This window comes from Caballeronia sp. INML1, assembly GCF_023631085.1.
Lineage (GTDB): Bacteria > Pseudomonadota > Gammaproteobacteria > Burkholderiales > Burkholderiaceae > Caballeronia > Caballeronia turbans.
Genome location: NZ_JALQDT010000018.1, coordinates 1 through 56694, shown reverse-complemented (window position 1 = coordinate 56694; position 56694 = coordinate 1). Strand labels below are relative to the sequence as shown.

Sequence of the window (56694 nt, the reverse complement as noted above, 5' to 3'; positions counted from 1 at the left end):
GACAACGCGTGCGGCGTGCTCGCGGTGCCGGTCTCGCAGATCTTTCGCAACTATCTGCTATGGTTCAGGCCCGAAATGATGCAGACGATCAAGTGGGCGGGCGAGCCGGTCAAAATAGCAGGCGCCGATGGCGCGAGCACGCCGCGCACGAGCTTTTCGCCGTGGCTCGAGACGGTGCGCGGACATTCCGCAATGTGGCGTCAGGGCGAACTCGAACTCGCCGGCGAATTGCGCGGCGCGCTGCTGAACATCGTGCTGCGCCGCGCGGAAGAGCGCGCCGAACTCGCGACCGAACTTGCACGCGCGAACAAGGAGCTGGAAGCGTTCTCCTATTCCGTGTCGCACGACCTGCGCGCGCCGCTGCGCCATATCGCGGGTTACGGCGATCTGCTGCGCGAGCAGGAAGGCGAGCGCATGTCGGACAAGGGCCGGCGCTTCATGAACAACATGCTGGAGTCGGCGCGTTTTGCGGGCACGCTCGTCGACGATCTATTGACGTTCTCGCAGATGGGCCGCGCGGCGCTCAGGCCGGCCCCGGTCGATCTCGGGCAGCTCGTGCGCGGCGTCGTCCACGAGTTCGAGGCGGAAGGCGCGGGACGGCGCATCGAATGGGTCATCGGCGAGCTGCCGCGCGTCACCGGCGACGCCGCTTTCCTGCAGCTCGCCGTGCGCAACCTCATTTCGAACGCGGTGAAATATACGCGGACGCGGGAATCGGCGAAAATCGAGATATTCGCGACCCGAAACGGCGATGAATACGTGATCGGCGTGCGCGACAACGGCGTCGGCTTCGACATGAAGTACGGCGCGAAGCTGTTCGGCGTGTTTCAGCGGCTGCATCGCGCGGAAGAGTTCGAGGGCACGGGCATTGGGCTTGCCAACGTGCGGCGCATCGTCGAGCGCCACGAAGGGCGCACATGGGCCGAAGGGCGGCCGGGAGAGGGCGCGGTATTCTATTTCTCCTTGCCGGTCGTATTCCGCCATGCGAATGGAACGCAGGGCGGGCCAGGTACAAAGTCAAGAAAAGACCATGCTTAAACCGATTTTGCTCGTCGAAGACAATCCAAACGACCTCGAGCTCACACTCGTTGCGCTCGACAAGAGCCAGCTCGCGAACGAAGTGATCGTCGCGCGCGACGGCCAGGAAGCCATCGACTATCTCACCTGCGAAGGCGAGTGGAAGGAGCGCGCGCCCGGCAATCCGGCGGTGATCCTGCTTGACCTGAAGCTGCCGAAAATCGATGGTCTCGAAGTGCTCGACATGATCCGCTCGAATGCGTCGCTGAAGAGCGTTCCGGTGGTCATGCTGACGTCCTCGCGCGAGGAACAGGATCTCGTGCGCAGCTACGAGCTCGGCGTGAACGCCTACGTCGTCAAGCCCGTGGAATTCGCCGAGTTCGTCGAGGCGATCAGCGACCTCGGCGTATTCTGGGCGGTCCTCAACGAACCGCCGCCGGGCTCGACACGCTTCCGGCGGCCGCCGGCCGCGCAATGATTGCAGCGCCCATGTTCGCGAACTCGCCCGGTCCGATGCGCCAGCAGGCGTCCTTTGAAGAGGACGTCTAGATCATGCAGCCCCTGCATCTGCTTCTCGTCGAAGACAACGCACTGGATGCGGAGCTGACGATCGCCCAGCTGGAGCGCGCGGATTACGCGGTCGATGCGTCGATCGTGTACGACTCCGCGGCGTTCATCGCCGAGCTCGGGAAAAAGCGCTTCGACGTCATCCTCGCCGATTTCGTGATGCCCACGTTTTCCGGCATCGAGGCCCTCACGATTGCGAGCGAGCGCTCGCCGGACACGCCGTTCATCTTCGTGTCGGGCTTGCTCGGCGAGGAGCATGCCGTCGACATGCTCAAGCGCGGCGCGACCGACTACGTGCTGAAGCAGCGACTGCAACGCCTGCCCGCGGTCGTGCGCCGCGCGATGCGCGAGAGCGCCGAGCGCGCGCAACGCATCGCGGTCGAGCGTGCGTTGCGCGAGACGGAGACGCACTTCCGCCTGCTCATCGACGCGCTGAAGGATTACGCCGTCATCACGCTCGATCCCGAAGGGCGCATCCGCACGTGGAACGCGGCGTCCGAGCGCATTCTGGGCTTTCCGGCGCAGGACGTGCTCGGCCAGTCCGCGAGCATCTTCTATGCGCAGGAAGACCGCGAAGCCGGCGTATTCGATGCCGAGCTGGAGACGGCGCGGCGCGAAGGCAGCGCGAGCGACGACCGCTGGCTCTGGCGCAAGGACGGCCATTCGTTCTTTGCCTCGGGCGTGACGACGGCGATCCGCAGCGAGCATGACGAGCTGATCGGCTTCTCGAAGATCGTGCGCGATGCGACCGACGCCCACATGGCCGCCGACGCGCTGCGCCTCGCGAAAGATCAGGCGGAATCCGCGAATCGCGCGAAGGACCATTTTCTGGCGGTGTTGTCGCATGAGCTGCGCACGCCGCTCACGCCGATTCTCGCGGCCGTGCGCCTGCTCGAGATGAAGCATTCGCTGCCGCGCGAGGCGCATCCGACACTCGATCTCATCCGTCGCAATGTCGAGCTCGAAGCGCGTCTGATCGACGATCTGCTCGATCTCACGAGCATCGCGCGCGGCAAGCTGTCGCTCAATTTCGCGAGCGTCGCGCTCGATACCTTGCTGACGAGCGCGCTCGACATGTCCGAGGCCGATCTGCGCGCGAAGGGCCTCACGCTCGAAACGCGTTTCGACGCGGACCGGTTCGTCGTGCTCGGCGATGCCGCGCGCCTGCAGCAGATCGTCTGGAACCTGATGAAGAACGCGGTGAAGTTCACGCCGGCGGGCGGGCGCATCGACGTGCGTACCTGGAACCCCGACCCGTCGACGATCGCGGTTTCGGTGACGGACAGCGGCATCGGCATCAGCGCGGAGGCGCTGCCGCGCATCTTCTCCGCGTTCGAGCAGGCGGACGATTCGATCACGCGCTCGTTCGGCGGCCTGGGGCTCGGCCTCGCGATCGCGAGCACGCTGGCACAGAAGCACGGCGGCACGCTCTCCGCCTATAGCGAGGGGCGCGACACCGGTGCGCGCTTCACGCTCACGCTGCCGCTCGCAAGGGTCCAGCCCGCGCACGAGGACGCGCCGCTCGTCGAGGCCGCGAGTCGGGAGCAGGGGCGCGCGCTCAAGGTGCTGCTTGTGGAGGACAACGAGCAGACGTCATCGGCGATGGCCGAGGTGCTGGAAATGCTCGGCCACGAAGTGACAGTCGCCGTGACCGTCGCCCAGGCGCTCGAGCGCGCGCAGAGCGGGCCATTCGATCTGCTCGTCAGCGATATCGGCCTTCCGGACGGCAGCGGGCTCGACATCGCGCGCGCCTGGCAGACCGTTCAGCCCGACAAGCCTTCGGTGGCGATCACGGGTTACGGCATGGACGAAGACATTCGACGTTGCCGCGAAGCGGGTTTTCGCGACCATCTGACCAAGCCCGTCAATTTCTCGCGACTCGAGGCGCTCATTCAATCGCTCGCTGACCGGCCTTCGAAATAAGCTATCCCCCAAGGCGAATCCGCGGCTGCAAACAAAATTTGACGGTGGCGTGCGTAGTCGTGTCGATTGACCGGCTGTCCGTTCGTTGTAGCGTATGAGGGCCGCGCCAAACCCGGCGCGCTTCATCCACAACACGGAGCCGATATGTCCACTTCCGCTGTCAAGCCCATCCCCGAAGGCATGCATTCGCTGACCCCGCACCTCGTCTGCGCGGGCGCCGCCGAAGCGATCGAGTTCTACAAGCGCGCGTTCGACGCCGTCGAGCTCGGCCGCATTCCCGCGCCGGACGGCAAGCTCATGCACGCGATGGTCAGAATCGGCGATTCGACGCTGATGCTAGTCGATGAATTTCCGCAATACGGCTCGGTCGGTCCGAAGGCGCTGAAGGGATCGCCGGTCACGATCCACCTGTATGTCGAAGACGTCGACGCCACCGTGAAGCAGGCCGAAAGCGCGGGCGCGAAAGTGACGATGCCCGTCGCCGACATGTTCTGGGGCGATCGCTATGGGCGCGTGGAAGACCCGTTCGGCCATCAATGGTCGGTCGCGACGCACACGCGCGACGTCACGCCGGAGGAAATGAAGCAGGCGATGGGACAGCAACCGTGCGCGTGACGCACGATTCCACGAATGGAGATCCGCACATGCACAAGATTTCGCCCTGTCTATGGTTCGAACGCGCCAACGCCGAAGAGGCCGTGAACTTTTATGTCGATACCTTCAGGAATGCGCGCATCACGGAGATCATGCGTCATACGGAGTCGAGTCCAGGACCGGCGGGCAGTGTGCTCGCCGTCCTGTTCGAACTGGAAGGCGAGGCGTTCCTGGCGCTGAACGGCGGCTCGGAATTCAAGTTCACGCCAGCCATCTCGATGTTCATCAAATGCGACACGCAGGAAGAGATCGACCACTACTGGGACAAGCTGTTGGACGGCGGCCAGTCGATGGCCTGCGGCTGGCTCACGGATCGCTTCGGCGTGACGTGGCAGGTCGCGCCGAGGCGCCTGCTCAAGATGCTGCAGGACCCGGACCCGGTGAAAGCCGATCGCACCATGAAAGCGATGCGCGAGATGATCAAGCTCGATATCGCGGCGCTCGAGCGCGCTTACAACGGCGAGTGAGCTACGCGGGGCGCTTGCGGGGTTTTCGTTCCACCAGCTTCGACGCCATGAACCGGTGATCGGCCGAAAAGAGCCGCCGATACGTCAGCACGACGGCCCCGACCACGCCGAGCCCCGACGCCGCCGCAATCAGAAACATGATGACGATCTGATAGCGCACCGCCTGCAACGGCGACTGCCCGGCCAGCACCTGGCCCGTCATCATGCCCGGCAGGCTGACGAGACCGACCACGGCCATCTGGTTCAGGGTCGGAATCATGCCCGCGCGCACGGCCTGGCGCGCGGGCCCCTGCGCCGCTTCCCAGCGCGAGGCGCCGAGCGCAAGCGACATCTCGACCGCCGCGCGTCCGGCGGTCAGTTCCTCCGTCATGCGCTCGATGCCGAGCGACACGCCTGTCAGCGTGTTGCCGAGAATCATGCCGAGAATCGGGATGGCGTATTGCGGCTCGTACCACGGATGAATCCGAATCACGATGAAGAGCCCGAACGCGCCGATCAGCCACGAACTGCTCCAGATGGACACGATGCTGTCCGCGCGCTGGCCCGCGTATGTCCGCCGCCCGCGGCCGGATGCGGCAAAGCCGGCGATGATCGTCATCAACGCCATCAGCGGCAGCACCACATACCAGCGATCGAACGCAAACACCCAGCCAAGCACATATCCGATCAGCAGCAGCTGGACGACGGTCCGGACCGCCGCGACGAGCAGCTTGCGCTCGAGCCCGAGATCGAGCGCGACCGACAGCGCGCCATTGACGACAATCAACGCCGCCGCGAGGCCGATATCGAAAAGACTGAGGTTCTGGTAGCCGCTCATCGCGTCTCGCCTCCGAGCACGCCCGCGTTCATCGTCAAATGACGCGTCGCGACGCGCCGCGCCTGTTCCGGGTCGTGCGACACCCAGATGCACGCGCGCTGCGGGCCGGCGTCGGACCAGGCACCGACGAGCGCTTCGATCGAGCGCGCCGATGCCGGATCGAGCGATGCGGTCGGCTCGTCGAGGAGCAGCACATCCGGCGCGAGTTGCAGCACGCGCACGAGCGCCGCAATCTGCGCTTCGCCGCCCGACAGATCGCCCGCGAGCTTGTCGAGGAAGTCTGCGCCGCGCCCGGCCGCCTGCGCCAGCCGCATCGCCGCGTCGGGATCGAAATGCGCGTCCCGATAGGTTTTCAGCGTAAACGGATAGCGCAGATTGTCCTCGACGGTGCCATCGAGCATCGCGGGACGCTGCGCGATATAGGCGACGCGCCGCCGATAAGCCGGAATGCGCGAGCGCGCGATGCGCTCGCCGAGCCATGTGACATGGCCGGCGTCGCACGCATCGAGCAGCGCGAGCGTGCGCAGGAAGACGCTCTTGCCGGAGCCCGACGGCCCGGTGATCGCCGCGCGCTGGCCCGAATAAAGCGCGAAGTCCGTGGGATGCAGCAGCACCGCGCCGCGCAGGGCGTCGCGACGCACGACGCCGTGCGCGGCGACGAGTTCCACGGGAGGCGAAGGCGCAAAAAGCGGCGATGTCGCGTCGGGCATCGATTGATGTGGGGGTCTCGTTCTTCGGAGCCGACATCTTACGGACATTCGGCGTTCAACGGCTGATCAACGACTGATCAACGACTACATAACCGCTACGCCCGCACGGGCACACTATGTGCTGCCGCACTCATGATGAGAAAAAACGGATGGAGCCGTCATGCCGCAGGCCAGAACGACCGGAAAAATCGGAAGGATCGTCGCATGGTTTTTTGCCGTTCTGGCGGTTCTGATCGCGATACTGGTAGTCATCTTCCTGACGTTCGACTGGAACCGTCTGCGGCCTTGGGTGGATGACAAAGTGTCCGAGGCGATCGGCCGGCGCTTCGAAATCACGGGCGATCTGAAAGTGGGCTGGCGCCGTCCGCCCAACGAAACGGGCTGGAAACGCTGGGTGCCGTGGCCGCGGTTCTCCGCTGAAAAAATCACCATCGCCAATCCCGACTGGACGCGCCAGAAATTCTTCGCAACGCTCGACGAGATCGACTTTCAGGTGGCCGTGCTGCCGCTGCTCGCACACGACATCGTGGTGCCGACGATCAATCTCGTGAATCCGTCGATCGATATCGAGCGGCTCAAGGACAATCGCAACAACTGGACTTTCAAGTTCAAGCAGTCGACCGAGCCGTCCACCTGGAAGCTGAAGCTCGGCGATATCTCGCTCGCGAAGGGCACCGTCGACGTGCACGATGAAGTCACCAAGGCCGAGATGCAGGTCGTCGTCGATACGCTCGGGCAGCCCGTGCCGATCGGCGAGGCGATGAAGCAGCAGGAATCGGCGTCCGCGAAGTCGTCGGCGGAAATGGTCGGCAAGAGCGGCGCGACGAAGCTCAACAAGCAGGCCGATGCGGCGGCGGCGTCCGAAGCGTCGGCGGCATCGGCTGCTGCCGTCGCGAACGCGTCCGCGCCGAACCCGGCGAGCACGTCGGCGAATACCAGCATCACGACCAAGGAAGGGCCGAAGCCGCCGGTTCCGCCGTACGCGTTCGGCTGGAACGTGAAGGGCACGTACAACGGCGGCAAGGTGTCCGGCGACGGCAAGCTGGGCGGCGTGCTCGCCGTGCAGGACGCGACGCGTCCGTTCCCGGTGCAGGCCGACGTGCGCCTGGGCGATACGCATATTGCCTTTGTCGGCACCGTGACCGATCCCGCGCATCTCGCCGCGCTCGATCTGCGGCTGTGGATACAGGCCGTGAGCATGGCGCATCTCTATCCGTTCACCGGCGTGACGCTGCCCGAGACGCCGCCGTTCGCCACCGAAGGGCGGCTCACCGGCCAGTTCCGTGAAGACGGCAACGTGTTTCATTACGAGAACTTCACCGGGCGCGTGGGCGGCAGCGACATCAACGGATCGCTCGTCTATGCCGGGAAGAAGCCGCGGCCGCTCTTGCAGGGCGAGCTCGTGTCGCATCTGTTGCAGTTCAAGGATCTCGCGCCGATCATCGGCGCCGATTCCAACGCGAGCAAAGCCAAGCGCGGCGATACGGAAAAGCAGCCGACGTCGAAGGCCCTGCCGACCGAAGAGTTCAAGACCGATCGCTGGAAGGCCATCGACGCCGACGTGAAGTTCACCGGCGAGCGCATCATCAAAAATCCGGATCTGCCGATCACCAACCTGTACACGCACGTTCTGATGACGAACGGCGTGCTCTCGTTCGAGCCGCTCAGGTTCGGCGTGGCGGGCGGCTCGCTCGCATCGAACATTCATCTCGACGGCAGCGCCGCGCCGCTCAAGGGCCGCGTGTCGGCGCAGGCACGGCATCTTAAGCTCAAGCAGCTTTTCCCGACGGTGAAGACGATGCAATCCGCGCTCGGGGAGATCAACGGCGATGCAGCGCTCTCCGCCACCGGCAATTCGCCCGCGGCGCTCGCGGCGACATCGAACGGCGAGGTGAAGGCGCTTATCACGCAGGGCACCGTCAGCCGTCTGTACATGGAGGCGGCGGGGCTGAACGTGGCGAACGTCGTGTATGAAAAGCTCTTCGGCAAGCGCGATGTGAACATCAACTGCGCGGCGGCGGATTTCGTCGTGACCGACGGCGTGCTCGATTCGCGCGTCTTCGCACTCGATACCGACGACGCGGTCATCAACGTCGACGGCACCATCAATCTCAAGACGGAGGACATGGATCTCGGCGTCCATCCGCACACGAAGGGCCTGCGCGTTTTCTCGTTGCGATCGCCCCTCTACGTGAAGGGCACGTTCAAGGATCCGCATGTCGGCGTGAGTCCGGTTCTGGCGTTGCGCGGTGCTGCCGCGGTGGGCTTGGGCCTCATCAATCCGTTCGCGGCCCTGATTCCGCTCATCGCGCCGAGCAACAACAAGCCGCTGCCTTGCCAGCAGATGCTCGCCGATATCGGACGACCGCCGAGCGCGCCGCCGGCCGGCCAGAAGCAGCAGGCGAAGGCGGCGCCGGCCTATATGTCCTCGGATGCGGCGGCGAGCGGCGCGGCGAAGGACAAGGGCGCGAAGAAGCCCGCCGCGCCTGCGCCGGCGAGTGCGGCGCAGTATCGGGGAAGTTGACCGGGTGACGCACGTGCCGGTCGATTGCCGCGCGGTTAGAACGCGTACCGCACGCCCGCGAACACACTGCGGCCTTCGCCCGGATAAAAGATCGCCGTCGACGCCGCCGTTTGCGCATTCGCGATAGTGCTGATGTCGCTCACATAGCGCTTGTTGGTCAGATTGCGCGCATCGAGAAAGACCGACAGGCCGTTGCGGAAATCCATTCCCGCCTGCACGCCGAGGAGCGTATAGCCCGGCACGCGAAGCGTGTTGGCGTCGTCGGCCCAGGCGCCCGCCGGCACCCAGTCGACCGATGCGGACACGTGAAATCCGTTGGGCCGCGAGTAGCCGAGCACCGCGCGAATCACATTGACCGGCACGCCCGCGATGCGGTTGTTGCCGTACTGCGGATCGTCCTTGAAGCGGAAGTCGCTGAGATTCCACAAGCCGGATAGCGTGATCTTGTCGCCGGCGCCCGGGTGCGTAACGTCACGCCACACATCCACCGATACCCCCGCCTCGATGCCCTGCAGCACCGTCTTGTTCGCATTGAAGGTCGATGCAGGTATGTCGGGATTGGTCGTGTATTGAAGCAACTGGTCGCGCACGAGCGAGCGATACGCGGTGAGGTCCCAGCTCACGCGATCGCGTGTGCCGCGCGTGCCGAGTTCGAGCGTCCACGCGTGTTGCGACGTGAGCGGCGTGAAGCGCGTGGTGTTCGCGAAGGTCTGCGTGAGATCGGTGAAATCGGGCACGTCCTGGCTGCGGGTGATGTCCACATACGCCTGGATCTCGCGATTCGGCTGCCACATCACGCCGAGCTTGGGATTCACGCCGCTGAACGTCTCGCTCGCCGACTTGTAGTTCGGGTCGGCCGCGAGGCCGCCGTGATCGACGTACTTGCGCACGTCGCGCAAAGCCTTGAAACCGGCCATCAGGGCGACCGTCGGCAGGAGGAACAGGCGGTCCTCGACATACGCCTCGTAGTTGTAGGCGCTTTGCGTCGAGTCGAGTGTCTGTGCGCCTTCGTTGCCCGACACGTTGACGTACTGCCGCGCCTGCGTAGTGCCGCCGAAGAAGCGCGCGCCGGCGATGACGTCGTTGCGCATCCCGCCGGCGTTGAATGTCGCGGTATAGCGCGGCGCGAAGCCGTAGGTCCAGCCGTCCTGATCGATGACCTGGAAGATCGGGTGATACAGACTCTTGTGGATGGCCCAGGTGACGAAGTCGAGCTGGCCGGCATCGAGCTTGACCGTCGTCTTGTTGGCGATGCGCTCGGTGCGCGTATCTCGCGCCTGATCGCCGGAAAGTGCGCTCGGCGATGCCTTGGTCGGGTTGTTCAGCGCGTCGCTCAGCGACAGCGTGCCGGGAAGCTGCTGGTCCACGACATACGCGCCGAGATAGGAGCGCGTCTCGACATCCGGCGAGAAGCGATAGCCGATATTCGCGTTGAACTGTTCGTACTGGCCGCGCTCGTGATCGCGATAGCCGTCTGCATGATTCACGGAGAACGTGCCGATGAAATCCAGCGGCCCCATCACGCGCGAAAACTGCGCGCTGCCCCGCACCGTGCCGAAGCTGCCGCCTTCGAGCCGCAGGATGTTGGGCGCATCGGCGGTGTAGGCGCTGGGGGTCACGAAATCGATCGCGCCGCCCATCATCGACGATCCATACGCCAGGCCGTTGCCGCCTTTATAGACATCGGCGGACTGCAGCGCGAGCGGATCGATCTGGTAATAGTCGCCGCTGCCATCGGCGAGATTGGTCGGAATGCCGTCCTGCAGGATCTCGAGGCCGCGCGTATGGTAGCCGCGCGCAAGCCCCGAACCGCGAATGGACACGCGCAGCTCCTGTCCGTAGCGGTTCTGCACGAAGACGCCGGGCACGTTCTTGAGGACGTCGCGCAGCGTGAAGGCGTAGGTGTTCTGGTAGTCCGCGCTGTCCACGAAGCCGACGGAGCCGACCGTCTGATCGAGCGCGCGCTTCTCCTCGGCGACGTTGTGCGATGTCAGCGAATGTTGCGCCTGTCCCTTTACGATCACGGCGGGGAGCGCCGCGGGCTCGCCGGTTTCCGTGGTTTGTGCGGCTTGAGCGAAGGCGCGCGTGGCGAACAGCGCGGTGATGCTGATGCCCGTGACGAGGGCGTTTTGCCGGACGACTCGCTTCATGGTTGCGTCCTCCCGATGTCGATTGATCGGGACGCGCAATCGCCGCGCGTGTGCGTGTGCAGATGTACGGACGGCACGAAGCCGCCGCTCGCTGAAAGAGTGAGCATGGTTCTTCTTCGAATTCGTGATGAAAACGCGTGGCGCGACGCTACCGGCGCGCGACGCCATTCGACGCCGCGATGGCATCGATCCGTTTGGACGAAGTCAGATGAGAACCGGTGGAGCGCGTGATTGCGCTGTGGTGAACGCAGGAGCGGGGCGCTCGACGCTAACGAGCGCGACGACGACGGTGCGGCGCGCCGGGACATCGAGCGTCGCCGAGGCGCGTGCGCTCGAAATCGCGGGCGCATGCGCGAAGAAATGGCAGTAGCCGCAGGCCTGATCGTCGAGATGAGCGAGCGTGTCCGGTGCGTGATGGCCGGCTGGCTCGACCTTCGACCCATGCACCGAGCAGAGTTCGGCGCTCAGGTCACCGGCGCGCGCATCGGCCGCGAGCAGCTGCGAGACCATCGGCGCGAACGTGATCAGCAGCATTGCGAGCAATGCCAGCACTGAACCCGTTCGTTGATGGAAGCGACTGCGCATGGAGGAAGGCGTGTTCAAATCCGGAGTGCGGGATTATGCCACCCGGTTACTTCGTATTAGAAAGCCAAAGCGCATAAATTCCGGGATCAGACGGCGGGCATGACGTCGCGGGTTGTCCACACGAACTGGGGAGCACTCTGTTGAAAAGGCGCCCAAAAGTCTGCTAAATGACTGGCGCCCAAGGAAAAGTCAGGTGCGCTTCACGACGCGTCAACACGTGCCGGCCTCTGCATAACTTATCCCCAGCGCAAGGGGAAAGGGCTGTGGAAAACCGCTTGGCGACTCGTCTAGTTTCTTGATTTCGCGGCGTAATCCCGGCGCGACGCGGATCGCGCCACGTTTTTGCCATCCCGAGCTTCGCCGATCCGACGCCCGACTTATCCACAATTTCTGTGGATAGCAGTGTTGAAAAGGCTCGCGTATCGTCGTTAAGTCTTTGATGAATAACGTTTTGTATGACCTGACCGGAACCGTGCGAGCAACGGCGCCCATTTCGTTCGCAACGGGGACGATCAGACGGAAATGCCCGGTCCGCCGTTGCTGCCGAGCAGTTGCTCGACGGCGTTCGCGTCCGGGTAATCCTGTTCGGGCAGCCCGTCGAACACGGTGATGACGTCATTGGAGACGCCCGCTTCGCGTGCTGCATCGACGATCGCGTCCTTGTTGGCGGGATACTTCACGAGGCGCAGGACCTGGGCGATTTCATCGTCGATCGGTTCGTCGTTCAAGGCGTGGTTTGCGTGCGTGTCGGTCATTCCGAGGTCCAGAGTCGAGTCAGTGGAGAGAAGGGTGCGTCAGGTCTGCACCTGAATGGGCTGGCTCGCCATGCCGTGGTTCGGCGCTCGGGACTTGGGCAGCGGCACGTGACGCCAGCGCGCGTGATCGAGGTCCTGCGCCGAGACGTCGGGCGCGGGCGGCGCAACGGGCGCGGCGTTCACACGCAGCGCGGCGCGCGTCGCGGCAATGGTGGCGGTGGATTCGTCCGTCGAACCCGTGTGCAGCGGCGCGGCATAGCACGAGACCGAAACCAGGGCCATCGACAACAACGTTGAGGTCTTCATAGGGCAACCCCTCCTCACGTAAGCAGCGTAAGGCACCAAGCAAAGCCTATGCCGGTGCGCCTATGCGCTGCCCGCCGTGCGCGCGGTCCGTTCGGACGATGCGCGCACGGGCGCGACGAGTGGGCGTCGCGCGGACGTATTTCGAGTGAATTCTGAAGTCGGTCCGACTCGCGCGAAAGACGCGCGCACGCGTCATTGCGCGCCGCGAAATTGCATGGCTGCGCAGTTTCAGCGCGACGTCGGGTTCAAACGGAAGTATGCGTCCAGAAGAGATGTTTTGTACACGACGCCGAGCAGGAGCGGCTGCGTCTTTTTCTCGATCACCGGAAGCCGCTCGCCCTGGAATGCGAGGAAGTGCTGGAGCGCCTCGCCGAGCGACATGTCGGGCGTGAGGACGTCGAATTGCGGCTGGAGATAGTCCGCGGCGGTCTTGGTTTTGGTGTCGTGCTCGTCGAGCAGATCGGAGGTGATGTCCTTCAGGGCGACCACGCCGCGAAAGCGCTCGGCTTCGTCGACCACGTAGAGATACTTCACCGGATATTCGAGGAAGACGCGCGTCATGTCCTTGATGTTCGCGGTGAGCGGCACGACGGTATCCGCAGGCTTGACGAGCTCGCGCATCTGCGTCGCGGCGAGGCGCAGGCGCTCTTTTTCTTCACGATTGCGGCGCAGCGTGACTTCATACATCGACGTCTGCTCGGACGTGCGCGCGATGAAGTAGGCGATCACGCACGAGACCATCAGCGGCAGCATGACCTGATACGAGAGCGTCATCTCGAAGATCATCAGGATCGCCATGAGAGGCGCGTGCGTGGCGGCGGCGAGAAACGCGCCCATGCCGACCATCGCGTAGGCGAAGGGCGCGGACGTCGAGTCCGGCCAGATCGTGTGCACGCCGATGCCGTACAGGCAGCCGAGCACCGCGCCGACGAAAAGCGTCGGCGTGAAGATGCCGCCGACCGCGCCCGAGCCGGCGGTGGCCGCCGTCGCGATAAGCTTGAAGACGAGCACGGTGAGCAGCGCGGTCCACGTCCACGGCTCGTGCAGCAGCGAGTTCACGACTTCATAACCGTTGCCCCAGACCTCGGGCCACCAGATCGAAATCACGCCGACGATCAGCCCGCCGAGCGCGAGGCGCAGCGGCAATGGCAAGGGCAGCGTCGAAAAGCGCTTTCTCGATGCTGCGAGCAAGCGCAGAAAATGTGGCGCGAGCACGCCCGACAACAACCCGAGCACGACGAAGAGCAGCACTTCGACACCCGTCACGGTCGGAAACACCGGCATCTCGTATGGCGGGCGATAACCGGCGAACTCGCGCATCGTGATATTGGCGACGACCGACGAGACGACGATCGGTCCGAAGCTCTCCATCGCCATTGAGCCGAGCACGAGCTCCGTGACGAAGAACGCGCCGGCGATGGGCGCGTTATACGCCGACGTGATACCGGCGGCCGCGCCGCAGGCGACGAGCAGGCGCAGGCGCGGCGGATCGAAGTGGACCCAGCGCCCGATGAGCGACGACGCGAGCGCGGCGAGCTGCACCATCGAGCCTTCGCGGCCGATGGAACCGCCGCTCGAAATCGTGATGAGCGAGGACAGGCTGCGCCAGAGACTCTGCCACACGGGCACGACGCCATCGCCGATGGTGACGGCTTCCATGTAGTCCGTGCTCGCGTTCTTGCTCGCGTGCTTGCGCGCGATCAGCAGACACGCACCCGCGATGAGGCCGCCCACGGCCGGCAGCAGGATCCGCACGGGCCAGGGCAAGGTATGCGCGAGCGCGACGAGGCCTTCCGAAGGATTGCCCAGCAGACGTTGCAGGATCTGAATGCCTTCGCGAAAGACGGAAGTCGCGAAGGCGCCCGCCACGCCGACGACGACCGCCCAGACGAGCATCGTATGCGAGTCCGACAGACGGAAGAGACGTTGCGCGCGAGTCCGCAGCTTGAGCAGGAATGAGAGCACTTTTGCTGAATCGTGGAAAGCTTAGAAGCAAACGGAATAAGCGACTCGCAAGGATAGCATTGCGCCGTGCCGGAACGCGCTCGAAAACGCCCGCGACGGACGCAAAAAAGCCCGGCGTTCACGGCCGGGCTGCGTTGGACGCGTGCGTGTCACCACTTCGGCGCGAACGGCGGATTCGCGTGACGCTTGCCTTCGTCGAGCGCGTCGATCCTTGCGATGTCGTCGGCGTCGAGCTTCAGCTTCTGCGCGTCCCAGTTCGCCTGCTGATGCTCTCGATTCGTCGATGCCGACAGCACCACGATATCGCGCGACAGGAGCCACGCGAAGGTCACCTGCGCGGGCGTCGCGTTGTGCTTTTGCGCGATCGCCTTGAGCGTCGCGTCCGTATGCGCGCGGCCTTCGCCGAGCGGCATGTACGCGGTCACCTTGACGCCGAGCTGCTGCGTCGCGTCGACGAGCTTGCGGTTCGCGAGAAACGGGCTCACCTCGAACTGGTTCGTGACGATCTCCTTGCCGCCCGGCGCCTGCAGCGCCTCTTCGAGCAGCGGCGCGGTGAAATTCGACACGCCGTAATGACGGATCAGACCGAGCTTCTGTGCTTCCTGCATCGCGGCGAGCGTTTCGGCGATCGGCACCGCGCCGTCGGGCGACGGCCAGTGCACGAGCGCGAGATCGATCGTGCCGATATCGAGCTTCGCGTGACTGTCCTTCAGGCTCGCGATGAGCGCATCGCGCGAGAGCCGCTCCCACCAGACTTTCGTCGTGACCCAGATGTCGTCGCGCGGCACGCCCGATTCGCGCACGCCCTGACCGACGGCAGCCTCGTTGTTGTAGAACTGCGCCGTATCGATATGACGGTAACCGATCGAGAGCGCGCTCTTGACCGCGTTCGTGGTTTTCGCGGCATCGACGCGGAACGTGCCGAGACCGAAGGAAGGAATCGTTTCTACCATGCTGGCTCCTGGGTTGCGTTGGGGTTCAAGCGTCCTGATCGAGTTCGGGATAGTGCCGGAAAATGCCCGACTCGTTGAACGGGATACGCCGTTCGGAATCGACGTAAGCCGCGATGTTCGGCCTTTGCAGGACCGCGTCGTGAATCGCCGCGACGCGCGGATACTGTGCGCCGAACTTCTTCATTGCGCGCGGGAAAGCGTAGTGCAGGCCGTCGACGATCTGGAAGACCGACAGATCCACGTAAGTCGCCGCATCGCCGATCATCTGCGTGTCGCCGTGCGGGTTCTGCTTCAGCACGCGCTCGAAGTACTTCATGAACTTCGGCACGCGCTTGTCGAGAAAATTCTGCGTGCGGATCTTTGCCGCGTCCATCTGATCCTCGTAGTAGAGATCGGTCGCGAGCGGATGATGCGTGTCGTGCACTTCGGTGACGAAATCGGCGATCGTCAGTTGCAGGCCATGCGCGACGTAGCGCAGGCCTTCGTCCTTCGGCGCGAGTCCGAGCTTCGGTCCGAGATAGAGCAGAATGTTCGCGACGTGCGGCACGATCAGCTCGCCGTCTTTCAGGAACGGCGGGGCGAAGGGGATGTGCGGCTCTGTCTTGCTGTTCAGGACTTTCATCATCGCGTCCATGCCGTAGCCGCGCTTACCCGATTCACGCGCGACGTCGATGTATGGCGCGCCGGCATCTTCCAGCGCGAGCCGGACGAACTCGCCGCGGCCCTGCAATCCGTTCCAGTAATGGAGTTCGTAAGTCATGTGAAAAGGCTCCTCGGGAAGGTGTGCCGCGTTTGCGGCGACAGTGGAGTGTGCGCGTTTTCAACGTGCGACGAAGCGCGCGTACGGAGAATCGGGCGAGCAACACGCGTTCCTGTTTGACGGCGACGCCATGAATCCGCCCAGATCGTGCAAAATTGATGTTTTGTGTTTTCGACGCAGCGGAGAAGGGATGGACAAGCAAGGCTTTACCACTGGCATCGTTCACGGCGACAGAAGCGTGGGCGTCGAGCATGGCGGCGTGCGGCAGCCGATCCACACATCGGTCCAGTACGGATTCGAGCGCGTGGAGGATCTGATCGGCGTCTTTCAGGGCACGAAAAAAGGCGGCTTCAATTACGCGCGTCAGGGCACGCCGACGACCGCGGCGCTCGAGCGCAAGATCACGAGCCTCGAAGAAGGCGTCGGGTCGATCTGCTTCAGCACCGGCATGGCGGCGCTGACGGCGGTGTTCCTCACCTTGCTGCGCGCGGGCGATCATGTCGTGTCGAGCCGCTACGTGTTCGGCAACACCAACAGCCTTTTCGGCACTTTGAGAACGCTCGGTATCGACGTGACGATGGTCGATTCGGCATCGGCCGCGAACGTCGCGGACGCGATCCGGCCGAACACGCGCATGGTGTTCGTCGAGACCATCGCGAATCCGGGCACGCAGATTCCCGACCTCGCCGGCATCGGCGCGTTGTGCCGCGATGGCGGTCTCGCGTATGTCGTCGACAATACGATCACATCGCCCGCGCTGTTCCGGCCGAAGGCGGTCGGCGCGAGCCTCGTCGTCAATTCGTTGACGAAGACCATTGCCGGACATGGCGCGGCGCTCGGGGGCGCAGTGACGGACACGGGCCTCTTCGACTGGAGCGCGTACCCGAACATCGCCGATGACTACCGCCGCTCGCCGCCGAAGGAGCAAGGGCTCCTGCAGATTCGCAAAAAGGGGCTGCGCGACATGGGCGGGTCGCTGTCGTCGGAGCAGGCGCATTCGATCGCAATGGGCGCGGAAACGCTCGCGCTGCGCGTCGCGAAGTGCAGCGAGAACGCGCTCGCGCTCGCGCAATTTCTCGAGCAGCACGAGGCTATCGGGCGGGTGTTCTATCCGGGGCTGAAGAGTCATCCGCAATACGAGATCGCGCAGTCGCTGTTCAAGGGCGCGTCGTGGCTGCTGTCGTTCGAATTGCGCCACGCGGATCGCATGATCGAAGTCGTCAACGCGCTGCAATTGCCGGTCAAGGCGACGGGCCTCGGCGACACGCGCACGCTGATCATTCCGGTCGCGCCGACGATCTTCTTCGAAGCCGGCCCGGAAGTGCGCAAGTCGATGGGCATTTCGGACGGCATGCTGCGTTTGTCCGCAGGTATCGAAGATACCGACGATCTCATCGCCGATTTCGATCAGGCGCTCAAGCTCGCGGTGTAGCAAGGAACGCGTGCCGTACGGCACGCGTCTTCCCGCCAATCACGAAGCGCGCGCGTAGTAGATGTTCTGCGGATGCCGCGCTTCGGCAAAGAAGAACCATCGCTCGGCGACGAGTCCCAGATACTGCGTGACCGACGCGAGGCAGAACAGCGCCACGGACTGCGCGCTGATCCCGAGCAGCATCAGCACGAACGGCACGCCGAACGCGCCGACGAGAAACGTCCACTTGATGCGCGCGATCGCTTGCGCCGATCGTCCATGAAAGAACTCGCGCAGATTGAACGCGCCCGCCGTGAAGCCGCGTGATTTCTGCACGACGTTCGGTCCTTTGATGCCCGTCGCGCTTTGCACGGTCGACTTCGGCCGCAAGCGGGCATTGCGCTTCAACGCGGCGACGCGCGTCGCGCAGCCTGCGAGCGTCAGGGTGCAGGCGCAAGCCGCAAGCCCCGCCGCGAGCGACGGCGCGAGCCACGCGGCGCAGGCCGTCGCAAGCGTGAAGCCGGACGCGCAGCCGAGCAGCACGAAGTTGACCATCGTGAGCGGCGTAGCCCATTCCTGCAGGAAGCGCAGGCACGCGTAGATCATCGCGGTGCAGACGAAGAGCGCCGCCGACGCAATCACGCCGATCACGCCGATGACGAGCGCGCCCGGCGTGCCCAGCCAATGCGCGATGCCGTACAACGCGTCGCACGCGAGAAACGCGGGCAGGCAGAGGCATTCGCGCGAGAGCCATGACGTGCGCCACATCGCGATCGCACGCCAGGCGCGCTCCGGATGCCCGAGATGAAAGAACGAAGCGATCAGCCCGAGCCCGCCGAGCACGACCGACAACGCCGCGCCGATGACGAAGAACGTCTGCGCAGGCAACCCGGTCAGACCGAGCTTCGCGAAAATTTCGACGCCGACGAGCGCGATCAGCAAGCCTTGCGCGGCGCCGCTCAATGTCGTGAGAAACACGACGGAAAACGCGGGTTTCATGTTCGAGCTCCGATGAAGTCAGACGCGCGCGGCCATCGCCGCGAGATTCAGGTCGCCGTGCGCTTCGAGCGAGGCGTCGTCGCCGGAATGACAACCGCACGAGCCGCCGCTGCCGCACGCATTCACCGGGCGCCGCGGCAAATAATGATTCGCGGGCTTGGTCTCCCATTCCGGCATCAACTGATAGCCGCCGCGTTCCTCGATCGCCTTCGAGACCACCGACTCCGGATCGTGGATATCGCCGAAGAGCCGCGCCGACGTCGGACAGGCGAGCACGCATGCGGGTTTGCGATCGCGCTCGGGCAGCGCCTCGTTGTAGATGCGATCGGCGCACAGCGTGCACTTCGTCATTTCCTTGCGCTCTTCGTCGAGCTCGCGCGCGCCGTACGGACACGCCCACGCGCAGTACTTGCAGCCGATGCACTTGTCGAAGTCCACGAGCACGAGCCCGTCTTCCTTGCGCTTGTAGCTCGCGCCGGTCGGACAGACAGGCACGCACGGCGGGTCCTCGCAGTGCAGGCAGGACTTTGGAAAGTGGATGGTGTCGGCGAGCGGAAACTCACCGGCTTCATAGGTCTGCACGCGGTTGAAGAAAGTGCCGGACGGATCGGCGTCATAGGGGCGCTGATCCGCGAGACTGCCCGCTTCGCCGGACGTGTTCCACTCCTTGCAGCTCGTCACGCACGCGTGACATCCGACGCACACGTTCAGGTCGATCACGAGGGCCATTTGGGTCATGATGGTCTCCTTCAGTTACCCGGGTTTCGCTTGATGACATTGCGCAAACGCGCCGCGAACTCGCCGCGCCCGGCGAAGTAGGTCTGCACGACGCGCTGGATCGGACCCGGCATGCCGGGCGAGGGGCGCATCGGCGCGAATTGCGGCAGCGTGTGGCTGGCATCCGCTTCGGCGGGATAGACGCGCACGCGCACGTCGTACCATGCCGCCTGTCCCGTGATCGGGTCCGAGTTGGAGAAGCGCATGCCTTCGGTCCCGGACGCCGGAAGCTCGTCGGTGATGAGGTGATTGAGCAGGAAGCCGCGCTGCGATTCGTTGGCATCTGGGCCGAGGCTCCACGCGCCCGACGCCTTGCCGATCGCGTTCCATGTCCACACCGTGCCCGGTTCGACCGCCTCGCTATAGCGCGCCATGCAGCGCACCTTGCCCCATTGCGATTCGACATAGATCCAGCCGCCGTCCTCGATGCCGTTCGCCTTCGCCATGCGCGGATTCATGTACAGCAGGTTCTCGCCGTGAATCTGCCGCAGCCACGCGTTTTGCGAATCCCACGAGTGATACATCGCCATCGGGCGCTGCGTGACGGCCGCGAGCGGATATCGGTCGAGATTGGTCGTGTCGAGTTCGAGCGGCGCGTACCAGAACGGCAGCGGATCGAAATACTGCTCGATGCGCGCGCGCAGATGCTCGGGCGGCTGCCTGCCTTTCGTGCGTCCTCGCGCGGCGAGGCGGAACTTCTGCATCACGTCGGAGTAGAGCTGGATCAGGATCGGCTCGCCGAATTTGCGAAAGCCCTTGTCGACGGCGAATTGCAGATAAGGCCCGTTGCAATTGCGCATGTACTGCAGCGACTCGGGCAAGGTGTAGTGATAGACGCAATCGTGCCTCGCGTACTCTTCCCACTGGTTCGGATTCGGTTCGCCGACGAGCGCATCGCGGCCGTCCTTGCCACGCCAGCCCATCAGAAAGCCGACGCCCGATCCCGGCGACGTCTGATGATTGACAATGAAGTCCGGATAGTCGCGATACTTGCGCTTGCCCTCCGGCGTAGTGAACGCGGGCAGCCCGAGGCGGCCGCCGAGCTCGACCAGCACTTCCTGAAACGGCCGGCATTCGCCCGTGCGCGGCACGACCGGCACGCGCACCGAATCGACGGGACCGTCGAACTCGGAGATCGGGCGATCGAGCATCGACATCGCGTCGTGGCGTTCGAGGTAGGTCGTGTCGGGCAGGATGAGATCGGCGAACGCGGTCATCTCCGACTGGAACGCATCGCACACGACGATGAACGGAATCCTGTATTCGCCGTCGTCGTTCTTGTCGGCGAGCATCTTGCGCACTTCCATCGTGTTCATCGACGAGTTCCACGCCATGTTGGCCATGAATATCATCAACGTGTCGATGGGGTAGGGATCGCCGCGCCACGCGTTCGTGATGACGCTGTGCATCACGCCGTGCACCGCGAGCGGATACTCCCAGGAGAACGCACGGTCGATGCGCACGGGCGTGCCGTCGTCGTGAATGAAGAGGTCCTCGGGCGCGGCGGGCCATCCGAGCGGGCCGCTCGCAAGCGGCGTGTTCGGCTTGACCTGATCGGGATGATTCGGCGGTTTCGCGGACGGCGGCACCGCGCGCGGAAAAGGCGACTTGTGACGGAAGCCGCCCGGACGGTCGATCGTGCCGAGCAGCGACATCAGCACCGCGAGCGCACGGATCGACTGGAAGCCGTTCGAATGGGCGGCGAGCCCGCGCATCGCGTGAAAGGCGACGGGATTGCCCGTCACGGTGTCGTGTTTTTTCCCCCAGCAGTCGGTCCATTCGATCGGCAGCGTGACCTTGTGGTCGCGGCCCGTCTGGATCATTTCGGCGGCGAGACGTTTGATGGTTGCGGCGGGAATGCCGGTGATGGCGGCGGCCCACTCGGGCGTGCACGACGCCACCTGCTCGCGCAGCAGCGCGAAGGAGGGCGTGACGGGCGTGCCGTCGTCGAGCGTGTAGCGGCCCTCGAGCGCGGGTTCGGCGTCATCGGCATGATGCGCGACCGCGCGATTCGTCTTCTTGTCCCACCACAGATGATTTTGCGGAAAGAGCGCGTTGCGCTCGGGCGTCTCGCCGTCTTTCACGAAAAGCCCGAAGGTATCGCTCGCTTCGTTCATGTCGAGCAGTTCCGCCGCGTTCGTGTAGCGCGTGACGAACTCGTGATCCCAGGCGTCGGCGGCGATCAGTTCGTGGATCAGCGCCATGAAGAGCGCGCCGTCGGTGCCGGGGCGGATCGGCACCCATTCGTCGGCGATGGCGGCATAGCCCGTGCGAACCGGATTGATCGCGATGAAGCGCCCGCCCGCGCGCTTGAACTTCGAAATGGCGATCTTGAGCGGATTCGAATGATGATCTTCCGCGGTGCCGATCATGAAGAAGAGCTTCGCGCGATCGAGGTCGGGGCCGCCGAATTCCCAGAACGAGCCGCCGATCGTGTAGATCATGCCGGCCGCCATGTTGGCCGAGCAGAAGCCGCCGTGCGCCGCGTAGTTCGGCGTGCCGAAGTTCTTGGCGAAGAGGCCGGTCAGGGCCTGCATCTGGTCGCGGCCCGTGAAGAGCGCGAACTTCTTCGGATCGGTGGCGCGCAGATGCGCGAGACGCGTTTCGAGCATGTCGAGCGCGACTTCCCATGAAACCGGCTCGAATTGCGCTTCGCCCCGCAGGGCGTCCGGTTTTCGCATCAGCGGCTGCGTGAGACGCGCGGGCGAGTACTGCTTCATGATGCCCGACGCGCCCTTGGCGCAGATCACGCCTTGATTGAGCGGATGGTTCGGATTGCCGTCGATGTACCGGACTTCGCCGTCGCGCAGATGCACGCGGATGCCGCAGCGGCATGCGCACATGTAGCACGTCGTGGTCTTGACATCGAGCTTCTCGTTCTGGGTGCGAGCGCCGTGTTCCATGAGTGCTCCGTTAAAGCGTTATCGCGCGAGCCGACACTCGCGCGATGGGTACTTCCGTGCATCCCTCAGCCGAACAGACGTTCGACCCCGAGCGTGATCGCAAGGCCACCGCCGACGAGCCACGCGTACAGGATCGCGCCGGTGGCGAGGGCGCGCGGGCCCGCCTCGCGGATCTGCGCGATGCGCGTCTCCATGCCGAGCGCGGTCATGGCCATCGTGAGGGCGAAGGTGTCGAGCGTGTTGATCGTGCTCGTCGCGGCATCGGGCAGTACGTGCAGCGAATTCACGACGACGAGCACGAGAAAGCCGAGCGCGAACCAGGGCACCGCGATCTTGCTTTTGCCCTGCGCCGAACCATCCGCCGATGCGGCACGCGAGCGGCTGATCCAGAAGCCGATCACGAGCAGCACGGGAACCAGCAGCATCACGCGCGTCATCTTCACGATGGTCGCGATGTGCGTCGCTTCCGGGCTCACGTTGCTCGCCGCGCCGACGACCTGCGCCACTTCGTGGATCGTGCCGCCGAAGAAGAGGCCCGCGCCGAGCGTGTCGAGATGCAGCCAGCCGGCGTTGAGCGCGAGCGGATAGAGGAACATCGAGAGCGTGCCGAACAGCACGACACTGCCGACGGCCATTGCGCTCTTGTGCGGCTTCGATTGCAAGGTCGATTCGAACGCGAGCACAGCCGCTGCGCCGCAAATCGCGCTGCCGGCTGCCGTGAGAAGTGCCGTGTCGCGGTCGAGCTTCATCAGCTTCATCCCGGCCCACGTCCCGATCACGAGCGTGCTCACGACGACCAGCACCGACACCGTGAAGCCCGACACGCCGACTTGCGCGATCTCCTGGAGACTCACGCGCAGCCCGAAAAACGCGACCGCGATCCGCAGCAGCTTGCGCGCGGAGAAGTTGACGCCCGCCGCCCAGCTATCGGGCATGCCGTGACGCAATGCGTTGCCGTAGACCGCGCCCGCAACGATGCCGACGATCAACGGACTGATCCCGAGCCCGGCGATGGCGGGGATGCTGGCGAGGCGCGTGACGGCTGCGGCGAACAACGCGACGAACAGGATGCCGTTGAGTTGCCCGCGCGTGGAGGAGGCGGGCGGCGCAAGATGGTGTGCGGACTGAACCGTGGACATGGATGAACCCATTTGAAATTGGTGGAATCGATGGGCTAATCCTATTCCCGATATATCAATATGAAAAATCGTGATTTAGAATGTGAAGTATCGGACAAACTGATATTTATGAGAAATGACCCCGGAACAACTGATAACCTTCGCGACGGTCGCGGAGCACGGCAATATCAGCCGTGCGGCGGTGGCGCTGCATCTGTCGCAGCCGGCCGTGTCCGGCCAACTGCGGCTTCTGCAGGAGGAGTTCGGCGAGCCGCTGTATCAGCGCGACGGTCGCGGTGTGCGCCTGACCGCCGCCGGTGAACAGTTGCTCGGCCACGCGGAGCGCCTGCGCGAGACGTTCCGGGCGGCGCACGCGCTGCGGGACGCGTTGCGCGGGCTGGAGCGCGGCACGCTGCGCATCGGCGCGAGCACGACGCCCGCGAGCTATTTGCTGCCGTACCTGATCGCGGCGTTTCACAAGCGCTATCCGGACGTCGTCGTGACGACCATCGACGGCAATACGGCGGATATCGTCGCAGCCCTCGGTTCGCTCGATATCGCGCTGGTCGAAGGCTCGCCCGGAAGCGATCTGCCGCTCGGCACGACGGTCACGTCGTGGCGCGAGGACGAGATCGTCGCGATTCTGCCCAACGGCCATCCGCTTGCCGACGGGCGCGAGTCCGTCACGCTCGATGAACTCGGCGAGCACCCGCTCGTGCTGCGCGAGCCAGGCTCGGGCGTGAGGCAGGTTATCGAGCGCGCGTTCGCGGACTGCGATGCGCCGATGCGCGTCGCGCTGGAAATCGCCGGCGTCGAGGGCGTGAAAGAGGCGGTGCGCGCGGGCATGGGCATCGGTTTTGTGTCGGCGATGTCGATCCGTCACGAAGACAGTGCGCTGCGGCGCGTGCGCATCGCACCGAAGCCGCTCACGCGCCGCTTTTCCATTCTGCTGCCTCATGCGGCGACGCCGTCGCGCGTCGCGGCGCGTTTTCTGGAGTTGTGCGACGAGCCGGGTCTGCTCGGCTAGGGAATTCCACTATGGCGCCTCGATGGCGGTCTGACGCACCATTCGTTCTCAACAGGGCGCCGCGGCGTCTTTTTTGAAAATCGATCATGGAACCGGTTCCAAGCTAATTTTGGCGCCGAAACGATACCGAGAAGCGCGTGAACGAGAATTTCCCGAACGTTGAGGCGAGTACTGACGTTGTGATCGTCGCGAGCGCGTTCGGCGCCGATGCGATCCGGCGCGACGGTCACGCCGTCTGGGCTTGCGCCGCGGCGCGAGCGGGCGCGAACGGCTTCGAAGTGCGCCGAGAATTGTTCGCGAGCGACGCGGATGCGCAGCCGGAAGCGCTCGCGCAACTGGGCGAACGTATTCGCGGGTTGGGTTTGTGGATCGTCTATTCGACGCCCGCAACGCTTTTCCATGACGACGGCTCGCTCGACCGCGAAGCACTCCGCCTCGCCATCGACGAAGCGTCGGCGCTGAACGCGCGCATCGTCAAGCTGCAACTGGGCGGCACGGAGCGCGGCGTCGCGACCGATCCGGCGACGCTCGACCGCCTCATGACCGACATCGCCGCGTCGAAAGCGCGCGTCGTCGTCGAGAACGGACAACTGAAGGCGGGCGGGACGATCGGCGCGTTCGACGCGCTCTTCGTCGCGCTGCCGCGACAAAGCGGCCTTTCAATGACCTTCGACACCGGCAATTGGCACTGGGCCGAACAGGATCCTCTCGACGCCGCCACGCGGCTCGCACCGCATGTCGCCTACGTGCACTGCAAAGCAGTCATGGGCGAGGGCGCCCGCCGTTTCGCGGCCGCGCCCGCGGACGGCGAGGCGCGCTTCGCGACGCTGCTCGCGCGCTTGCCGGGCGATGTGCCGCGCGGCATCGAATATCCGTTCATTGCCGGCGCGGACGTCTCGCTCGACGCCGAAGCCGCGCGCCAGGTCGCGCGAATCGCGGCATTCTGAATTACGCATTTTGCATTCAGCATTCATCTGTAAAGGACTCGACATGCAAGCCAAGCCTGAGGCTCTCGACGTCGTCACCTACGGCGAAGCGATGACGATGTTCGTCGCGGCCGTCACCGGCGATCTCGCGAAGGCCGGTCAATTCACGAAGCGCGTCGCGGGCGCGGACCTGAACGTCGCGATCGGCCTGTCGCGGCTCGGGTTCAAGGTGGGCTGGATGAGCCGCGTCGGCAACGATTCATTCGGGCGCTACGTGCTCGACGTGCTCGCGTCCGAAGGCATCGACGCAAGCCGCGTGACGATCGACGAGCGCTATCCGACCGGCTTCCAGCTCAAGGGCAAGTGCGACGACGGCAGCGATCCGGCTGTCGAGTACTTTCGCAAGGGGTCGGCCGCGAGCCACCTGTCGCTCGACGATTACGCCGCCGACTACGTGCTCGGTGCGCGTCATCTGCATCTGACGGGCGTCGCGCCCGCGATATCGGCGAGCTCGCGTGAACTCGCGTTCCATATGGCCCGGGAAATGCGTGCGGCAGGCAAGACGATTTCGTTCGATCCGAACCTGCGCCCGACGCTCTGGCCGTCGCGGGAGGCGATGGCCGAGTCGCTCAACGCGCTCGCCGCGCTGGCCGACTGGGTGCTGCCCGGCGTGTCCGAAGGCCTGACGCTGACGGGCCATGCGAAGCCCGAAGACATCGCAGCGTTCTATCTCGACCGGGGCGCGAAGGGCGTCGTCGTCAAGCTGGGCGCGCACGGTGCGTACTTCCGCACGGCGGAGGGCGAAGAGGGCATCGTGCCGGGCCTGCCGGTCGACAAGGTCGTCGATACGGTCGGCGCGGGCGATGGCTTCGCGGTCGGCGTCGTGAGCGCACTGCTCGAAGGCCGCGACGTGCGCCACGCGATCGCGCGCGGCAACCGCATCGGCGCACTGGCGATTCAGGTGATCGGCGACAGCGAAGGACTGCCGACGCGCGCCGCGCTCGATCTGCTCGAAGCACAGGATTCCAACGACAAGACGGCCAAAGCCGCGTTCGATCTGGCCTGACGACTGACCAGGCCATCCGCCGGGAAACCCAACGAATTGCGTTCGGAGACAACCATGCAATCCTCGACTCCCAAACTCGCTGTGCGCCGCTGGTGGGCGATCATGCCGATCGTCTTCATCACGTACAGCCTCGCGTATCTCGACCGCGCCAACTACGGCTTCGCCGCGGCTGCGGGCATCAATCAGGACCTGGGCATCAGCAAGGGATTGTCGTCGCTGATCGGCGCGTTGTTCTTCCTCGGCTACTTCTTCTTCCAGATTCCGGGCGCGATCTATGCCGAGCGTCGCAGCGTGAAGAAACTCGTGTTCTGGAGCCTCGTTCTGTGGGGCGGGTGCGCGACGCTCACGGGCATGGTGAGCAACATTCCGTCGCTGATGGCGATCCGCTTCGCGCTCGGCGTCGTCGAGGCCGCGGTGATGCCGGCGATGCTCGTCTTCATCGCGAACTGGTTCACGAAGTCGGAGCGCTCGCGCGCGAACACGTTTCTCATCCTCGGCAATCCGGTGACGGTGTTGTGGATGTCGGTGGTATCGGGCTACCTCGTGAATTCGTTCGGCTGGCGGCACATGTTCATTGCCGAAGGCGCGCCTGCCATCCTGTGGGCGGTGATCTGGTGGTTCATCGTGAAGGACAAGCCGGCGCAGGTGAACTGGCTCACGGACCAGGAAAAGAACGATCTCGATGCGACGCTGCGCGCCGAACAGGCCGCGATCAAGCCAGTGAAGAACTATCGCGAGGCGTTCAAGTCGCCGGCGGTGATCAAGCTGTGCGCGCAGTATTTTTGCTGGAGCATCGGCGTGTATGGTTTCGTGCTGTGGCTGCCCTCGATTCTGAAGAACGGTTCGACGCTTGGCATGGTCGAGACGGGCTGGCTCTCCGCCGTGCCGTATCTTGCCGCGACCATCGCGATGCTGCTGGCTTCCTGGGCTTCCGACAAGCTGCAGGCGCGCAAGGCGTTTGTATGGCCGTTCCTTTTGATCGGCGCGGTGGCGTTCGCGGGATCGTACTTGCTCGGTTCGACGAATTTCTGGGCTTCGTATGCGCTGCTCGTGATCGCGGGGGCTGCGATGTATGCGCCTTATGGGCCGTTCTTTGCGATCGTGCCGGAGTTGCTGCCGAAGAATGTCGCCGGCGGGGCGATGGCGCTCATCAATAGCATGGGGGCGTTGGGGTCGTTCGTTGGGTCGTATTTCGTTGGCTATCTGAATGGTGCGACGGGGTCGCCGGCGGCCTCTTATGTGTTCATGAGCGTGGCGTTGTTGCTTTCTGTGTGGCTTACTTTGGCTGTTAAGCCGCAGGCTGCGGTTAGGGCTGGTGTTGTTGTGCGGTCTTGATGTTGATGTTTTTTTTTCGCCGGATCCCGTTTTCTTTTTGGTTTATTAGCGTTGCCCCTGTGCGGGGCAGTGCTAATAGACCGACAAGAAATCAGGTTCCCACAAAAGCCCAAACCGACCCAACCCTTACCCCACCATGACGAAAAAAATCGTAGCTTACAAACCCTTGCCGAGCGACGTCGAAGCCTACCTCCGCGAGCACGCCGACGTGGCACACGTCGATCCAAAAGACCACGCGGCCTTTGTCGCAGCACTGCAGAATGCCGACGGTGCCATCGGCGCGAGCGTGAAAATCTCCTCCGACATGATCGAAGGCGCCAAACACCTGAAAGCGTTTTCGACCATCTCCGTAGGCTTCGATCAATTCGACGTCGATGACCTCACGCGTCGCGGCATCGTGCTCACGCACACGCCCGACGTGCTCACCGAATCCACCGCCGACACCGTCTTCGCACTGATCCTCGCAAGCGCGCGCCGCGTCGTCGAACTGGCTGAATGGGTAAAGGAAGGCCACTGGACCTCGAGCATCGGCGAGGCGTGCTTCGGCGTGGACGTCCAGGGCAAGACACTGGGCATCGTGGGTCTCGGACGCATCGGCGGAGCAGTCGCGCGGCGCGCGGCGCTCGGCTTTCGCATGAACGTCCTCTACACGAACCGCAGCGCGAACGAGCAGGCGGAAAGGGAATTCGGCGCGAAGCGCGTCGGGCTCGACGAACTCCTCGCGCAATCCGACTTCGTCTGCCTGCAAGTGCCGCTCACGCCCGAGACGCGCGGTCTCATCGGCGCGAACGAGCTGAAGAAGATGAAGCGCAGCGCGATTCTGATCAACGCATCGCGCGGGCCGACCGTCGACGAAACCGCGCTCATCGAAGCGCTGAAGAACGGCACGATTCGGGGCGCGGGCCTCGACGTGTTCGAACAGGAGCCGCTGCCCGTCGATTCGCCGCTGCTCGCGATGAAGAACGTCGTCGCGCTGCCGCACATCGGCTCGGCCACGCACGAAACGCGTCACGCGATGGCGCGCAACGCCGCCGAGAACCTCATCGGCGCACTGGACGGCACGCTCACCCGGAACATCGTCAATCGCGACGCGCTTGCGCGCTGAAAGCGTGGGGTCGCGCGGGCATGCGCTAACATGCGCGATGCGAGGAGAACGATAATGACGGCGTCGCGTCCCGCTTCACGGCGATGCGCGCGCCCACGACCACTATGTCCGACGATCCCACATTGACAAACCGCCCGGCCGCGTTCGGCGCGCGCCGCACGACGATCACCGATGTCGCCCGCGAAGCCGGCACGGGCAAGACCAGCATTTCGCGCTATCTGAACGGCGAGATGGGGGTGCTGTCGCCCGACTTGCGCGAGCGCATCGAGGCGGCCATCGCGAAGCTCGACTATCGGCCGAACCAGATGGCGCGCGGCCTGAAGCGCGGCCGCAATCGCCTGATCGGCATGCTGCTCGCCGATCTCACCAATCCATATTCCGTCGAAGTGCTTCAGGGCGTCGAGGCCGCGTGCCACGCGCTCGGCTACATGCCGCTCATCTGTCACGCGGCCAACGAGATCGACATGGAGCGGCGCTATTTGCAACTGCTGACGACGTATCGCGTGGAAGGCGTGATCGTCAATGCGCTCGGCGTGAAGGAAGAACTGCTGCAGGGCTTCGCGCAAGGCGGCATTCCGGTCGTGCTCGTCGATCGTTTCGTGGACGGCTTCATCACCGACATGGTCGGGCTCGACAATCCCGCCGCCGTGCAGCTCGCCACGCGTCATCTCGTCGATGAAGGTTTCGACGAGCTGCTGTTCATCGTGCAGCCCGTCACTCACGTGAGTTCGCGGCGCCTGCGCGAAGCCGCGTTTCGCGAAACCGTCGCCGCGCTCGATGCAAGCGGCTCGACGCTCGTGATCGATCTCGCCGATGCATCGCCCGCGCTTGCGGAACTCGATTCGCGCGTCGCGGCGGCGAAAGCGGCGGGCAGGCGCGTCGCGCTTTTTGCAGCGAACGGGCCGGTTGCGCTGCGCGTCGCGGTGCATCTGAAGGAGCGTCATGGCGCCGACTGGCAGGCACGCGTCGCGCTGATGTCGATCGACGACTCCGAATGGGCGCAACTCGCCGGCATGACGACCGTGCGCCAGCCGACGTACGATATCGGCCGGCGTGCGGTCGAGTTTCTCCACGAACGGCTCGGCGGCGCCACGATGCCCGCGCGCGAATGCCTGCTGCCGGGCGAACTCGTCGTGCGCGCATCCACGACACGCGAAACGCAACAGGCATCACAAGGAATCTGAATGGTCAGTGTTTCGACGTTGCTGAGCCTCGCGCTCGCGACGCTCATCATCGCGGCGATGCCCATCGTGCTGTACATGAAAGTGCGGCCGCGTTTCGGTATTTTGCCGCGCGAGGCGATTCTCGGCATCGCGGTCTTCGCGCTCTTCGCGATGGTGATCGAACGCGCGCTGCACGGCTTCATGTTAAGCAATCCGGTGACGTCGGCCTGGCTCGCGAATCCCGCGATATTCGTCATCTACGGCGCGATCGCCGCGGGCTTATGCGAGGAAGTCGGACGCTTTCTCGCGATGAAATGGCTCATTTCACGCGAGCCGGGCGCGCTCGACCGGCACGGGCCCGCGCTCGGCTACGGCATCGGGCACGGCGGGGCGGAAGCGTGGATCGTCGGCGTGCTCGTGCAGGTCCAATGGATCGTCTATGCGATGCTCGCGAATCAGGGCACGCTCGACTCGCACTTCGCGGGCGCGCCGCTCGACGCGCTCGCACGCATTCATCTGGTGTTGATGAGCTTGTCGCCGGTGTCGGCGGGCATCTTCGTCGTCGAACGCGCGAGCGCCTTCGTATTGCAACTCGGCTTTTCCGCGCTGATGTGGCAGATGCTGCGCGAGCGCTCGCGTCACGCACTCGTGTTTCTCGTGGCTGCGCACGCGCTCGTCGGCTTGCCTGCCGCGCTTTTTCAGGCGCGCCTCGTGCCGCTCATCGCCGCAGACGCCGTGTATCTCGTGCTCGGCGTGATCGTCGCGGTGGCGCTCGTGCGCTACTATCGGCGCGTCGCCGCTCGGGTCGCCTGAGCGCGCCTGAGCCGGCGCTTCAACCGGATTTCGATATCGAATGGACGACTATCAATACGACTGTCCGAGCGCGGACATCGACATGCTCGCGCACGTGATCTGCGATCTCTTTCCCGAGCAGACGCAATTCGCCGAACGCAAGGAAGACGCGGGCCGCACCTCGCTCCTGATTCACTACGTGGCGATGCGCTTTGGGTCGAGCGCGCGGCGCATCACGATCGACGTTCGCTTCGATCCGGCCGCGCTCGCGCGTTATCGCGCGCTGCCGCCGCGCATGCACGCGCGCAGCTACGCGGTGCTGCGCGCCTACGTGGAAGCGACGCTCGGATCGCTCGAAGAGATGTACGCGGACGGCCAGACCGTGCCGCGTGAAGTGGACATCGAGATGGGCGAAGACTTCGCTTAAGCGTCGCGATAGACCTTGGCGAAGCGCGCCGCTTTTACGACGCCATAGTCGCCCGGCGCGTACTGCATGACCCAGTCGCCGGCGTCGCCGGTGAGGATGTCGCCGGCCGCGGATCGCGCGATCGAGAAGGCCTCCTGCATCTCTTTCGCGAGCACGACGCCCGGACGGTTGCGATACGTGCCCGCCTCGCCGTGCGCGATGCCGCCTTCGGGCACGTACTTGGCATCGAAGCGCTCGCGCGACACGACCCAGCGCTCGCCGCTGCTGCCGGTGACGATCGCATCGTCCTTCGCATAGCGGTTCGGGCCTTCGAGGCTCATGAGTTCGCCCGCTGCAGCCGCGAATTCGACGGCGACGGCTTCGTCTTTCACGACGCGGCGCGCGGCGGGGTCGGTGGCGAGATCGAGTTGGGACAGATGGAGCATGATGCGATCCGGAGTGACGGTGGCGGAGCGGGATCGTAACGGCATTCGCGCCATTTTGCACCCGGCGGACGAAAAAAAGCCCGCATCGCGCGATGCGGGCTTTCCGGTGCGCCGAGCGTTCAGGGCTTGGTCGTCGATGCTGCGTCCGCACCCGCCGCATGCGGGCGATGATGCCCGCGGCTGTGCTTCGACTTGCCGTGCTCGTCGCGGAAGCTCGCATCGGCGAGTTTCTTCTGCTCGGGCGAAAGGCTCGCGTAAAGCGGCTCGAAAGCCTCGACGAGGCGCTTCGTGCCGTCCGCGTTCGCTTGCGTGATCTGCTCGTATTGCTTCATGTCGTCGAGCGCGGACATGGTGTCGCGCTGCGCGATGCGCTGGCGATACAGATCCGCCATCGTGCGGCCGTTGTCGCGCATCACGTCGGCGAATTTCGACCATTGTCCTTCCTGCTGCGGCGTGATCTTGAGGCTCGAATGCAGATCCGCGATACGCTCTTCGACGCGCGCCTCGCGCTTGCTGGCGGCCGGAGCGGATGCCGCGGTCTGCACGGCCGGTGCCGATGCCGCGGCGGGCGCCGACGACTGCGCGAATACCGGGCTCAATGCGCAGAAAGCGGCCAATGCAACAAGTGTTCTTTTCATTCGGGTTACCTTCGATCGATATGGGAAGCGGCGTGCTTCGTAAGCTGCGTTGAAAGGCAACGCGATGAGCACGCCATCGGCGGATATTAGTATCACGATTGCATGCGGCTTCGCCCGCATTGCCACAACTGCTTACATTCGATACGTCTCTGGAAATATACGCAGTGGATACCTTGTTGAGCATGCGGGTCTTCGTCGCCATCGTCGAGGCAGGAAGCCTGAGCGCCGCGGCCGAGCGCTTTTCGATCTCCGCGCCGATGGCCGGCAAACATCTGCAGGCGCTGGAAGCGCGGCTCGATGCGCGGCTTCTCGTGCGCACGACGCGGCGTCAAAGCCTCACGGAGATCGGCCGGGAATACTACGAACGCTGCCGCCGCATTCTGACGGAAGTGGATGCGGCCGATGCGCTCGCCGAATCGATGAGCGCGACGCCGCGCGGCGTACTGCGCGTGACCGTGCCGCTCACGTACGGCGTGCAGTTCGTCACGCCCGCCGTCACCGAGTTTCTCGCGGCATTCACGCAGATCAGCGTCGAGCTCGACCTGACCAACCGCATGGTCGATATCGTCGAGGAGGGCTTCGATGCGGCCGTGCGCATCGGCACGCTCGCCGATTCCAGCTTCGTCGCGCGTCCGCTCAAGCCGTATGCGATGACGGTGTGCGCATCGCCCGCCTATCTCGCACGCGCGGGCACACCCGCGTCGCCGGCCGATCTCGCGAGTCACGAGTGCCTCGGTTTCGTGCATCTGGGCCGCGAGGCGGGCTGGCGGCTCGAAGGCGAGAACGAGGCCATGCACGCGCATCGCACGCAGTCGGCACGCTTTCGCGCGAACAATGGGCAAGCGCTCAAAAAGGCGGCGCTCGCGGGGTTCGGTCTCGTGCTTCAGCCCCATGCGCTCGTCGAAGACGAGTTGAAAAGCGGCGCGCTCGTAGCCGTCCTGCAGGATTGCCTGCCGAGGCCGTCGCCCGTGCATCTCGTCTATCCGCGCGACACGCGCGCGACGCCCAAGCTCGCGAGCTTCGTGGAATTCATGGTGACGAAGCTCGGCGTCTGAACGGCGTGCCTTCCACGACGTCTCGGCGATAATGCAGAACACAAAACGCCGAATGCCATATCGCATTCAAGACACATAACTCAAAACGCAGAATGCCTACGGAGACGCCCCCATGAGACCGCCGCGCCTCGATCAGCTCGACGACATCGACCGCAATCTCGTCGCGCTCTTGCAGATGAACGCGCGCGAGAGCGTCGCGAATCTGGCGCGGCAACTGGGCGTCGCGCGCACGACGGTGATCGCGCGCATTGCGCGGCTCGAGAAGAACAACGTGATCGCGGGCTACGGCGTCCGGCTCGGGCAGGACGTGCTCGATGCGAGCATTCAGGCGTATGTCGGCATCAAGCTCATGCCGAAGTACGGGCGCGATCTGCAGAAGCGCTTTGCACGCATGCCTGAGATTCAGTTGCTTTGCGCGGTGAGCGGCGAGTTCGATTACGTCGCGTGGCTGCGCGCCGATTCGCCCGACCGGCTGAACGACCTGCTCGACGAAATCGGTGCGCTGGAAGGCGTCGAGCGGACCACGACCTCGATCATCCTCGCGCGGAAGATCGATCGCGCCGGTTGAGCGCAGGCGCTGCATATCGCAGCGTTCGATCGTCGAAACGACGAAAAGCATCGTCGATGCGCATCATTTTGCGTCTAGGATCAGTATTCGCGCGCTCCTAAACTGTGTGAAGAAGGGCATCGGATCGCCCGCCATCCGCACAGATAAAGGAGATGAAAATGAAAGTGGCCCTCGTCGGCGCCGGATTGATCGGTCAAAGCATTGCCCATTTGCTGCGTGAAACGGGGGACTTCGACGTCGTCGCATTCGATCGTGACGACCATGCACTCGCGCTGCTCGATGCGCAAGGCATCCCGACGCGCCGCGTCGATTCCGCCGATACGCCCGCGCTGCGCCAGGCATTGATCGGCTTCGATGCGCTCGTCAACGCGCTGCCGTATTACCTTGCGATCAACGTCGCGTCGGCGGCGAAAGCGGCGGGCGTGCATTATTTCGATCTGACCGAGGATGTGCGCGCGACCCATGCGATCCGAGCGATCGCCGACGATTCGGAACTCGCGTTCATGCCGCAATGCGGTCTCGCGCCGGGTTTTATCGGCATCGTCGCGCATGATCTGGCGAAGCGTCTCGACGACGTGCGCGAAGTGAAGATGCGCGTCGGCGCGTTGCCGGAGTTTCCCACCAACGCGCTGAAGTACAACCTGACCTGGAGCATCGACGGTCTCATCAACGAGTATTGCCAGCCATGCGAGGCGATCCGCGAAGGACGCACGCAATGGGTGCAGCCGCTCGAAGGTGTCGAACATTTCTCGCTCGACGGCATCGAGTACGAAGCGTTCAATACGTCAGGCGGACTCGGCACGCTGTGTGAGACGCTCGCGGGGAAGGTCGAGACGCTCGACTATAAGTCGGTGCGCTATCCGGGGCATCGCGACCTGATGAAATTCCTGCTCGACGATCTGCGCATGTCGACCGACCGCGACGGTCTCAAGACGATGCTCAAGCGCGCGGTGCCTGCGACGACGCAGGATGTCGTATTGATCTTCGTCACGGTGACGGGCATGCGCCGCGGGCAACTCGTGCAGGACGTCTTCACGCGCAAGATTTTCGCGAAGGACGTATGCGGCTCGCCGATGAGCGCGATTCAGATCACGACCGCTGGCGCGATCTGCGCCGAACTCGATCTCTTCCGTGAAGGCGTGCTGCCGCAAAGCGGCTTCCTGCGTCAGGAGCAGGTGCCGCTCGACGCGTTTCTGAACAACCGCTTCGGCAAGCTGTACGAAGGCGCAAACGCGGTGGCGACGACGCGGCAACTGGCGGCTGCCTGAACTTCATGACGCGGCGACCAGGCGTGCGAGCAATGCGTCGCGCGCCTGATCGGACGGCGCGGTGTTGTCGAACATGACGAGCGTCTGCGCGAGCGCCGCGTCCGGCACGAAAAGCCGCTGACGATACTCTTCCCAATGCGCGAGCTTGTATGCATCGTTCGGATCGCCACGCGCGACGATGCGCTGGTGCGCCACGTTTTCATCGACATGCACCCAGACGACGCGAATGGTTACGTCCTCACCGATGCCGAGCCATGCCCGATCGAAGAGACGTTTGCTGCGCACCTCGCGCGTTAGCGGCGCGACGATCGCCACACTCACGCCGAGCGCGAGATTTTCAGCGGCGGTGTTGATGAGACAGCGATACTCCGGATCGCGAAAATGCTCGATGAAAAGCGGACTGTCCCGATCGTGCGGGTCGCCGGTCAGGGCGCCGATCGCCGCTGCGCTGTAGGGGCCGTAGAGCGTGTCCTTGTCGAGCAGGCAGAAGGGTTCGCCGGTCGCCTGCATGAGCGGCGCAAAAAGCTGCCTGGCGAGCGTCGTCTTGCCCGTGCCGGCATGGCCGCAGAAAAAAATCAGATGCTTCACGCCTGATCGGTCCTCGAGGGATGAGTTGCCACGCTCATTCAGCCGAGCGCGCGCGCTGATAACGGTTCATGAGCGGGGTAGCGGTGATGCCATGCACGATCACCGACGCAGCGATCGTCGCGATGACGTACGGCACGAGCGGCGCGGCCACGTCGCGCGGCGCATGTTCGAGCGCATAGAGCAAATAATAAAACGAGCCGACCCCGCGTATGCCGAACCAGCTCATGAGCCGCCTTTGCACGCCCGTCGCATGTGAGCCGATGAGCGATGCCTCGACCGCGGCAGGCCGCAACACGAAGAAGAGCGCGACGATGAGTGCAGCCGCCTTCCACGTGAACAGGTCGCGCCACATCGTCGCTAGCACGGCGCCGACCATCAGCATGACGGCCACTTCGGCGATGCGTTCCAGTTCGATCGTGAAACCGTGCACGCGCTCGGCCATGAACGCGTGCGCGCGCTCCGGATCGGAGGCCGCGGCGCCGACGTCCTCCGCGTCGATGTTGCCGACCGCCTGGCGCGCGGACTTGCCGCCGCTTTCTTTCTGTTCGACACGGCGCATCGAGAGACCGGCGGCAAAGACCGCCAGAAACGCGTAGGTATGCAGCAACTCGGCGACGCCGTACGACAACGCGATCAACCCGAGCGCATAGAAACCCTCCGGCCCGAGCGCCTCGCCGTGGCGCGTGCGCAGATAGGCGACGCCGCGCACGGACAAGGCACCGAGCAGCCATCCGATCACGAGCGCGCCTGTAATGCCCCACATCGCCTGCAACGCGAAGCTCCAGATCGACGCCTCGTTGGAAGTCGCCCCGAAATTGCACACCGCGATGCCGAGCAGGGCGAAGGGCAGCGCGATGCCGTCGTTGAGGCCGCCTTCGCCCGTCAGCGAGAAGCGCAGCAGATCGATGTCGCCGGGCGCTTCCACCTGTACGTCGTGAGCGAGCACGGGGTCGGTCGGGGCGAGCATCGCGGCGAGCAGCAGCGCCGGTCCCCAGTTGAGCCCGAGCGCATAGGCGGCGAAGAGCGTGAGGATCGCGACCGTGAGCACCATCGCGACGAAGCCGAGCCGGATCGGCAGAATCCAGATGCGGTCGGTGGGCGGCAGGCGCAGCCGCAGGCCGATCGCAAAAAGCGAAACGAGCATCGCGACTTCGGTGATGCGCCTCAGAACGGTTGCATCGTTCGCAAGGTCGAGCGTCAGCAGATTGGCCGCGCCGGGCCCGATTGCGAAGCCGATCGCGAGATAGAACATCGCGGTGCTGATCGGCAGGCGCTTGAACGTCGAACTGGCGAGGCCCATGAAAATGAGCACGCCACCGACGACCAGAAACCAGATCGTCTCGATCATGAATGCCTTTGGGCTTTGGGTGCTGAGGGTTGAGCGAAACGCGCGCCGTGACGCGCGTCGGTCGCTTCGAGGGCAGCACGCGCCATGCCCGTGGCCGGAAAGACGCTTCGGGCAGGGTCGCTGCCTGCCCGACGACTTGCGCGTAAGATGCATTTCGATTCCGGCATCGCGATTCGTCATCTGCTTCATTCGCACGGAGAATCCAGCATGGCACAGCACTTCGATGCGGTCGTCATCGGCACGGGGCAGGGCGGCTCCCCGCTTGCCGTGCGGCTCGCGCAAAGCGGCAAGCGCACCGCGGTGATCGAGCGGCATCTGTTCGGCGGGACTTGCGTAAATGTCGGCTGCACGCCGACCAAGACTTATGTCGCGAGCGCGCGGGCGGCGCATGTCGCGCGCACGGCGGCGCAGTATGGCGTGATGATCGGCGGCGATATCACCATCGACATGGCGCGCGTGAAGGCGCGAAAGGACGAGGTGATCGGCGGCTCGCGCACGGGCATCGAAGCGTGGCTGCGCGGGACGGAGAATGTCACGGTGTTCAAGGGACATGCACGCTTCACGGGGCCGCACGCACTGTCCATCGAAGCGGCCGACGGCTCGACGCAGGACATCGGCGCCGATCTCGTCTTCATCAACACGGGCACGCGCGCGGCCGTGCCGGAGATCGACGGGCTCGAACGCGTGCCGTATCTGACCAATTCCACGATTCTCGAGCTGACGGAAGTGCCCGAGCATCTCGTCATCGTCGGGGCGAGCTATATCGCGCTCGAGTTCGGGCAGATGTTCCGGCGCTTCGGCAGCCGCGTGACCTTGCTCGTGCGCGGCGAGCGCATTCTGACGCGCGAGGATGAGGACGTAGCGCGCGCGATGCAGGGCGTGCTCGCGCGCGAAGGCGTCGCGTTTCGGTTCGGCGCGCAGATCGGGCGCGTGGAGCCGTCGGCGGGTGGCGTGCGCATCGTGTGCGGCGATGAAACCATCGACGCCTCGCATCTGCTTTTCGCGACCGGACGCACGCCGAACACCGACGATCTCGGCCTGACGCAGGCGGGCATCGCGGTAAACAGGCACGGCATGATCGACGTGGACGGGCAGTTGCGCACCAAAGTGGAAGGCGTGTACGCGCTCGGCGATGTAAACGGGCGCGGCGCGTTCACGCATACGTCCTGGAACGACTACGAGATCATCGCTTCGAATTTGCTCGATGGGGAGTCGCGAAGTGTCGACACGCGCATCATGGCTTATGCGGTGTTCGTCGATCCGCCGTTCGCGCGGGTGGGGATGAGCGAGGAAGAAGTGCGCAAGGACGGCCGCGAGGCGCTCATCGCGACCATGCCGATGTCACGCGTGGGGCGCGCACGCGAGCGCGGTGAAACCGATGGCTTCATGAAAGCACTCGTCGATGCGCGCACGCAGCGGTTTCTAGGTGCGGCGATTTACGGGATCGAAGGGGATGAGGTTATTCATACGTTCATCGATATCATGAATGCGGATGCGCCTTTTACTACGTTGCAGCGGGCTATGCATATCCATCCTACGGTGAGTGAGTTGATTCCCACTCTGCTCGAAGGGCTGGGGGTGTTGAGGTGATTTTTTTTTCGCCGGATCCCGTTTTGTTATTGGTTTATTAGCACTGCCCCTGTGCGGGGCGGCAGTCACTTTCTTTGCTGCTGCAAAGAAAGTAACCAAAGAAAGCAGCTCGTTAGGCCCGCGGTCACACGCAGTTTGGCCATGCTTGTCAGCCGATCGTGGGCTGCCTAAGTGTCGCCCTCATAGGTCCAACCGCGCTTGGATCGCACACGGTCTGACAAGCTAGTTGTTCAAACGCGCTGGTTCAGCACGAAACAGCGCCGGCACAGCGCTACGCGCTGCCGCAGGGTTTGCAACGGAAACCAACGAATTACCAATGCAGCGAGATAGAGCCGTTAGCAAAAAGAGTACGGGCAGACCCGATTGACCCAACGGCCGCGAAGCGGGCTGGAGCCATTTGGTGCTGAACCAGTTTGTTGTGTGGCGTGAGGTGGCGGACCGTGCGCGATCCAAGCCCGGTTAAATCTTTGAGGGCGACACTTAGGCAGCCCACGGTCACCTGGCACGCGTGGCCAAACTGCGTGTGACCGCGGGCGTGTGGAGCTGCTTTCTTTGGTTACTTTCTTTGCAGCAGCAAAGAAAGTGACTGCCGCCCCGCATAGGGGCAACGCTAATAAACCAAAAAGAAAACGGGATCCGGCAACCCAGGCCGAGGCAGACGCCGAGGCCGACGCCGACGCCGAGGCCCTAAACCCCCACCGAGGGTTTCGCCTCATCCTTCGCCACCACCTGCGCAGTCCGCGTCTCCGGCATCGCAAGCCAGACCATCAACACCGCAAGCGCGCCCGCCCCGGCGAGTCCGAAGAAGCTCATCGCAGTACCGAAGCGATCGGCAGCAAACCCCGCCGCAGCCGTCGAAAGCGTTGCCCCGACGCCCGCCGCAAGGCCGAAGAAGCCGATCGTCAAGTTGTAGTGCCCGCGCCCGCCCGCGACATCCGCCGCAATGAGCGGCAGCATCACGCCGAACACAGCCGCGCTGATGCCGTCGAGCATCTGCACCGGCACGAGCAGATACGGGCTGCTCACGCCCGCGAACAGAATCGCCCGTACCGGCAATGCGCAGAACCCGAGAATCAGCACCGGCCGGCGGCCCCATATCTGCGCCTGTCGTCCGACCCAGGGCGATAACGCCGCAACGATGAACTGCGGCACGATGATGCACGCCGCGATCACGAGTTGAACGTTGTCGCCCATGTGCGCGGTCACTTCGCCGGCGGCGAGATTCAGCATCGCCGCGTTCGACAGATGAAAAAGCACCACGCACGCCGCAAAAATCAACAGGCGCTTGTCCTTCAGCAACTCGCGCAAGGATTCGCGCTCTTCACCCTCGGGCGTGAGCCTGGGTTTGCCGGCCGGTGCGCGCGGCACGTCAGGCGGCGCATCGTAATGAATCATGCGCAGCGCGATGATCGCCGGAAAGGCGAGCGCGGCGGTGAGGAAGAACACCGAGCGCAGCGACAGATACTCGCCGAACGCGCCCATCAACGCGGCGGTGAGCGCGCTGCCGATCGACGCCCAGCGCGCATTGCGGCCAAGCCGGTCGCCGAGATCGGCCCGCGAGACGAGGGCGAGCGAGATCGCCGCCATCGCCGGAACGAGCATGCAGCTCGCGAAGCCGTGCAGCACTTCGGCGGCGAACACGGGGACGAAGGTCGGGCTCGCAGCGAGCAAAAGCGCGCTCACGATGATCGCGATGATCGCGGAGAGCGCGGCGAATTTCTTGTTGCGCATCGCATCGACGAGCGCGCCTGCCGGCAACTGGCTCGCCATCGCGCTGATCGTGCCGACGGAGAGCATCAGGCCGATCTCGCCCTGCGTCCATTTGTTGGCCGCGAGGTACGAAGCAATGAAAGGGCCGAAGCCGGTCTGCACGTTGGCGACGAAGAAGTTCAGCCAGTCGAGCGCGCGCAGACTGCGTGCAATTACCATGTTGTGAATCGGTTCTCGATGTCGTTATCCGTTATCTGGCCGGGCGCGCGCCCGAAGCCTGCGCCGGCGCCGCGCCGGACGCGCCGGCCGTGCCCGACGAAGCCGGCGCCGGCGCCGCGCTCGCAGCCGTTGCCGGCGCAGGCGCAGGCGCAGGCGCGGGCACGACGGGCGACACGATCTTGATCGGCTGCTCGGGCGCGTAGGTCGGCGCGGCCTTCAGTTGCGCGTCGTTGAAATCCATCTGCAGTTGCCATTGCTTGTTGCGCGAGAGCACATGCAGGTCGCCCCAGTTGGCCGCGACATGCCGCTTGTCGCCCGCGAGCGAGCTGGACAGATCGAGCACGAGTGCCTGGGGCTGCGCCTGAGCATCGACGAGCACGTCCACCACACGCCCGATGCGCGCGCCATTTTTCTGCGACACCGTCGAATCGACGAGCTGCGTGAAATTCGCCGGCGCCTCCGCGATGGGCTGCGGCTTCGGCACCGGATCGGCCGGTTTGCCCTTCGCCGGCGGCGGGGGCGGCACGAGGGTGATCGGCGCGGTCTTCGAGTTCGGCGTGAAGCGAAATGCCGTCCACGGAAAATTCACCTTGCGGTCGCCGACACCGAGGAAGCCTGCCAGATTCACCATCAGGAGCTTCGGCTTCGCGGATCCGTCGATATACATGTCCACCGCGCGGCCGACGACCTTGCCTTCGGGGCGCTGCACCTCGGCATCGAGCAGGCCGTGCAGCTGATCGTGCTGCATGATGCGCGTCGAAATGATCTGCGGCGGAGGCGGCGGCTCAGGCGGTTCCGGCGGCGGCGCAACGGCCGGCTCGGGTGGCTTCGGCTTGACGACGCGGCGCTTCGGCTTCGGGGCCGGCGCTGGCTTCACCGTGGACGCCGGCTCCGGCGCCTGCACGGCGGGCAAGGGCTCTTCGGGCTCGCCGGAGCCGGCTTCCTCGGGCGCCGGAATATACGAATGCTCGACGATCGGCGCGGGCACTTGCTTGGGCATCAGCCCGCATGCGGAGAGCGCGAGCGCGGCGGCGACCGGAAGGCTTGCAGTGAGACGCAGCGCGCGCAACATGCGCGCAATGGCGACGATGAGCGCAGCCACGCCGGATATCAGCCGCGCGGCGGCACCGAAGGCGCTGTCTGCCCGACACGCTCGCGCGGGCGCGTGGTAGCTGATCGGCGACGCATCACCCCGATGCGAGATACCGCCTGTCATCGCAAAAGCTCCATGGTTCCGGGTCACCTGCTTGTCTGGTTCGTTGTTGGATCGGTGGTGGTCAGATCGATTCGACGTGCGCGAGGCGTCGCTCGTTCAGCGGACTGAATAATGCATGCAATGAACATCATGCCGGTCGAATGTCTTCATGCGTCGGGCGCTCGACTGCGCTCATCCGCTGCCCTTGCAAGTCGTGCCGCAGTGTCGGGCGCGCCCATCTTTTCGGCGGCGTCCCGGGCCGAGAAACCACCCGCATCACGCGCATCCGGGTCAGCGCCGCGCGCAATCAGCAGTTCGACGATCTCCACGCGGTTGAACATCGCCGCGATCATCAGCGCCGTGCGTCCGTCGGGCGATGCGCCCTCGACATCCGCGCCGTATTCGAGCAGCGTTTCGATCACCTCCCTGAAGCCCTTGAACGCGGCGCCCGCGATCGGCGTCTGGCCGTTATCGTTGCGCAGGTTCGCGTCGGCATGGTGCTCGAGCAGCACGCGCACCGCGTTCGCATGGCCGTGGTAGCTCGCTAGCATCACGAGGCTGTCGCCCTTGTCGTTGCGCAGATTGGGCGGCAAGCCCTTGTTCAGCAGCGCGTCGAGCATAAGCGCATCGCCACGGCGGGCGACATCGAACACTTCGCTCGCGAACGCGATCATGTCGTCGTCGGGGCCGTCGTTCGATTGCTGCGTCGGGTTCCGGTTCTGGTCGTGCTGCATGGATCACTCCATTTCGATCGCGTCGCTGCGCGGGACTGAGTTCGTCGGGATGCGTTCGGCGCGTGTCGCATCGCGTCTGCATTTCGAATGCACGTCGAATGCATTCAATCTGGCATTAGGAATGCAACACACATGCATGCAAAATGCGAATGCGGACGCGGGATCAACCGGGAGCATACACAGGTTTGCTTGCAGGCCGCGCTTTCCGCGCGGGCGCGTGGCCCGAAGCGGCAGCACGAATCGCGCCATGTCGGTGCGCCTTTGTGCCTCGGGAGCGCGCTGCTTGACGCTTATTCGCGCGTCCCGTTAGGCTCGATATGACTTTCACTCTACGCACGCGAAGTGCCATCGCATATGAATCAGGCATCATCCGGCCCGGGCGACACTGCACATTCCGACACCGCCGTGCGTCGCCGCGCGCCCGCTGCCGAACGCAATCGCGATGCGATTCTATCGGTGCTCGAGCGCGTGCTGCCGCGAAGCGGCGTCGTGCTGGAGATCGCGAGCGGCACCGGGCAGCACGCCGCGCATTGCGCGGCGGCGCTGCCGGGCATTGTCTGGCAGCCGAGCGATCCCGATGCGGAAGCGCGCGATTCCATCGCCGCCTGGCGTGCCCACGCAGGGCTCGCGAACCTGAACGCGCCGCTTGCGCTCGACGTGCTGAATGACGATTGGGGCATCGGGCACGTGGCGGCGATCGTATGCATCAACATGATCCACATTGCGCCGTGGGAGGCCGCCGAGTCGCTCTTTCGCTGCGCCGGCGCGAGACTGTCGGCGGGGGGCGTCCTGTACCTGTACGGGCCGTATCGGCGTAACGGTGCGCATACCGCGCCGAGCAATGAAGCGTTCGATCAGCAACTGCGCGCGCGAGACCCGCGTTGGGGCGTGCGCGACCTGGAAGCGGTCGCAGCACTCGGAGAAGAGGCCGGCTTGACGCTCGTGGAGACCGTCGCGATGCCGGCCAATAACTTCAGTGTCGTGTTCGAGAAGCGGGCTTAGAGCGGACCGCGCTCACGCTTCGCCCGCTCGCGCCACGAACACGCCGCGCCACGGCACGGTCGCCAGCAGGGACGCCGCGACAATCATCCCGCCGCCGATCCAGCCCGCCATCGACACATGCTCGCCGAGCCATGCGCTCGCGAAAATCGCGCCGAACGCGGGCTCGCTGCCCATCAACAGGGAAACGCGCGTCGGGCTGCTGCGGCCGATCGCGTAGTTCTGCGCGAAGAACGCGAAGAGCGTGCACGCGAACACGAGATACAGCACCGAGCCCCAGAACATGCCGTGACCGGTAAGCGCGGGCAAGGGCTGCCATTGCGACGGCGCGAACATCAGGGCGATCATCGCGCTGCCCGCTGCGACGACGCCCGCCTGCACCGCCGTCACGGTGAGCGCGGGCAGCGGCGCCGCGCGCATGACGCGCTTGGTCACGCAGACCGACAGCGCACGCAACGCGGCGGCGGCGAGAATGAGCCCATCGCCGATATTGAAATCGAAGGACAGCGCGCCGTCGCCCGCGAGCAGCCACGCGCCTGCGAACGACACGCCGACCGCGAGCCACTCCGCCGCGCCGGGACGGCGTCTTAGCAGCGCCCATTCGACGAGCGGCGTCAAGACGACGCACAAGCCGATGAGAAACGCGGCGTTCGCGGCGCGCGTATGCAAGACACCGAATGTTTCGGCCAAAAAAATCGAGAGCAGCAGCAGGCCGAGGACGAGCACGCCGTGCAGCGTCGCCGCGCTCGCATGCCTTAGATGACGCAGACTCACGGCGAGCAGGCAGAACGTGATGCCGAAGCGCAACGCAAGCAGCGCGAGCACCGGAGAGAACGCGAGCGCGGTTTTGACGATGCCGTAACTGCTGCCCCACACCATCGCGACGACGAAGAGCAGCAGATCGGAGAGCGGAAGCAGGCGTCGGGCGGGCGATTCGATGGACATATGGCGGCTCCAGGAGGGGAGCCGTCATTGTCGAATGATGCAGTCGAAGCGATAATCCGGTTCGGACGCACAGCTTTCTTGTCGCAACTGCACAAATGAGCCCCGCCGATCTTTTCGACCTTATGCCCGATATGGCCGTATTCGCGCGCGTCGTCGATGCGGGCAACTTCTCGGTCGCCGCACGGCAACTGGGCAGCACGCCATCGACGGTGAGCCGCCAGATCAAGCGGCTCGAAGAGGCGCTCGCCACGCGCCTCCTGGAGCGTTCGACCCGCAAGATTCGCGTGACCGAGTCCGGATATCAGGTGTATCGCCATTGCCGCGACATGGCAGCGGCCGCATCGGGCGCGGTCGACGCGGCGGGACAGTCGTCGGGCAAGCCGCAGGGGCGCGTCGCGCTGTCCGCGCCCACGGCGTATGCAAAATCCGTAATTCATCCGCTCGTGCCGGCGTTTCTCGCGGCGTATCCGGACGTCGATCTGCAACTCGTCTTCGCCGATCACGACATCGATCCGCTCGACAGCGATGTCGATCTCGTCATCCGCGCGACGAGTCAGCCGCCGCAAGGGCTCGCCGCGCGGCCGCTCGGGCGGGTGCGCTGGCTGCTGTGCGCATCGGCGGCGTATTTGCGTGAGCGCGGCGTGCCGTGCCAGCCGCGCGAGCTTGCGCATCACGACTGTATCCATCTGGGCGAAACCGCCGACGACAACCGCTGGCGCTTCACACGAAGCGGCGAAACGGTGACGGTCGCGGTGCGCGGGCGCTATATCGCCAATCACGCGGGCGCGCGGCTCGAAGCGGCCGAAGGCGGCCTCGGCATTGCGGCGCTGCCGGAATTCGCCGCCCGCGATGCGCTCGCGTCGGGCGCGGTGCAGGCCGTGCTCGCGGATTGGGAGATGCAGGCGCGCGCCTATCAGGGTCCGGTGTGGCTGCTTTATCCGCCCAACCGCTTTCTGCCGCCGAAGGTGCGCGCGCTCATCGATTATCTGCAGGCGCAACTCGCTGAGCGAACGTGAAGTGCGGCACCGTCCCGGCCATTCGGCACGCGCCGAAATGACCGTCGCCGTGTAGACTGCGAATGGTCGTTCAATGCGCCGCGTGTGGATGCGGCGCTCAATCCGATCTCCTTTCATCGGAGGCGTCGTACATGCACGCAGCGTTGCCGCAGGGCGAGCAGGAAGCCGGTTCCATCGATACACCGACGAAGCCGCCGCGCGATCTGCGCCGGGTCGACATTCATCCCGATCACTGGTATCCGCTCGCGTGGTCGAGCGAGGTGAAGACCGGCCATGCGCACGGCGTACGCTTCGCCGGCGATCCGATCGTGCTCGTGCGCACCGCGTCGGGCAAGGTGTTCGCGCTCGAGGACCGCTGCGCGCATCGTCAGGTGCCGTTGTCGGCGGGTGTCGTCGATGGCGAATCGATCCGCTGCTGCTATCACGGCTGGACCTACGACTGCACCGGCCGCTGTACCGATATTCCCTATCTCGGACGCGAGCGCCTGCCCAACGGCGTGCGCGCGTATCCGTGCCGGGAGGCGGGCGGGCTCGTCTTCGTGTTCACCGGCGATCCGGCGCGCGCCGACGCCGCCAAGTTTCCCGACCTGAGCTCCGCCACGGATCGCGCCTACAAGACGCGCCGCTTCGGCCGCGAGGTGAAGTGCCACTATTCCTTCATGCACGAAAACCTGATGGACATGAACCATCAGTTCCTGCATCGGCGGCAGATGGGCAGCATGCGCGCGCGTTCGCTCGGCAGACGGCGCGGCGAGGACTGGATCGAAGTCGACTACATCTTCGCGCGCGAGGCGGGCAAGCAGCCGATCGGCGAGGCGCTCGTTTTCGGGCAGAAGCGCGGCACGAAGCCCGACGACGGCGAAAAGGACGTAATGACGATCCGCACCGAATACCCGTACCAGACGCTCAAGATCCGCACCAAGGACGACACGATGGTGATGGATCTGTGGATCGCCTACGTGCCGCTCGATGCGGAGCAGCGCACGAACCGCACATTCGGTCTCTTGTCGATCCGCCGCCCGAAGATTCCGCTCCTGCTCGATGCCGCGTGGCCGCTGCTCGTCTGGTTTACCGAGCGCATCTTCAAGGAGGATCGGTGGATCGTCGAGCGCGAGCAGGAGGCGCATGACCGGCAGGGCGCGGACCACAATCACGAGGTATTTCCGGTCATCATCGAACTGCGCGCGTTGCTGACGGAGCGCGGCGTGCCGCACGGCGCGGGCAGAAGCACGGGCGACACGCGCCGCGTGCACTTCATTCAGCCGATCCACGAGCAGCCCGCGTCGTGAGAAGTGCGGCGATGCGCCGATTGCACGCTTCGCGCGGTGGCGCTATACAGAAAGCAGAGACCACACACGGAGGACCATCATCATGAACAGCGACCCGAACAGGCCGCGCGACGACGACGCATCGGGTATCGGAGAGGCGCATCCCGAGGTCGAGCATTTCGATGCGGCCATTTCACACGTCGACGAATCCTATGCCGCGGGCAAGATGGCGGCCGGCGCGGCGAAGGGCATTCTGTACAGCATCATCGAGACGCTCGGCACGCTCGTCGGCGATCCGGACCTGCCTTCGCACGCGCGTTCGGGCTATGAAGGTTTGCTCGAGACGGCGCGCGAACTGCGCTCGAAGATCGAGCATTAGCCGTTCGATCGGGCGGCGCAAGCTTGCAGCGCGTTCGCCCGATATTCAGCTTCGCGTTTGCGCATCGTCGGGTAGCTTTCAACATTTGCGATGCGCTGGCGCGTCCCGCCGCCTGAAAAACGCGTGCGCGCCATTTAGGCTGCACTCGGGCATCTGACCTTTCATTCTTCGACTTGCACCGCTGATCCTTGCAGCGCAGCAATCGCGCCACTCTCGCGCCAAAAGGCCGCGTCTGCCGATGGAACGAACGATCGCATTAAAGCAGTCCGGCGCGCCATCAATCAGCCTCGTTTGCATCCTCAGTTCGCCACGGTGTCGTCAGCTCAGCGTCAGTTTCATGCCCGGTTGCCCAATATCTGCGCGTCAGAAAATACTGGTTAACCAGACAGTGAAAAAAAACGACACCCACGAGCGTCTTTCTTTCCCATTCGGTCTGTAAGCCATACACTTGCCCACGATAAAAGTTACGAGTTGAAACATAACGAAGCCACCATTCGGGGGCACCGGTTCCACGACTCGCACGCAAGTAATTGCCCACCGCTTGAGGAGAGAAAATGAAGGGTTTCACACTGACCAAGGCCGCAGTCGTCGCAGCCACGGCGTTCGCCGCCGCGGCACCGGCGTTCGCGCAAAGCAGCGTCACGCTGTACGGTATCGTCGACGATTCGATCGTCTACCAGAGCAGCCAGACGAACCTGGCCAAGACGAACCCGGGCCGCTCGAACGTCAAGATGGCGTCGGGCATTTGGGCCGGCAGCCGCTTCGGCCTGAAGGGCGCGGAAGATCTGGGCGGCGGCAACAAGGCCATCTTCCAGTTGGAATCCGGCTTCGACATCAACAGCGGGCAACAGCAGTTCACCAACGCGATGTTCGGCCGCCAGGCATGGGTCGGTCTGACGAACCCGGGCTACGGTACCGTTACTCTGGGCCGCCAGTACACCTCGTACTACACGCTGCTCTCGCCGTATAGCCCGACCAACTGGCTGACCGGCTACTTCGGCGCGCACCCGGGCGATCTGGACGGTCTGGACACGATCTACCGTGCGAACAACTCGGTGGTCTACACGTCGCCGAAGTTCTACGGCGTGACGGTGAGCGGCTCGTACTCCTTCGCGGGCGTGCCCGACAGCGTGTACCAAGGCTCGACCTGGTCGGCGGCGATCCAGTACCAGCAAGGCCCGATCGGTGGTGCGGTGGCGTTCTCGCGCATCAACAACGCGGCCAACGGCGGCGGCATCTACAACAGCAGCTCGACGACGATCAACAGCACCGCGGCGACCGATGGCTCGGGCCAGCCGGGCGTGTCGGCGGTGACGGCGGGCTACCAGCGCGCGCAAGCTCAGCAGCGCTTCGCGGTTGCGGGCGGCTATCAGTTCAACAGCGCGTGGGACATCTCGGTCACGTACACGAACGTTCAGTACATTCCGGGCGTGAACTCGCTGTTCACGGACGAAGCCGTGTTCAACACGGCCGGCACGGTGCTGCACTGGAAGGCGACGTCGGCATGGGACTTCGCGGCGGGCTACAGCTATACGTGGGCGAGCAAGGCGAACGGCATCAACGACGCAGCGTCGTACCACCAGTTCAACCTGTCCCAGTACTACTCGCTGTCCAAGCGCACGGGCCTGTACGCACTGGAAGCATTCCAGCGCGCGAACGGCAACACGCTGGCAGTGCCTTCGGGCACGACGGCGAACCGTCAGACGGCAGCGAACGCGACGATCGGCGATGGCTTCCAGAGCGCACCGTCGGCATCGCGCAGCATGTTCGCGGCAGGCGTGGGTATCATCCACCGCTTCTAAGCGACGCTTCGCGGCGTGATGCATTAGGCATTACGCATGTTGTATGCAAAACCCGGACGCCTCGTGCGTCCGGGTTTTTTTTGCGCGCAGTGCAATCGTTGCCTCAGATGAACATTCCCCCCGACACCTCCACGCGCTGCGCTGTCATCCACCGATTGCCGTCCGAGAGCATCGCCACGATCGCACCGCCGATATCGTCCGGCAAACCGGCGCGCCCGAGCGCCGTGTTATCCGCGATGAACCGATTGGTGTCGTGATCGTCACGCACGACGCCGCCGCCGAAGTCCGTTTCGATCGCCCCCGGCGCGATGGTGTTCACCGTAATGCCGTGCGGCCCGAGCTCTTTCGCGAGATAGCGCGTGAGCACCTCGATTCCGCCTTTCATCGCGGCATACGCCGCAAATCCCGGCAACGCGAAACGCGTGAGCCCGCTCGACACGTTCAGGATCGCGCCTTCCTCGTGGAGATAAGGCAGGAGAGTCTGCGTAAGAAAGAACGGTCCCTTCAACTGGATGTTGACGAGCTCGTCGAACTGCGCGGGCGTGGTTTGCGCGAAGAGCGCATGAACGCCGATGCCCGCGTTGTTCACGAGAAAATCGAAGTTCTCGCGCTCGAAGGTGTCTTCGAGCGTCTTGCAGAGCGCGTCCCCGAAGGCCTCGAAGGTCTCGCACCGGGCGACGTCGAGCGCCAGCACGGCTGCCTTGCCGCCGCCTTTCGCGATTTCATCGACGAGCGATTGCGCGGCTTGCGCATTGCGGTTGTAGGTGCCGATCACGCCGCAGCCCTGCTGCGCGAGCTTGAGTGCGGCGCTGCGTCCGAGTCCGCGGCTCGCGCCAGTGATGACCGCGATCTTGCCGCTCATGGTTGCATTCACGGTGACTGCTCCTCTGTTTGCGTGCCCGATGGTTCAATGTAGGACGGCGCGGCGCGTGCAGGAAAGGCGCGTCGATGCTGCAACGCACAGGCCGCGGGCGCGGCCTTTGCTGCATTGTTTCGATCGATGCCCGGACCGGAGAATCGCACCATGGTCGATCATGAAAGCAAGGAAGGCAAAGCAGAGCGGCGCGCAAGTCTCGAACGCCCGTTCAGGCTCTTCGCGGTGGAGCAGCGCGTGCTCGCGCAGAACGTCGACGGCAAGGTCATCGACATCGGCGCGATGGATTCGAAGAACGGACAGTTCTGCGCCTGCATGGATTCGGGCGATCTCGTCACGGAGCCGAAGCGCAGCGCCGAGCTTGCGTTGAAGGCGCTCGCCGGCAAGCTGTCATTCGATTATCTCGACGGCCTTTTCACGAGCGAGCGCGAGGCCGAGGTGATGGGCCGTCTGCAGGATTATCCGAGCGTCGAGTTCGAGCTCGACGAGACCTGAAGCTCACACGCCGGGCGGCGGCCCGACAGGGGTGCCTCCCGGCATCGCCGTCCTTGCGGTGTTCTTCGCGAGACCCGTGGCGCGCAGCGCACCGCCGTCGGGTCGCGGGGTTCTCGCGGGCGGATCGCCGCGCGGCGGAAACATCGCGGCGACGAGCCGATCGACGAAAAAGAAGAATTTGTCCGACGCGTAGCCCGCGACGAACGCGATCGCGAGCGGCGACACTTCCTTGCCGCCTTCCAGCAGTTTGCTGAAAAGCCCGATCGAGATGCCGACGATGATCGCACTCGTCACGTGTGCGCGGTTGGCGACCTTCGAATGTTCCGGGTGGAACGTGTTGGCCGCCGAATCGGCGGAGAGCTGCCGCAGGATCGCGGCGCACGCGCCGAGCCACGCGTAGAGCACCGGCAACAGGAAGCCCGTCACCGCGCCGACGATCGACAGAATGATGTCGTTCGCATACAGCGCCATCGCGCGAATGTCCTGATACACCGCGATTTTCTGAAAGCCTTGCGCGACGGCTTCGACATCGGTCGGCAGGTGAGTGTCGCCGGGCTCGGCGCTAGGCTTCGCCAGCAGCGGCAGTGTGATTTCCAGCACTTTGCGCGCGACGTCGGGATTGCATTGCCAGTCGCCGCTCGTGGCCTTGCCGCCGTAATACTTCGGCGAATGCGACGTGCGATACGCGCCCTGGAAATTGAGCACGTTTTCCTCGGCGTCGCAGGGCGCTTTATAGGGACTGCGTATCGCGCCGAGCCCGAGACTCGTCGTGAACGCGCTGATGCGTGACACGTCCGCGAAGAGCTGGCGATTGTTGGTCGCGAAGCGCTGCAGTTCCTCCTTGATCTGCAAGGCGGGCTGCGAGTTCTGCAGCGCTACCACGGCGGCCGAGTCTTTCTTGTCGGCATCGGCAATGGCGACCGCGTGCGCCTGCAACTGGTTATGCAGCGTCAGCGCGGCTGCATCGTTCGCCTTGACGACGGTCGCGATATCCGTCGACACCTGATTTGCCACGAAGAGCAGACACGACAGCGACACGACGAGCAGCGTCAGCGCGATCGCCGAATGCGTGTAGATGCGGATCGCACGGCGTGCGCCTCGCCGCGCTTCGTCGCCCGCCGTTTCGGCGACGACGGGCGTCACCGCGTGCGCGATGCGGCTCATCGCGGCGTAGAACGCGCTCTCGATTTCGGGATTCCACGTGTGGTCCTGCTGCGCGGTGCGCGCCTTCGACATCGCTTCGATATCGTGCTCGTCGAGCGGTTTGCCATTCTTCGCGCCATACGAAACGAGGTCGCGGCAGTGATCGAGATCGACGACGATGCGTCGCCCCGGATACTGCACCGATGCCGCGATGCGGCTCATCGCGCCGTAGAACGCGCTGCCGATCGCACGGCTCCAGATGCCTTGATCGAAGGCGGCCCGGGCGCCGCGCACCGCATCGACGTCGGTCTTCTCGAGGATGGTCCCGGTTTCGGCCGCATGCGAGATCAGCGCCTCGCACTTGGCGATGTCCGCCGCCGCGCGCGGGCCGGGCTCGCCGTCGCTGAAGTCGTCGTCGTTCGTCTGGGCGTCGATGTCGGCCGGCGCGCCATGCCCGGTGAAGTCCGTCGTCGTAGTCGTGCTCATGCCGGTCTCCTCGTGTCCGGGCGGAGCATAGGCTGCGGGCGGACGTCGGCCCGAGCCACGCGCCTCGGGCAGATGGTTTCACATGCAACTACTTACGCGCGGCCGTCGAAAGCACTGCGTCGAAATCTGCGATTCGTTCGCATCGCAAACGTTTGATAGACGAATTCTAGGCATCGTTTTTTAACGACGTGTGCGGGCATGCGCACACAAGTCGTCAGGCGATGCGGATTCCTGAATTAATCTCCGACGGGCAGCGTTTTCAGCTGCGCGACGAGCGCCGGATACATGTCGAGAAAACCGGGCGCGCTCAAGCGTTGAAGCAGGCTCGGGTCGATTGTTTCATTCAACGCCGTTCCCGCTACGCGTGGCTCCTTTTTGCACACGGCCTGCAAAAACGGGTGATGCGCGGTGAACTCGGTGTACGAATCGATCGGCTGCGACTGGAACGCCTGCGGCGGTATCGCGATCGGACCGCCGATCGAAAGGCCGTGGTCCGCTGCCTTTCTGCGAAGCCACTCGGCGGGAATGAGCGGCAGCAGATCCTCGGGCGTGCGCGGCGGCGTGACGTAGCCGCCGCCCACGTTCGCATGCGCGCCCGCGAACCAGCGTTGCTCGAGGGGCAGATTGCTGCCGCGCGTGTCGGCGCCGGGCGTCCACAAGGTCGGCTTGTAGAGCGAGCGAAACTCGTTCGCGGCGATCGCGTGATAAGCCGCCCTGGTTCTGTTCGAGAGCGTCGTGTCGTGGAACTTGTAGTAGCTCGAAAAGCCCGGCACCGGCACGCCGTCGAGCGGAATGCCGAGTTCACCGACGGTATCCCATACGCCGATGAATTCGACATCGACTTCCCGCGTGAACTGCTTGCGAAACTCGACCACCGATTGATCGGCAGGCCCGACGTCCTTGTCGCGATAAACGCCATACGCCTGATCGATCGACTGCGGGCTCCAGTCGTTCGCGAGTCCGCATTTGCGGATCAGCCCGGCGAGGCTGCGCGCGGAATAGGCGCCACGGCTGAAGCCGAAGATGTAGATCTTCGCATCGGACTTGTAGCGCTGACATAGCCACGCGTAGCCGCTTTTGATGTTGTCGCTCAGACCGTCGCCGAACGCGCCGCCGAGAAACTTGTTCGCGAGCGAGAAAAGCCCGTTGCCTTGCGTGCCGACACCGGGGACATAGAAGGTTTCCTGCTGGTCGGTCTCGGGCGCGAGCTTATAGAGCAGATACGCATTGGTGCGGTCGTTGGGCTCGTTCCACGTGCCGTCGAAGAAGATGGCGAGATTCATGAGCGCGCGGGTCTCCGTGTGTGCCGTTCGTCGCGGCGCCGGTATGACAAAAGACGCCGTCAAGTAAGGAATAGGTAATTCGCGCGCGGTGCGCAAGCACGCGAACGGTGCAAACGGCGCTCATGCGAAGGCATGCTGGATTTTGGCGGAAAGACGAGGGATGCCAGGAGCAATGAAGCACGCACGCGCCGCGCAGCGTTGCGGCCGATGTGCGATCCTAGTCTCGCGGCGGCACTCGGGGCCTGCCGCGTTCAATCGCGGGGTGAATCATGAAAAGAACGCCTTTCGCCACGGTCATCGTCCTTGCGGCAGCGACGCTCGCCGCACCCGCTTTCGCACGCGACGACGGGCCGCGCTTCGCGCAGGACCGGCTCGATGCGCTCGTCGCGCAGCACAGGGAAGCGAGCCGTCACATCGCTCAAGAGACATCGCAGGACAAGCAGGCTCAGTCGAAAGCGCAGCGGCACGGCGCTTCGTAAGACGACTTCGCTTGCGGCCTGACAAGGCACCTCGGGTCGCAAAAGCCTTCGATGAACCGGCGTGCAACGCGCCGGAAGCGATCGTGCGCGCCAGGCTCCCAACGGTATGAATTTTGCGGCTTCGGCCCGGGTGTTCCGCGGCCGTGGGCCGTCGATCCTCCTTATCTCCTTCATATAGAGCCATGACAAGGAAAGCCTTATCGGTTGCCATTCTCTCCGTCTCCTTTCTCGCAGCAGGCTGCGCGGGCATCGGCCCGGGCCGCCTCAAGGCCGATCAGGTCGATTACGCCCGCGCGCTCGGCGATGCGAAAAAGCGTGAAATACTTGCCGCGATTGTCGGATTGCGCTTCGCGGACGCGCCGTCGTTTCTCACCGTGAGCAGCATCATCGCCGCGTATACGTTCGATACCACGGGCGGCGTCGTGCTCAATGCCGGCTCGGGCGCGCAGCCGAACTACGCGCAGGCGACAGGCAGCGTCTCCTACTCGAATCATCCGACGTTCACGTTCACACCGACGACCGGCGATGCCTATGCAAGCGCCTATATTCGTCCGCTTTCCCCTACGCTCGTATTGCCGCTCGCCGAAAGCGGCATTCCGATCGATCTGCTGTTGCGCATCACCGCGCAGTCGATCAGCGGCTTGCAGAATGGCAACGCACTGGGCGGGCCGAACGCATCGGGCTCGCCCGAGTTCTTCCTGCTCCTGCAGGCGTTGCGCAGGCTACAGCTGGCGGGCGAACTCAACATCGAAACGCGTAACACGGATGACAAGAACGGCAAGAGCGACAAGAGCGCGAAGGGCAACAGCCCCGACAAGGGCGGCGTCTTCATCACGCTAGGCGCGACGCGCAGCGGGTCGAACAAGGAAGTCGTCGAGGATCTCACGCTCGTGAGAAGGCTCCTGCACCTTTCGCCGAAGATGAAGACTTACGAAATCGTCTATGGACAGTCGTCGGATCGGAACCGCGTTCCGATGGTCACGCGCTCGGTGCTCGGCATCCTCACCGATCTGGGCGCGCAGATCGCAGTGCCCGACGAGCAGGTCGGCAGCGGCGCGACCAAGCCGGGCATCGGGCTGATCGGCGGGGAGACGCGGCCGACCATCATCGTGAAGGTGGGCGAGAAGGTGCCGCGGGACGCATATGTGAGCGCGCTCTATGACAAGTCCCACTACTGGATCGATCGCGGCGACTTCGATTCGAAATACGCGTTCACGGTCGTGCAGAACCTGATGGCGCTCGCGGAGGTCACGGACACGGCGAAGTCGCCGGTCGTTACGATTCCGGCGAACTGAGCCTGGCGGGGGATGGCCTGCTAACGCCGCTCGTATCGAATGTGTCGAATGCAACATGCCATCATGGATAAAGCATTTCGCATGCAAAACGCAACGGGGCGACATCTCGCGGATGTCGCCCCGTTGCGCCAAAGCCGATGCGAATTGGCTGTCGAAGCTGCGCGCTTACTGGCCGAAGTAGGCGCCGAGTGCACGCGATTGGGCGCCGGTCGTGCGACCCGACTGCGACGCGCCGTTAGCGACCGAGCCGTAGTCGCTCGATTGCGTCGGTGCTTGCGCGAGTTGCGTTGCGCTCACGCGAGCTTGCGCTGCCTGGATGTTCGACGGATACGACGGGTCGCTGATGTTCGGGTTGTAGCCGGCTTTTTCGAGTTGGACGAGCTCGGCACGCACCTGAGCGCGGGTGACGGGCGCATCCGACTGCTGCGCAAAGGAAAGGGCGGGAATGGCGAGCGCTGCGGCGACTGCGACGGTGGAAATGAACGTCTTCATGTTGACTACCTCCGATTCGGATATCTGATCATACTGCCGGTTTGGTCTTAAGCAGCTTGTGAACGGAGTGTAAAGACGCGCGTTCCGAAGATCATTCTCGTTTCCGTTGAATGATCTTTGTCGATATAGGAATAATCGGACGGACGCGTTTTGCGTGGCGTCGAAATCGTTTTCGATTCGGCTCCGATAGAGCCTCGCTGCCGTTCTGCCGACGTTACGCTGCATTATGGATCTCCCCCGTGAGACCCTTTCTTTACTGATTTTGCAAAGATGCTTCCTTGACGCTGTGAATGATCATCCGCGGCTATGCCCCTACACTTCGGTCGTTCGCTCGGCATGTCATGAATTCGAAGCGCGCCGGGCTTCATCGGAATATCAGGGAGAGTCAAATGAAATCGTGGGTCAATGCAGTTATCGCAGCCGCCATCTTGTCCACACCGCTTGCGTCGTTCGCGCAATCGAGCGCACCCGTGAGTCGCGCCGAAGTCCGCGGGGAACTCGTCCAACTGGAGAAGGCCGGTTATTCGCCCATCGCGGAAGACGCGTCTTACCCGGCGAAATTGCAGGCAGCCGAAACGCGCGTCGCCGATGTGCGCCTCGCCCAAGTGCAGGCTGAAGGATATGGGTCATCGACGGGTGCGGCGTCGCAATCGGGCCGTGGCAGCAAGCGGGTCGATCCGCAGGGTGTCTTCTTCGGGCAGTGAACCAGTTCAAGATGTCCGCCGATCCGTGCTCGTAATGTGCCGCGTGCTGGTCGATTGCATCCAAAACTCGAAATGCGCTTCTCGGCGTGACTTACGCAAGGCGTGAAGCGACCTCCGCTGCCGGATAACCGGTGGTTTTGCCCAGTCCGTCTGTACGGCTGGGCTTTTTTGCGCGCCGACGCTGGGCGCTCAGACGTGTGATCGCATCGGGTTAACGCGATGCTATTTAAGTCGAAATAGCCGCAAGCAAAATTAATCAACCGGACGGTCGGTTAATAGTTATACTCGGCTCCATCGTATCTTAGAAAAGACGGTGGAACTCCGCATGTACACCCAATCCCTCGACCTCCCGAGTCCCACGCACACAAGCGAAGCGGCCCCTGGCGCCGCCGCACCCGAACAGGCCCGCTTTGACGCGGTGATGCAAGCCGACGGCAAGATCGAGCCGCAGGACTGGATGCCCGAGGCCTATCGCAAGACGCTGGTGCGGCAGA

53 protein-coding genes and 1 pseudogene (1 of these 54 only partly in view) are annotated in these 56694 nt (G+C 64.3%); 29 read left to right on the top strand and 25 right to left on the bottom strand.

Translation table 11 applies throughout. The features are described from left to right. The 5 genes from NCR38_RS07240 to NCR38_RS07220 form a co-directional block, all read left to right on the top strand. On the top strand, window positions 1-1038 hold the end of the coding sequence (locus NCR38_RS07240) for an ATP-binding protein (RefSeq protein WP_061121532.1). Its footprint begins 1332 nt before the window's first position; 1038 of the gene's 2370 nt are visible here — the last part of the coding sequence; its start codon lies off the left edge, out of view; it ends in the stop codon at window positions 1036-1038. After that, window positions 1031-1495, top strand: coding sequence for a response regulator (locus NCR38_RS07235; protein WP_061121531.1), 465 nt, complete (start codon window positions 1031-1033; stop codon window positions 1493-1495). The genes NCR38_RS07240 and NCR38_RS07235 overlap by 8 nt, the downstream gene beginning before the upstream one ends. A gap of 74 nt (window positions 1496-1569) precedes the next feature. Then, a complete protein-coding gene (locus NCR38_RS07230) occupies window positions 1570-3507 on the top strand; it encodes a response regulator (RefSeq protein WP_061121530.1) in 1938 nt (645 codons plus the stop codon). Window positions 3508-3651: 144 nt separating this feature from the next. Further along, complete coding sequence (locus NCR38_RS07225) at window positions 3652-4122, top strand: VOC family protein (protein ID WP_061121529.1); 471 nt, start codon at window positions 3652-3654, stop codon at window positions 4120-4122. Between the two features lie 29 nt (window positions 4123-4151). Next, window positions 4152-4628 carry a VOC family protein gene (locus tag NCR38_RS07220; RefSeq protein ID WP_061121528.1) on the top strand — a complete coding sequence of 159 codons (477 nt, stop codon included), beginning with the start codon at window positions 4152-4154 and terminating at the stop codon, window positions 4626-4628. 1 nt (window position 4629) lies between these two features. Here NCR38_RS07220 and NCR38_RS07215 read toward each other — a convergent pair whose 3' ends face one another. Both NCR38_RS07215 and NCR38_RS07210 read right to left on the bottom strand, forming a co-directional pair. Next, complete coding sequence (locus tag NCR38_RS07215; protein ID WP_061121527.1) at window positions 4630-5445, bottom strand: ABC transporter permease; 816 nt, start codon at window positions 5443-5445, stop codon at window positions 4630-4632. Then, window positions 5442-6155 (bottom strand): ATP-binding cassette domain-containing protein, encoded by a 714-nt coding sequence (locus tag NCR38_RS07210; RefSeq protein ID WP_061121526.1) that lies wholly within the window; start codon window positions 6153-6155, stop codon window positions 5442-5444. The genes NCR38_RS07215 and NCR38_RS07210 overlap by 4 nt, the downstream gene beginning before the upstream one ends. 160 nt (window positions 6156-6315) lie before the next feature. Here NCR38_RS07210 and NCR38_RS07205 point away from each other — a divergent pair, with 160 nt between their 5' ends. Then, window positions 6316-8679, top strand: a complete 2364-nt coding sequence (locus tag NCR38_RS07205; protein ID WP_250476691.1) for an AsmA family protein — start codon at window positions 6316-6318, stop codon at window positions 8677-8679. Between the two features lie 35 nt (window positions 8680-8714). Here the strand turns inward: NCR38_RS07205 and NCR38_RS07200 are convergent, their stop codons facing one another. The 7 genes from NCR38_RS07200 to NCR38_RS07170 form a co-directional block, all read right to left on the bottom strand. Next, entirely contained in the window at window positions 8715-10829 is a 2115-nt protein-coding gene (locus tag NCR38_RS07200; RefSeq protein ID WP_250476690.1) for a TonB-dependent receptor, read from the bottom strand. A 204-nt stretch (window positions 10830-11033) separates the two neighbouring features. Continuing rightward, entirely contained in the window at window positions 11034-11381 is a 348-nt protein-coding gene (locus tag NCR38_RS07195; protein WP_250476689.1) for a DUF2946 family protein, read from the bottom strand. Window positions 11382-11926: 545 nt separating this feature from the next. Continuing rightward, a complete protein-coding gene (locus tag NCR38_RS07190) occupies window positions 11927-12169 on the bottom strand; it encodes a DUF2795 domain-containing protein (protein ID WP_061121522.1) in 243 nt (80 codons plus the stop codon). Between the two features lie 39 nt (window positions 12170-12208). Then, on the bottom strand, window positions 12209-12475 hold the full coding sequence (locus tag NCR38_RS07185) for a hypothetical protein (RefSeq protein ID WP_061121521.1): 267 nt from the start codon (window positions 12473-12475) through the stop codon (window positions 12209-12211). A gap of 228 nt (window positions 12476-12703) precedes the next feature. Beyond that, window positions 12704-14440, bottom strand: coding sequence for a ClcB-like voltage-gated chloride channel protein (locus NCR38_RS07180; RefSeq protein WP_061121520.1), 1737 nt, complete (start codon window positions 14438-14440; stop codon window positions 12704-12706). A gap of 149 nt (window positions 14441-14589) precedes the next feature. Continuing rightward, window positions 14590-15393 carry a 2,5-didehydrogluconate reductase DkgB gene (gene dkgB, locus NCR38_RS07175; RefSeq protein WP_061121519.1) on the bottom strand — a complete coding sequence of 268 codons (804 nt, stop codon included), beginning with the start codon at window positions 15391-15393 and terminating at the stop codon, window positions 14590-14592. Window positions 15394-15418: 25 nt separating this feature from the next. Beyond that, the gene (locus NCR38_RS07170; RefSeq protein ID WP_250476688.1) at window positions 15419-16153 is read right to left on the bottom strand and encodes a glutathione S-transferase; all 735 of its coding nucleotides are present in this window, start codon (window positions 16151-16153) and stop codon (window positions 15419-15421) included. Window positions 16154-16343: 190 nt separating this feature from the next. On the opposite strand from NCR38_RS07170, the gene NCR38_RS07165 reads away from it, so the two are divergent. Next, window positions 16344-17585: a cystathionine gamma-synthase family protein gene (locus tag NCR38_RS07165; protein ID WP_250476687.1), complete on the top strand. Its 1242-nt coding sequence runs from the start codon at window positions 16344-16346 to the stop codon at window positions 17583-17585. A gap of 39 nt (window positions 17586-17624) precedes the next feature. On the opposite strand, the gene NCR38_RS07160 is transcribed toward NCR38_RS07165, so the two are convergent. The 4 genes from NCR38_RS07160 to NCR38_RS07145 all read right to left on the bottom strand — a co-directional run bounded on the left by NCR38_RS07160 (window position 17625) and on the right by NCR38_RS07145 (window position 23382). Then, window positions 17625-18563, bottom strand: coding sequence for a DmsC/YnfH family molybdoenzyme membrane anchor subunit (locus NCR38_RS07160; protein WP_061121516.1), 939 nt, complete (start codon window positions 18561-18563; stop codon window positions 17625-17627). Window positions 18564-18581: 18 nt separating this feature from the next. Beyond that, the gene (locus tag NCR38_RS07155; protein WP_250476686.1) at window positions 18582-19301 is read right to left on the bottom strand and encodes a 4Fe-4S dicluster domain-containing protein; all 720 of its coding nucleotides are present in this window, start codon (window positions 19299-19301) and stop codon (window positions 18582-18584) included. 11 nt (window positions 19302-19312) lie between these two features. Next, the gene (locus NCR38_RS07150; protein WP_250476685.1) at window positions 19313-22243 is read right to left on the bottom strand and encodes a molybdopterin oxidoreductase family protein; all 2931 of its coding nucleotides are present in this window, start codon (window positions 22241-22243) and stop codon (window positions 19313-19315) included. Window positions 22244-22308: 65 nt separating this feature from the next. Continuing rightward, entirely contained in the window at window positions 22309-23382 is a 1074-nt protein-coding gene (locus NCR38_RS07145; RefSeq protein ID WP_250476684.1) for a YeiH family protein, read from the bottom strand. A gap of 115 nt (window positions 23383-23497) precedes the next feature. Here NCR38_RS07145 and NCR38_RS07140 point away from each other — a divergent pair, with 115 nt between their 5' ends. The 8 genes from NCR38_RS07140 to NCR38_RS07105 all read left to right on the top strand — a co-directional run bounded on the left by NCR38_RS07140 (window position 23498) and on the right by NCR38_RS07105 (window position 31202). Continuing rightward, window positions 23498-24388, top strand: coding sequence for a LysR family transcriptional regulator (locus NCR38_RS07140; protein ID WP_250476683.1), 891 nt, complete (start codon window positions 23498-23500; stop codon window positions 24386-24388). Between the two features lie 137 nt (window positions 24389-24525). Continuing rightward, entirely contained in the window at window positions 24526-25335 is an 810-nt protein-coding gene (locus NCR38_RS07135) for a TIM barrel protein (RefSeq protein WP_250476682.1), read from the top strand. Window positions 25336-25378: 43 nt separating this feature from the next. Next, complete coding sequence (locus NCR38_RS07130) at window positions 25379-26380, top strand: sugar kinase (protein WP_250476681.1); 1002 nt, start codon at window positions 25379-25381, stop codon at window positions 26378-26380. Between the two features lie 54 nt (window positions 26381-26434). Next, window positions 26435-27715, top strand: a complete 1281-nt coding sequence (locus NCR38_RS07125; RefSeq protein WP_061121509.1) for an MFS transporter — start codon at window positions 26435-26437, stop codon at window positions 27713-27715. Window positions 27716-27851: 136 nt separating this feature from the next. Then, window positions 27852-28820: a D-glycerate dehydrogenase gene (locus NCR38_RS07120; RefSeq protein ID WP_061121508.1), complete on the top strand. Its 969-nt coding sequence runs from the start codon at window positions 27852-27854 to the stop codon at window positions 28818-28820. Between the two features lie 104 nt (window positions 28821-28924). Continuing rightward, window positions 28925-30004, top strand: coding sequence for a LacI family DNA-binding transcriptional regulator (locus NCR38_RS07115; protein WP_250476680.1), 1080 nt, complete (start codon window positions 28925-28927; stop codon window positions 30002-30004). Further along, window positions 30005-30796, top strand: a complete 792-nt coding sequence (locus tag NCR38_RS07110; RefSeq protein ID WP_250476679.1) for a YhfC family intramembrane metalloprotease — start codon at window positions 30005-30007, stop codon at window positions 30794-30796. Window positions 30797-30836: 40 nt separating this feature from the next. Then, window positions 30837-31202, top strand: coding sequence for a DUF3022 domain-containing protein (locus NCR38_RS07105; protein ID WP_250476678.1), 366 nt, complete (start codon window positions 30837-30839; stop codon window positions 31200-31202). Here NCR38_RS07105 and NCR38_RS07100 read toward each other — a convergent pair. Together NCR38_RS07100 and NCR38_RS07095 are read right to left on the bottom strand one after the other, a co-directional pair. Next, window positions 31199-31627 carry a PGDYG domain-containing protein gene (locus NCR38_RS07100; RefSeq protein WP_061121540.1) on the bottom strand — a complete coding sequence of 143 codons (429 nt, stop codon included), beginning with the start codon at window positions 31625-31627 and terminating at the stop codon, window positions 31199-31201. The two genes, NCR38_RS07105 and NCR38_RS07100, sit on opposite strands and share 4 nt — an antisense overlap. Window positions 31628-31746: 119 nt before the next feature. Beyond that, window positions 31747-32265, bottom strand: a complete 519-nt coding sequence (locus tag NCR38_RS07095; protein WP_061121744.1) for a Spy/CpxP family protein refolding chaperone — start codon at window positions 32263-32265, stop codon at window positions 31747-31749. A gap of 164 nt (window positions 32266-32429) precedes the next feature. On the opposite strand from NCR38_RS07095, the gene NCR38_RS07090 reads away from it, so the two are divergent. The 3 genes from NCR38_RS07090 (at window position 32430) to NCR38_RS07080 (ending at window position 35156) form a co-directional block, all read left to right on the top strand. Then, window positions 32430-33320, top strand: coding sequence for a LysR family transcriptional regulator (locus tag NCR38_RS07090; RefSeq protein ID WP_061121740.1), 891 nt, complete (start codon window positions 32430-32432; stop codon window positions 33318-33320). Window positions 33321-33432: 112 nt separating this feature from the next. Continuing rightward, the gene (locus NCR38_RS07085) at window positions 33433-33888 is read left to right on the top strand and encodes an Lrp/AsnC family transcriptional regulator (protein ID WP_045450664.1); all 456 of its coding nucleotides are present in this window, start codon (window positions 33433-33435) and stop codon (window positions 33886-33888) included. A 158-nt stretch (window positions 33889-34046) separates the two neighbouring features. Continuing rightward, window positions 34047-35156 (top strand): saccharopine dehydrogenase family protein, encoded by a 1110-nt coding sequence (locus tag NCR38_RS07080; RefSeq protein ID WP_061121743.1) that lies wholly within the window; start codon window positions 34047-34049, stop codon window positions 35154-35156. 3 nt (window positions 35157-35159) lie between these two features. Here NCR38_RS07080 and NCR38_RS07075 read toward each other — a convergent pair whose 3' ends face one another. Beyond that, complete coding sequence (locus tag NCR38_RS07075; RefSeq protein ID WP_061121739.1) at window positions 35160-35744, bottom strand: ATP-binding protein; 585 nt, start codon at window positions 35742-35744, stop codon at window positions 35160-35162. A gap of 34 nt (window positions 35745-35778) precedes the next feature. Continuing rightward, on the bottom strand, window positions 35779-37092 hold the full coding sequence (locus tag NCR38_RS07070) for a sodium:proton antiporter (RefSeq protein ID WP_061121738.1): 1314 nt from the start codon (window positions 37090-37092) through the stop codon (window positions 35779-35781). Window positions 37093-37299: 207 nt separating this feature from the next. On the opposite strand from NCR38_RS07070, the gene NCR38_RS07065 reads away from it, so the two are divergent. Further along, complete coding sequence (locus NCR38_RS07065) at window positions 37300-38682, top strand: FAD-containing oxidoreductase (RefSeq protein ID WP_061121742.1); 1383 nt, start codon at window positions 37300-37302, stop codon at window positions 38680-38682. A gap of 687 nt (window positions 38683-39369) precedes the next feature. Here NCR38_RS07065 and NCR38_RS07060 read toward each other — a convergent pair. From NCR38_RS07060 to NCR38_RS07050, 3 genes are all read right to left on the bottom strand, one after another. Then, window positions 39370-40611, bottom strand: a complete 1242-nt coding sequence (locus NCR38_RS07060) for an MFS transporter (RefSeq protein ID WP_061121737.1) — start codon at window positions 40609-40611, stop codon at window positions 39370-39372. Window positions 40612-40642: 31 nt separating this feature from the next. Further along, window positions 40643-41827 carry a hypothetical protein gene (locus tag NCR38_RS07055; RefSeq protein WP_250476677.1) on the bottom strand — a complete coding sequence of 395 codons (1185 nt, stop codon included), beginning with the start codon at window positions 41825-41827 and terminating at the stop codon, window positions 40643-40645. 146 nt (window positions 41828-41973) lie between these two features. Beyond that, on the bottom strand, window positions 41974-42480 hold the full coding sequence (locus tag NCR38_RS07050; protein ID WP_409219266.1) for an ankyrin repeat domain-containing protein: 507 nt from the start codon (window positions 42478-42480) through the stop codon (window positions 41974-41976). Between the two features lie 414 nt (window positions 42481-42894). On the opposite strand from NCR38_RS07050, the gene NCR38_RS07045 reads away from it, so the two are divergent. After that, window positions 42895-43542: a DUF938 domain-containing protein gene (locus tag NCR38_RS07045; RefSeq protein WP_061121733.1), complete on the top strand. Its 648-nt coding sequence runs from the start codon at window positions 42895-42897 to the stop codon at window positions 43540-43542. A 12-nt stretch (window positions 43543-43554) separates the two neighbouring features. Here NCR38_RS07045 and NCR38_RS07040 read toward each other — a convergent pair whose 3' ends face one another. Beyond that, entirely contained in the window at window positions 43555-44484 is a 930-nt protein-coding gene (locus NCR38_RS07040; RefSeq protein ID WP_061121732.1) for a DMT family transporter, read from the bottom strand. Between the two features lie 95 nt (window positions 44485-44579). Between NCR38_RS07040 and NCR38_RS07035 the strand changes: the two genes are divergently transcribed. The 4 genes from NCR38_RS07035 (at window position 44580) to NCR38_RS07020 (ending at window position 48949) form a co-directional block, all read left to right on the top strand. Beyond that, complete coding sequence (locus NCR38_RS07035; RefSeq protein WP_061121731.1) at window positions 44580-45500, top strand: LysR family transcriptional regulator; 921 nt, start codon at window positions 44580-44582, stop codon at window positions 45498-45500. Window positions 45501-45631: 131 nt separating this feature from the next. Then, window positions 45632-46789, top strand: coding sequence for an aromatic ring-hydroxylating dioxygenase subunit alpha (locus tag NCR38_RS07030; protein ID WP_061121730.1), 1158 nt, complete (start codon window positions 45632-45634; stop codon window positions 46787-46789). A gap of 82 nt (window positions 46790-46871) precedes the next feature. Beyond that, on the top strand, window positions 46872-47147 hold the full coding sequence (locus NCR38_RS07025; RefSeq protein ID WP_061121729.1) for a hypothetical protein: 276 nt from the start codon (window positions 46872-46874) through the stop codon (window positions 47145-47147). Between the two features lie 554 nt (window positions 47148-47701). Next, window positions 47702-48949 carry a porin gene (locus NCR38_RS07020; protein ID WP_061121728.1) on the top strand — a complete coding sequence of 416 codons (1248 nt, stop codon included), beginning with the start codon at window positions 47702-47704 and terminating at the stop codon, window positions 48947-48949. Between the two features lie 103 nt (window positions 48950-49052). Here the strand turns inward: NCR38_RS07020 and NCR38_RS07015 are convergent, their stop codons facing one another. Next, the gene (locus NCR38_RS07015) at window positions 49053-49811 is read right to left on the bottom strand and encodes an SDR family NAD(P)-dependent oxidoreductase (protein WP_061121727.1); all 759 of its coding nucleotides are present in this window, start codon (window positions 49809-49811) and stop codon (window positions 49053-49055) included. A 162-nt stretch (window positions 49812-49973) separates the two neighbouring features. Here NCR38_RS07015 and NCR38_RS07010 point away from each other — a divergent pair, with 162 nt between their 5' ends. Continuing rightward, on the top strand, window positions 49974-50318 hold the full coding sequence (locus NCR38_RS07010) for a hypothetical protein (protein WP_061121726.1): 345 nt from the start codon (window positions 49974-49976) through the stop codon (window positions 50316-50318). Window positions 50319-50321: 3 nt separating this feature from the next. Here NCR38_RS07010 and NCR38_RS07005 read toward each other — a convergent pair whose 3' ends face one another. Beyond that, entirely contained in the window at window positions 50322-51947 is a 1626-nt protein-coding gene (locus NCR38_RS07005; protein WP_061121725.1) for a hypothetical protein, read from the bottom strand. Window positions 51948-52183: 236 nt separating this feature from the next. Further along, on the bottom strand, window positions 52184-53230 hold the full coding sequence (locus tag NCR38_RS07000; protein ID WP_061121741.1) for a DUF2235 domain-containing protein: 1047 nt from the start codon (window positions 53228-53230) through the stop codon (window positions 52184-52186). Between the two features lie 269 nt (window positions 53231-53499). On the opposite strand from NCR38_RS07000, the gene NCR38_RS06995 reads away from it, so the two are divergent. Further along, on the top strand, window positions 53500-53709 hold the full coding sequence (locus tag NCR38_RS06995) for a hypothetical protein (protein WP_061121724.1): 210 nt from the start codon (window positions 53500-53502) through the stop codon (window positions 53707-53709). Between the two features lie 182 nt (window positions 53710-53891). After that, window positions 53892-55004, top strand: coding sequence for a hypothetical protein (locus NCR38_RS06990; RefSeq protein WP_061121723.1), 1113 nt, complete (start codon window positions 53892-53894; stop codon window positions 55002-55004). A gap of 165 nt (window positions 55005-55169) precedes the next feature. Here the strand turns inward: NCR38_RS06990 and NCR38_RS06985 are convergent, their stop codons facing one another. Further along, on the bottom strand, window positions 55170-55496 hold the full coding sequence (locus NCR38_RS06985; protein ID WP_061121722.1) for a DUF4148 domain-containing protein: 327 nt from the start codon (window positions 55494-55496) through the stop codon (window positions 55170-55172). A 389-nt stretch (window positions 55497-55885) separates the two neighbouring features. Here NCR38_RS06985 and NCR38_RS06980 point away from each other — a divergent pair, with 389 nt between their 5' ends. After that, complete coding sequence (locus NCR38_RS06980; RefSeq protein ID WP_061121721.1) at window positions 55886-56200, top strand: DUF4148 domain-containing protein; 315 nt, start codon at window positions 55886-55888, stop codon at window positions 56198-56200. Window positions 56201-56525: 325 nt separating this feature from the next. Continuing rightward, window positions 56526-56694, top strand: a pseudogene (locus NCR38_RS06975) (1,2-phenylacetyl-CoA epoxidase subunit A); the annotation flags it as partial.

Bases quoted from the DNA above. Each gene is read 5' to 3' on its own strand.
- NCR38_RS07020 (WP_061121728.1), top strand. From the start codon at position 47,702: ATGAAGGGTTTCACACTGACCAAGGCCGCAGTCGTCGCAGCCACGGCG.
- NCR38_RS07225 (WP_061121529.1), top strand. From the start codon at position 3,652: ATGTCCACTTCCGCTGTCAAGCCCATCCCCGAAGGCATGCATTCGCTG.
- NCR38_RS07230 (WP_061121530.1), top strand. From the start codon at position 1,570: ATGCAGCCCCTGCATCTGCTTCTCGTCGAAGACAACGCACTGGATGCG.
- NCR38_RS07025 (WP_061121729.1), top strand. From the start codon at position 46,872: ATGAACAGCGACCCGAACAGGCCGCGCGACGACGACGCATCGGGTATC.
- NCR38_RS07235 (WP_061121531.1), top strand. From the start codon at position 1,031: ATGCTTAAACCGATTTTGCTCGTCGAAGACAATCCAAACGACCTCGAG.
- NCR38_RS07085 (WP_045450664.1), top strand. From the start codon at position 33,433: ATGAGACCGCCGCGCCTCGATCAGCTCGACGACATCGACCGCAATCTC.
- NCR38_RS07185 (WP_061121521.1), bottom strand. From the start codon at position 12,475: ATGAAGACCTCAACGTTGTTGTCGATGGCCCTGGTTTCGGTCTCGTGC.
- NCR38_RS07080 (WP_061121743.1), top strand. From the start codon at position 34,047: ATGAAAGTGGCCCTCGTCGGCGCCGGATTGATCGGTCAAAGCATTGCC.
- NCR38_RS07015 (WP_061121727.1), bottom strand. From the start codon at position 49,811: ATGAGCGGCAAGATCGCGGTCATCACTGGCGCGAGCCGCGGACTCGGA.
- NCR38_RS07210 (WP_061121526.1), bottom strand. From the start codon at position 6,155: ATGCCCGACGCGACATCGCCGCTTTTTGCGCCTTCGCCTCCCGTGGAA.
- NCR38_RS06995 (WP_061121724.1), top strand. From the start codon at position 53,500: ATGAAAAGAACGCCTTTCGCCACGGTCATCGTCCTTGCGGCAGCGACG.
- NCR38_RS07120 (WP_061121508.1), top strand. From the start codon at position 27,852: ATGACGAAAAAAATCGTAGCTTACAAACCCTTGCCGAGCGACGTCGAA.
- NCR38_RS07215 (WP_061121527.1), bottom strand. From the start codon at position 5,445: ATGAGCGGCTACCAGAACCTCAGTCTTTTCGATATCGGCCTCGCGGCG.
- NCR38_RS07150 (WP_250476685.1), bottom strand. From the start codon at position 22,243: ATGGAACACGGCGCTCGCACCCAGAACGAGAAGCTCGATGTCAAGACC.
- NCR38_RS07000 (WP_061121741.1), bottom strand. From the start codon at position 53,230: ATGAATCTCGCCATCTTCTTCGACGGCACGTGGAACGAGCCCAACGAC.
- NCR38_RS07205 (WP_250476691.1), top strand. From the start codon at position 6,316: ATGCCGCAGGCCAGAACGACCGGAAAAATCGGAAGGATCGTCGCATGG.
- NCR38_RS06980 (WP_061121721.1), top strand. From the start codon at position 55,886: ATGAAATCGTGGGTCAATGCAGTTATCGCAGCCGCCATCTTGTCCACA.
- dkgB (WP_061121519.1), bottom strand. From the start codon at position 15,393: ATGGTAGAAACGATTCCTTCCTTCGGTCTCGGCACGTTCCGCGTCGAT.
- NCR38_RS07005 (WP_061121725.1), bottom strand. From the start codon at position 51,947: ATGAGCACGACTACGACGACGGACTTCACCGGGCATGGCGCGCCGGCC.
- NCR38_RS07055 (WP_250476677.1), bottom strand. From the start codon at position 41,827: ATGACAGGCGGTATCTCGCATCGGGGTGATGCGTCGCCGATCAGCTAC.
- NCR38_RS07095 (WP_061121744.1), bottom strand. From the start codon at position 32,265: ATGAAAAGAACACTTGTTGCATTGGCCGCTTTCTGCGCATTGAGCCCG.
- NCR38_RS07115 (WP_250476680.1), top strand. From the start codon at position 28,925: ATGTCCGACGATCCCACATTGACAAACCGCCCGGCCGCGTTCGGCGCG.
- NCR38_RS06990 (WP_061121723.1), top strand. From the start codon at position 53,892: ATGACAAGGAAAGCCTTATCGGTTGCCATTCTCTCCGTCTCCTTTCTC.
- NCR38_RS07030 (WP_061121730.1), top strand. From the start codon at position 45,632: ATGCACGCAGCGTTGCCGCAGGGCGAGCAGGAAGCCGGTTCCATCGAT.
- NCR38_RS07130 (WP_250476681.1), top strand. From the start codon at position 25,379: ATGCAAGCCAAGCCTGAGGCTCTCGACGTCGTCACCTACGGCGAAGCG.
- NCR38_RS07190 (WP_061121522.1), bottom strand. From the start codon at position 12,169: ATGACCGACACGCACGCAAACCACGCCTTGAACGACGAACCGATCGAC.
- NCR38_RS07065 (WP_061121742.1), top strand. From the start codon at position 37,300: ATGGCACAGCACTTCGATGCGGTCGTCATCGGCACGGGGCAGGGCGGC.
- NCR38_RS07070 (WP_061121738.1), bottom strand. From the start codon at position 37,092: ATGATCGAGACGATCTGGTTTCTGGTCGTCGGTGGCGTGCTCATTTTC.
- NCR38_RS07105 (WP_250476678.1), top strand. From the start codon at position 30,837: ATGGACGACTATCAATACGACTGTCCGAGCGCGGACATCGACATGCTC.
- NCR38_RS06985 (WP_061121722.1), bottom strand. From the start codon at position 55,496: ATGAAGACGTTCATTTCCACCGTCGCAGTCGCCGCAGCGCTCGCCATT.
- NCR38_RS07125 (WP_061121509.1), top strand. From the start codon at position 26,435: ATGCAATCCTCGACTCCCAAACTCGCTGTGCGCCGCTGGTGGGCGATC.
- NCR38_RS07170 (WP_250476688.1), bottom strand. From the start codon at position 16,153: ATGACTTACGAACTCCATTACTGGAACGGATTGCAGGGCCGCGGCGAG.
- NCR38_RS07045 (WP_061121733.1), top strand. From the start codon at position 42,895: ATGAATCAGGCATCATCCGGCCCGGGCGACACTGCACATTCCGACACC.
- NCR38_RS07165 (WP_250476687.1), top strand. From the start codon at position 16,344: ATGGACAAGCAAGGCTTTACCACTGGCATCGTTCACGGCGACAGAAGC.
- NCR38_RS07035 (WP_061121731.1), top strand. From the start codon at position 44,580: ATGAGCCCCGCCGATCTTTTCGACCTTATGCCCGATATGGCCGTATTC.
- NCR38_RS07155 (WP_250476686.1), bottom strand. From the start codon at position 19,301: ATGACCCAAATGGCCCTCGTGATCGACCTGAACGTGTGCGTCGGATGT.
- NCR38_RS07140 (WP_250476683.1), top strand. From the start codon at position 23,498: ATGACCCCGGAACAACTGATAACCTTCGCGACGGTCGCGGAGCACGGC.
- NCR38_RS07060 (WP_061121737.1), bottom strand. From the start codon at position 40,611: ATGGTAATTGCACGCAGTCTGCGCGCGCTCGACTGGCTGAACTTCTTC.
- NCR38_RS07160 (WP_061121516.1), bottom strand. From the start codon at position 18,563: ATGAAACCCGCGTTTTCCGTCGTGTTTCTCACGACATTGAGCGGCGCC.
- NCR38_RS07200 (WP_250476690.1), bottom strand. From the start codon at position 10,829: ATGAAGCGAGTCGTCCGGCAAAACGCCCTCGTCACGGGCATCAGCATC.
- NCR38_RS07100 (WP_061121540.1), bottom strand. From the start codon at position 31,627: ATGCTCCATCTGTCCCAACTCGATCTCGCCACCGACCCCGCCGCGCGC.
- NCR38_RS07050 (WP_409219266.1), bottom strand. From the start codon at position 42,480: ATGATCGCGTTCGCGAGCGAAGTGTTCGATGTCGCCCGCCGTGGCGAT.
- NCR38_RS07010 (WP_061121726.1), top strand. From the start codon at position 49,974: ATGGTCGATCATGAAAGCAAGGAAGGCAAAGCAGAGCGGCGCGCAAGT.
- NCR38_RS07040 (WP_061121732.1), bottom strand. From the start codon at position 44,484: ATGTCCATCGAATCGCCCGCCCGACGCCTGCTTCCGCTCTCCGATCTG.
- NCR38_RS07110 (WP_250476679.1), top strand. From the start codon at position 30,005: ATGGTCAGTGTTTCGACGTTGCTGAGCCTCGCGCTCGCGACGCTCATC.
- NCR38_RS07145 (WP_250476684.1), bottom strand. From the start codon at position 23,382: ATGTCCACGGTTCAGTCCGCACACCATCTTGCGCCGCCCGCCTCCTCC.
- NCR38_RS07220 (WP_061121528.1), top strand. From the start codon at position 4,152: ATGCACAAGATTTCGCCCTGTCTATGGTTCGAACGCGCCAACGCCGAA.